54 protein-coding genes and 3 tRNA genes (2 of these 57 only partly in view) are annotated in these 55,439 nt (G+C 72.5%); 29 read left to right on the forward strand and 28 right to left on the reverse strand.

Going from position 1 to position 55,439, the window contains the following annotated elements:
- Positions 1-465, forward strand: partial view of a translational initiation factor gene (locus FF100_RS36930; protein ID WP_171070065.1) — the 3' portion only. It extends 201 nt beyond the left edge of the window; the window shows 465 of its 666 coding nt (coding positions 202-666); its start codon lies off the left edge, out of view; the stop codon is at positions 463-465.
- Positions 466-546: 81 nt separating this feature from the next.
- On the opposite strand, the gene FF100_RS06120 is transcribed toward FF100_RS36930, so the two are convergent.
- The gene (locus FF100_RS06120; protein WP_139034669.1) at positions 547-2,223 is read right to left on the reverse strand and encodes a formate--tetrahydrofolate ligase; all 1,677 of its coding nucleotides are present in this window, start codon (positions 2,221-2,223) and stop codon (positions 547-549) included.
- A gap of 294 nt (positions 2,224-2,517) precedes the next feature.
- On the opposite strand from FF100_RS06120, the gene FF100_RS06125 reads away from it, so the two are divergent.
- The 3 genes from FF100_RS06125 (at position 2,518) to FF100_RS06135 (ending at position 4,131) form a co-directional block, all read left to right on the forward strand.
- A complete protein-coding gene (locus FF100_RS06125; protein WP_139034670.1) occupies positions 2,518-2,922 on the forward strand; it encodes a hypothetical protein in 405 nt (134 codons plus the stop codon).
- A gap of 229 nt (positions 2,923-3,151) precedes the next feature.
- Positions 3,152-3,376, forward strand: coding sequence for a DUF6894 family protein (locus FF100_RS06130; protein WP_139034671.1), 225 nt, complete (start codon positions 3,152-3,154; stop codon positions 3,374-3,376).
- Between the two features lie 170 nt (positions 3,377-3,546).
- Complete coding sequence (locus tag FF100_RS06135; protein ID WP_139034672.1) at positions 3,547-4,131, forward strand: hypothetical protein; 585 nt, start codon at positions 3,547-3,549, stop codon at positions 4,129-4,131.
- Positions 4,132-4,134: 3 nt separating this feature from the next.
- Here the strand turns inward: FF100_RS06135 and FF100_RS06140 are convergent, their stop codons facing one another.
- The 4 genes from FF100_RS06140 to dgcN all read right to left on the reverse strand — a co-directional run bounded on the left by FF100_RS06140 (position 4,135) and on the right by dgcN (position 6,938).
- Positions 4,135-4,416, reverse strand: a complete 282-nt coding sequence (locus FF100_RS06140) for a hypothetical protein (RefSeq protein ID WP_139034673.1) — start codon at positions 4,414-4,416, stop codon at positions 4,135-4,137.
- 113 nt (positions 4,417-4,529) lie between these two features.
- On the reverse strand, positions 4,530-4,847 hold the full coding sequence (locus FF100_RS06145) for an EthD family reductase (RefSeq protein WP_139034674.1): 318 nt from the start codon (positions 4,845-4,847) through the stop codon (positions 4,530-4,532).
- Positions 4,848-4,950: 103 nt separating this feature from the next.
- A complete protein-coding gene (gene dgcA / locus FF100_RS06150; protein ID WP_139034675.1) occupies positions 4,951-5,931 on the reverse strand; it encodes an N-acetyl-D-Glu racemase DgcA in 981 nt (326 codons plus the stop codon).
- On the reverse strand, positions 5,928-6,938 hold the full coding sequence (gene dgcN / locus FF100_RS06155; RefSeq protein ID WP_139034676.1) for an N-acetyltransferase DgcN: 1,011 nt from the start codon (positions 6,936-6,938) through the stop codon (positions 5,928-5,930). The genes dgcA and dgcN overlap by 4 nt, the downstream gene beginning before the upstream one ends.
- A gap of 336 nt (positions 6,939-7,274) precedes the next feature.
- Between dgcN and FF100_RS06160 the strand changes: the two genes are divergently transcribed.
- From FF100_RS06160 to trpC, 10 genes are all read left to right on the forward strand, one after another.
- Positions 7,275-8,186, forward strand: a complete 912-nt coding sequence (locus FF100_RS06160) for an amino acid ABC transporter substrate-binding protein (RefSeq protein ID WP_139034677.1) — start codon at positions 7,275-7,277, stop codon at positions 8,184-8,186.
- Between the two features lie 154 nt (positions 8,187-8,340).
- Positions 8,341-9,060, forward strand: coding sequence for an amino acid ABC transporter permease (locus tag FF100_RS06165; RefSeq protein WP_139034678.1), 720 nt, complete (start codon positions 8,341-8,343; stop codon positions 9,058-9,060).
- Between the two features lie 42 nt (positions 9,061-9,102).
- Positions 9,103-9,795 carry an amino acid ABC transporter permease gene (locus FF100_RS06170; protein ID WP_139034679.1) on the forward strand — a complete coding sequence of 231 codons (693 nt, stop codon included), beginning with the start codon at positions 9,103-9,105 and terminating at the stop codon, positions 9,793-9,795.
- 142 nt (positions 9,796-9,937) lie between these two features.
- Positions 9,938-10,666: an amino acid ABC transporter ATP-binding protein gene (locus tag FF100_RS06175; RefSeq protein WP_139034908.1), complete on the forward strand. Its 729-nt coding sequence runs from the start codon at positions 9,938-9,940 to the stop codon at positions 10,664-10,666.
- A 280-nt stretch (positions 10,667-10,946) separates the two neighbouring features.
- Positions 10,947-11,522: a sigma-70 family RNA polymerase sigma factor gene (locus FF100_RS06180; RefSeq protein WP_425463288.1), complete on the forward strand. Its 576-nt coding sequence runs from the start codon at positions 10,947-10,949 to the stop codon at positions 11,520-11,522.
- 29 nt (positions 11,523-11,551) lie between these two features.
- A complete protein-coding gene (locus tag FF100_RS06185; RefSeq protein WP_139034681.1) occupies positions 11,552-12,355 on the forward strand; it encodes an anti-sigma factor family protein in 804 nt (267 codons plus the stop codon).
- Positions 12,356-12,487: 132 nt separating this feature from the next.
- Complete coding sequence (locus tag FF100_RS06190) at positions 12,488-13,198, forward strand: Bax inhibitor-1/YccA family protein (RefSeq protein WP_139034682.1); 711 nt, start codon at positions 12,488-12,490, stop codon at positions 13,196-13,198.
- A gap of 389 nt (positions 13,199-13,587) precedes the next feature.
- Complete coding sequence (locus FF100_RS06195; RefSeq protein ID WP_139034683.1) at positions 13,588-14,223, forward strand: anthranilate synthase component II; 636 nt, start codon at positions 13,588-13,590, stop codon at positions 14,221-14,223.
- A gap of 45 nt (positions 14,224-14,268) precedes the next feature.
- Positions 14,269-15,282: an anthranilate phosphoribosyltransferase gene (trpD, locus tag FF100_RS06200; protein WP_139034684.1), complete on the forward strand. Its 1,014-nt coding sequence runs from the start codon at positions 14,269-14,271 to the stop codon at positions 15,280-15,282.
- Positions 15,283-15,339: 57 nt separating this feature from the next.
- On the forward strand, positions 15,340-16,188 hold the full coding sequence (gene trpC, locus FF100_RS06205) for an indole-3-glycerol phosphate synthase TrpC (protein WP_139034685.1): 849 nt from the start codon (positions 15,340-15,342) through the stop codon (positions 16,186-16,188).
- On the opposite strand, the gene FF100_RS06210 is transcribed toward trpC, so the two are convergent.
- Positions 16,179-17,060 carry an alpha/beta fold hydrolase gene (locus FF100_RS06210; protein WP_425463283.1) on the reverse strand — a complete coding sequence of 294 codons (882 nt, stop codon included), beginning with the start codon at positions 17,058-17,060 and terminating at the stop codon, positions 16,179-16,181. The genes trpC and FF100_RS06210 overlap by 10 nt on opposite strands.
- Before the next feature lie 634 nt (positions 17,061-17,694).
- A complete protein-coding gene (locus tag FF100_RS06215; protein ID WP_246101938.1) occupies positions 17,695-18,663 on the reverse strand; it encodes a PfkB family carbohydrate kinase in 969 nt (322 codons plus the stop codon).
- 77 nt (positions 18,664-18,740) lie between these two features.
- On the opposite strand from FF100_RS06215, the gene FF100_RS06220 reads away from it, so the two are divergent.
- Positions 18,741-19,520: a GntR family transcriptional regulator gene (locus FF100_RS06220; RefSeq protein WP_139034686.1), complete on the forward strand. Its 780-nt coding sequence runs from the start codon at positions 18,741-18,743 to the stop codon at positions 19,518-19,520.
- Here FF100_RS06220 and FF100_RS06225 read toward each other — a convergent pair.
- From FF100_RS06225 to FF100_RS06255, 7 genes are all read right to left on the reverse strand, one after another.
- The gene (locus FF100_RS06225) at positions 19,496-20,152 is read right to left on the reverse strand and encodes a helix-turn-helix transcriptional regulator (RefSeq protein ID WP_139034687.1); all 657 of its coding nucleotides are present in this window, start codon (positions 20,150-20,152) and stop codon (positions 19,496-19,498) included. The genes FF100_RS06220 and FF100_RS06225 overlap by 25 nt on opposite strands.
- Before the next feature lie 560 nt (positions 20,153-20,712).
- Positions 20,713-21,834, reverse strand: a complete 1,122-nt coding sequence (locus tag FF100_RS06230; protein WP_139034688.1) for a hypothetical protein — start codon at positions 21,832-21,834, stop codon at positions 20,713-20,715.
- A 3-nt stretch (positions 21,835-21,837) separates the two neighbouring features.
- Positions 21,838-23,493, reverse strand: coding sequence for an acetolactate synthase large subunit (locus tag FF100_RS06235; protein ID WP_139034689.1), 1,656 nt, complete (start codon positions 23,491-23,493; stop codon positions 21,838-21,840).
- A 124-nt stretch (positions 23,494-23,617) separates the two neighbouring features.
- The gene (locus tag FF100_RS06240) at positions 23,618-24,193 is read right to left on the reverse strand and encodes a hypothetical protein (protein WP_139034690.1); all 576 of its coding nucleotides are present in this window, start codon (positions 24,191-24,193) and stop codon (positions 23,618-23,620) included.
- On the reverse strand, positions 24,183-25,097 hold the full coding sequence (locus tag FF100_RS06245) for a ParA family protein (RefSeq protein ID WP_139034691.1): 915 nt from the start codon (positions 25,095-25,097) through the stop codon (positions 24,183-24,185). The genes FF100_RS06240 and FF100_RS06245 overlap by 11 nt, the downstream gene beginning before the upstream one ends.
- 169 nt (positions 25,098-25,266) lie before the next feature.
- Positions 25,267-26,088: a hypothetical protein gene (locus FF100_RS06250; protein ID WP_139034692.1), complete on the reverse strand. Its 822-nt coding sequence runs from the start codon at positions 26,086-26,088 to the stop codon at positions 25,267-25,269.
- Between the two features lie 137 nt (positions 26,089-26,225).
- The gene (locus tag FF100_RS06255) at positions 26,226-26,873 is read right to left on the reverse strand and encodes a 2OG-Fe(II) oxygenase (RefSeq protein ID WP_246101939.1); all 648 of its coding nucleotides are present in this window, start codon (positions 26,871-26,873) and stop codon (positions 26,226-26,228) included.
- Between the two features lie 429 nt (positions 26,874-27,302).
- Between FF100_RS06255 and FF100_RS06260 the strand changes: the two genes are divergently transcribed.
- The 3 genes from FF100_RS06260 to FF100_RS06270 all read left to right on the forward strand — a co-directional run bounded on the left by FF100_RS06260 (position 27,303) and on the right by FF100_RS06270 (position 29,444).
- Complete coding sequence (locus FF100_RS06260) at positions 27,303-29,093, forward strand: ABC transporter ATP-binding protein/permease (protein WP_139034693.1); 1,791 nt, start codon at positions 27,303-27,305, stop codon at positions 29,091-29,093.
- Positions 29,094-29,170: 77 nt separating this feature from the next.
- Positions 29,171-29,245 (forward strand) — tRNA-Val (locus FF100_RS06265).
- 124 nt (positions 29,246-29,369) lie between these two features.
- A tRNA-Val gene (locus FF100_RS06270) sits at positions 29,370-29,444 on the forward strand.
- 251 nt (positions 29,445-29,695) lie between these two features.
- On the opposite strand, the gene gph is transcribed toward FF100_RS06270, so the two are convergent.
- Entirely contained in the window at positions 29,696-30,391 is a 696-nt protein-coding gene (gph, locus tag FF100_RS06275) for a phosphoglycolate phosphatase (protein ID WP_139034694.1), read from the reverse strand.
- Positions 30,392-30,607: 216 nt separating this feature from the next.
- Between gph and FF100_RS06280 the strand changes: the two genes are divergently transcribed.
- From FF100_RS06280 to gor, 5 genes are all read left to right on the forward strand, one after another.
- Positions 30,608-31,021 (forward strand): hypothetical protein, encoded by a 414-nt coding sequence (locus FF100_RS06280; protein WP_139034695.1) that lies wholly within the window; start codon positions 30,608-30,610, stop codon positions 31,019-31,021.
- A 261-nt stretch (positions 31,022-31,282) separates the two neighbouring features.
- The gene (rpiA, locus tag FF100_RS06285; RefSeq protein WP_139034696.1) at positions 31,283-31,993 is read left to right on the forward strand and encodes a ribose-5-phosphate isomerase RpiA; all 711 of its coding nucleotides are present in this window, start codon (positions 31,283-31,285) and stop codon (positions 31,991-31,993) included.
- A 60-nt stretch (positions 31,994-32,053) separates the two neighbouring features.
- Positions 32,054-32,596, forward strand: coding sequence for a DUF2059 domain-containing protein (locus FF100_RS06290; RefSeq protein ID WP_139034697.1), 543 nt, complete (start codon positions 32,054-32,056; stop codon positions 32,594-32,596).
- The gene (locus tag FF100_RS06295; protein WP_246101940.1) at positions 32,593-33,825 is read left to right on the forward strand and encodes an O-antigen ligase family protein; all 1,233 of its coding nucleotides are present in this window, start codon (positions 32,593-32,595) and stop codon (positions 33,823-33,825) included. Before FF100_RS06290 ends, FF100_RS06295 begins: the two co-directional genes overlap by 4 nt.
- A 19-nt stretch (positions 33,826-33,844) precedes the next feature.
- Entirely contained in the window at positions 33,845-35,257 is a 1,413-nt protein-coding gene (gene gor, locus FF100_RS06300) for a glutathione-disulfide reductase (protein WP_139034698.1), read from the forward strand.
- Here the strand turns inward: gor and FF100_RS06305 are convergent.
- The 3 genes from FF100_RS06305 to FF100_RS06315 are packed head-to-tail and all read right to left on the reverse strand — an operon-like array spanning position 35,232 to position 39,193.
- Positions 35,232-36,242: a G1 family glutamic endopeptidase gene (locus tag FF100_RS06305; protein ID WP_139034699.1), complete on the reverse strand. Its 1,011-nt coding sequence runs from the start codon at positions 36,240-36,242 to the stop codon at positions 35,232-35,234. The genes gor and FF100_RS06305 overlap by 26 nt on opposite strands.
- Positions 36,243-36,260: 18 nt before the next feature.
- On the reverse strand, positions 36,261-37,289 hold the full coding sequence (locus tag FF100_RS06310) for a phosphatase PAP2 family protein (protein WP_139034700.1): 1,029 nt from the start codon (positions 37,287-37,289) through the stop codon (positions 36,261-36,263).
- A gap of 32 nt (positions 37,290-37,321) precedes the next feature.
- Positions 37,322-39,193 carry an adenylate/guanylate cyclase domain-containing protein gene (locus tag FF100_RS06315; protein WP_139034701.1) on the reverse strand — a complete coding sequence of 624 codons (1,872 nt, stop codon included), beginning with the start codon at positions 39,191-39,193 and terminating at the stop codon, positions 37,322-37,324.
- Between the two features lie 287 nt (positions 39,194-39,480).
- Between FF100_RS06315 and FF100_RS06320 the strand changes: the two genes are divergently transcribed.
- On the forward strand, positions 39,481-40,863 hold the full coding sequence (locus FF100_RS06320) for a class II 3-deoxy-7-phosphoheptulonate synthase (RefSeq protein WP_139034702.1): 1,383 nt from the start codon (positions 39,481-39,483) through the stop codon (positions 40,861-40,863).
- Positions 40,864-41,280: 417 nt separating this feature from the next.
- On the opposite strand, the gene FF100_RS06325 is transcribed toward FF100_RS06320, so the two are convergent.
- Positions 41,281-41,592 (reverse strand): PilZ domain-containing protein, encoded by a 312-nt coding sequence (locus tag FF100_RS06325; RefSeq protein ID WP_139034703.1) that lies wholly within the window; start codon positions 41,590-41,592, stop codon positions 41,281-41,283.
- A gap of 199 nt (positions 41,593-41,791) precedes the next feature.
- Positions 41,792-42,103, reverse strand: coding sequence for a PilZ domain-containing protein (locus tag FF100_RS06330; RefSeq protein ID WP_139034704.1), 312 nt, complete (start codon positions 42,101-42,103; stop codon positions 41,792-41,794).
- A gap of 260 nt (positions 42,104-42,363) precedes the next feature.
- On the opposite strand from FF100_RS06330, the gene FF100_RS06335 reads away from it, so the two are divergent.
- The 3 genes from FF100_RS06335 (at position 42,364) to deoC (ending at position 45,604) form a co-directional block, all read left to right on the forward strand.
- Positions 42,364-42,439 (forward strand) — tRNA-Glu (locus FF100_RS06335).
- Between the two features lie 239 nt (positions 42,440-42,678).
- The gene (locus FF100_RS06340; RefSeq protein WP_281287266.1) at positions 42,679-44,841 is read left to right on the forward strand and encodes an Ig-like domain-containing protein; all 2,163 of its coding nucleotides are present in this window, start codon (positions 42,679-42,681) and stop codon (positions 44,839-44,841) included.
- Positions 44,842-44,932: 91 nt separating this feature from the next.
- Positions 44,933-45,604: a deoxyribose-phosphate aldolase gene (gene deoC, locus FF100_RS06345; RefSeq protein ID WP_139034706.1), complete on the forward strand. Its 672-nt coding sequence runs from the start codon at positions 44,933-44,935 to the stop codon at positions 45,602-45,604.
- Positions 45,605-45,739: 135 nt separating this feature from the next.
- Here the strand turns inward: deoC and FF100_RS06350 are convergent, their stop codons facing one another.
- The 3 genes from FF100_RS06350 to FF100_RS06360 form a co-directional block, all read right to left on the reverse strand.
- Positions 45,740-46,594: an SDR family NAD(P)-dependent oxidoreductase gene (locus tag FF100_RS06350; RefSeq protein WP_139034707.1), complete on the reverse strand. Its 855-nt coding sequence runs from the start codon at positions 46,592-46,594 to the stop codon at positions 45,740-45,742.
- Positions 46,591-47,349 (reverse strand): enoyl-CoA hydratase-related protein, encoded by a 759-nt coding sequence (locus tag FF100_RS06355; RefSeq protein ID WP_139034708.1) that lies wholly within the window; start codon positions 47,347-47,349, stop codon positions 46,591-46,593. Before FF100_RS06355 ends, FF100_RS06350 begins: the two co-directional genes overlap by 4 nt.
- Before the next feature lie 169 nt (positions 47,350-47,518).
- Positions 47,519-49,288 carry an acyl-CoA dehydrogenase family protein gene (locus tag FF100_RS06360; protein ID WP_139034709.1) on the reverse strand — a complete coding sequence of 590 codons (1,770 nt, stop codon included), beginning with the start codon at positions 49,286-49,288 and terminating at the stop codon, positions 47,519-47,521.
- Positions 49,289-49,444: 156 nt separating this feature from the next.
- On the opposite strand from FF100_RS06360, the gene FF100_RS06365 reads away from it, so the two are divergent.
- A complete protein-coding gene (locus FF100_RS06365) occupies positions 49,445-50,416 on the forward strand; it encodes an L-threonylcarbamoyladenylate synthase (protein WP_425463284.1) in 972 nt (323 codons plus the stop codon).
- Between the two features lie 225 nt (positions 50,417-50,641).
- On the opposite strand, the gene wrbA is transcribed toward FF100_RS06365, so the two are convergent.
- Positions 50,642-51,241, reverse strand: a complete 600-nt coding sequence (wrbA, locus tag FF100_RS06370) for an NAD(P)H:quinone oxidoreductase (RefSeq protein WP_139034711.1) — start codon at positions 51,239-51,241, stop codon at positions 50,642-50,644.
- A 112-nt stretch (positions 51,242-51,353) separates the two neighbouring features.
- On the opposite strand from wrbA, the gene FF100_RS06375 reads away from it, so the two are divergent.
- Positions 51,354-52,301: a LysR family transcriptional regulator gene (locus FF100_RS06375; protein ID WP_139034712.1), complete on the forward strand. Its 948-nt coding sequence runs from the start codon at positions 51,354-51,356 to the stop codon at positions 52,299-52,301.
- On the opposite strand, the gene greA is transcribed toward FF100_RS06375, so the two are convergent.
- The 4 genes from greA to FF100_RS06395 all read right to left on the reverse strand — a co-directional run.
- Positions 52,271-52,732, reverse strand: a complete 462-nt coding sequence (gene greA / locus FF100_RS06380) for a transcription elongation factor GreA (RefSeq protein WP_139034713.1) — start codon at positions 52,730-52,732, stop codon at positions 52,271-52,273. The genes FF100_RS06375 and greA overlap by 31 nt on opposite strands.
- Positions 52,733-52,824: 92 nt before the next feature.
- A complete protein-coding gene (gene acuI, locus FF100_RS06385) occupies positions 52,825-53,814 on the reverse strand; it encodes an acrylyl-CoA reductase (NADPH) (protein WP_139034714.1) in 990 nt (329 codons plus the stop codon).
- 230 nt (positions 53,815-54,044) lie between these two features.
- A complete protein-coding gene (locus FF100_RS06390) occupies positions 54,045-54,647 on the reverse strand; it encodes a hypothetical protein (RefSeq protein WP_139034715.1) in 603 nt (200 codons plus the stop codon).
- 733 nt (positions 54,648-55,380) lie between these two features.
- A protein-coding gene (locus FF100_RS06395) for a cell wall hydrolase (protein WP_139034716.1) crosses the window boundary here: on the reverse strand, positions 55,381-55,439 show its final stretch. Its footprint extends 1,132 nt past the window's final position; the window shows 59 of its 1,191 coding nt (coding positions 1,133-1,191); its start codon lies off the right edge, out of view; its stop codon occupies positions 55,381-55,383.

Genomic DNA, 55,439 nt, shown 5'->3' on the forward strand with positions numbered 1-55,439 from the left:
GGCCGGTCCGGGCCCAAGGGTCTGCGGTCCTACTGCGCCGGATTGCTCGATACCGATCGGTCGCGCCCGCGTACCGGCGGATTCCGGCCCTCCGACTGCGTCGGCCTGTTCGCCGCGATGGCACGGCCGAACCTGCCCGGCGACGAGGATGACGTGCCGGAACCCGGTTCCGCGCTGTCCCGCGCCTGCGCGACCCTGCTGAAGCCGGGCGCCAGGCCGCTGGCCGGTGAGCCCGAGGCGTGCAGCGACTACGTGGCGAGCCTTGATACGGATGCGCCGCGCCGCGAGGCAGGCGGTGCCGGATCAGGCGGGCGGGCACCGGATGGGCCGAGCATCGCCGGCGGCATCGGGGGCCGTGGCGGTCGCGCCGGGGCCGGGCCCGGAGGCGGCGCGGGCGGCGCGGGGGGCGCCGGAGTGGGCGGCGGCCTCGGCGGAGCCGGCGGGCCCGGCGGCGCGGCAAGGTGAGGCTGAGCCGCGCCGATCGCGTCCGGGGGACGACCTCTCGTGAACACCGCCCCCGGTCGGATCCGACCGGGGGCGGAAAGCTCAGAACAGCCCCTCGATCCGTCCCTCGGCGTCGAGGTGGATGCCCTCCGCCGCCGGCACCTTCGGCAGGCCCGGCATGGTCATGATCTCCCCGCAGATCGCCACCACGAAGCCGGCGCCGGCCGAGAGGCGCACGTCGCGCACCGCGACCACGTGGCCGCTCGGCGCCCCCATCAGGCTCGGATCGGTCGAGAACGAGTACTGGGTCTTGGCCATGCAGACCGGCAGGTGGCCGTGGCCGCCCTTCTCGAACGCCGCGAGCTTCGCCGCCGCCTTCGATTCCACCTGGATGTCGGCGGCGCCGTAGAGCGTCTGCGCGACGGTGCGGATCTTGTCCTCCAGCGGCATCCCGTCCGGGTACACGAAGCGCGGCGGCACGGCCGGGCCGGCATCGGCGTGGGTCGTGACCGCGTGGGCCAGCGCTTCCGCTCCGGCGCCGCCCTCGGCCCAGTGCCGGCAGGTGATCGCCTCGACGTCGAGCCGGTCGCGGCACAAGGCCTTCAGCGCCGCGTGCTCGGCATCCGTGTCGGCGTGGAAGTGGTTGACCGCCACCACGACCGGAGCGCCGAAGCGGCGCACGTTCTCCACGTGGCGGGCGAGGTTGGCGAAACCCCGCTCCAGGGCCGCGACGTTCTCGCTGCCGAGATCGCTCTTGGCGACGCCGCCATGCATCTTGAGGGCGCGCACGGTGGCGACGATCACCACCGCCGAGGGGCTCAAGCCCGCCTGCCGGCACTTGATGTCGAAGAACTTCTCGGCCCCGAGATCGGCGCCGAAGCCGGCCTCCGTCACCACGTAGTCGCCGAGCCGCAGGCCGGCCCGGGTCGCGATCACCGAGTTGCAGCCATGGGCGATGTTGGCGAAGGGGCCGCCATGGATCAGCGCCGGGCTGCCCTCCAGGGTCTGGACGAGGTTGGGCTGCAGCGCGTCCTTGAGCAGCACCGTCATGGCGCCGGTGGCCTTGAGGTCGGCGAGGGTCACCGGCTCGCGGTCGCGGCTCTCCGCCACCACGATCCGGCCGAGCCGCGCCTCGAGGTCGGCGAGGTCGCGGGCGAGGCAGAACACCGCCATCACCTCCGAGGCGACCGTGATGTCGAACCCGTCCTCGCGCGGATAGCCGTTGGCGACGCCGCCGAGGCTCTGGGTGATGGTGCGCAGGGCCCGGTCGTTCATGTCGAGGACGCGCCGGAACGCGACCCGGCGCAGGTCGATGCCGAGGCTGTTGCCCCAGTAGAGGTGGTTGTCGATCAGGGCGGCGGCCAGGCTGTGGGCCGAGGTGATGGCGTGGAAATCGCCGGTGAAGTGGAGGTTGATCGCCTCCATCGGCACCACCTGGGCCTTGCCGCCGCCGGCGGCCCCGCCCTTCATGCCGAAGCAGGGGCCGAGCGACGGCTCGCGCAGGCAGATCACCGTCTTGCGGCCGATGCGGTTGAGCGCGTCGCCGAGGCCCACCGTGGTGGTGGTCTTGCCCTCGCCGGCCGGGGTCGGGCTGATCGCCGTCACCAGGATCAGCTTGCCCTCCGGCTGCGCCTCGAGACCCTGGATATGGCCATGGTCGATCTTGGCGATGTGGCGCCCGTACGGGTGCAGGGCGTCGTCGGGAATGCCCAAGCGCTGCGCAATCGCGGTGATCGGCTGCAGGGTGGCCGCGCGGGCGATCTCGATATCGGTCGGCATGGGTTCCCGATCGTTGGTTCTAGGGCCGGAGGGGGCGGCCTGGCGTGGAAGGATTTTACGCCGAGGCCGGCTTTGTCGAACAGATCAAATCGCTTGAGCAGGAAGCTCAGAAAAATTGAAGGCCCCTTAGGCGGGTTGCGAACAGGATCGGCCGTGCGGCCCGGCCTCGCCACGCCATCCTGCCCCGCCCGTTAGGCATGTCGGCAGATCGTCCCCTTCCCGCACGGAAACGCTTCATCATTGCGGGCCAAAGGTCGAGCGCTGCTGGAACGACGAGCGAAGCGGGGGAACGGGATGGCCTTCTGGCTGCGGGCCGGGCTGGTGATCGGCGCGATCTACTATCTGTCGCCCCTGCGTCTCGGCGAGATCCCGGCCCGGGGGGCGCCCCCCCCGGCGGCGCATGGCTCGACGCCTCTCGCCGTGACGCATCCTGCCCCGACGAATCCTGCCCCTGCGACCCTCGCCGAGCTCGCCGGTCCGATGCTCGCGGCCCTGCCCGAATCCCTGCGCGCCCGGGTCGCCGAGACGGCCGCCGCGGAGGCAGGGCGCGCCCTCGGGACCGGCCTGCGGGCCGCCGCGGCGGAAGCGGCCCGGCCGCCCTCCCGCGACGCCCTCGCCTCCCTCACCTCCCGAGACACCCTCACCCCGCATGACCGCCAGCCCGCCTGGCGCGGCGTCCCGGAGCGGGAGGCGCCCTGATCGGTCGGCGTGACGGGGAGGACGAGGCAAGATGCCGGTGCCGCCTTAAGCCTGGCGGCCTAGGCCTGTCGAGGGAGGACGAAGCGGAACCTTGGCGTGCCGCTTCCGTTTCCGGATTGTAGACCTAACAGGTCGTCGTCGGGTTTGATGCGGGTCCTTGAGCCATTGACCAGCAAATCGATGCCATGTCTCATAGTCCGCTCATCGAAAGCTTCGAGGCCGAGCCGCCTTGCCCCGCTACTTCTTCGATATCATGGATGCCGTCCAGAGCGTGCCGGACGAGGCCGGGCTCGATTGTCGCGATCTTGGCGAGGCGCATCGCCAGGCGCGGACCTTGATCGCCGACGCGATGAACGGCCCGGAGGCGACGCGGATCAACTGGTCCGCCTGGCGCGTCGAGGTGCGCGACGAGGCGCACAGCCTGCTCTTCACCGTGCCGTTCCCGCCACGGTGAGCCCACGCCCCCTATCCCCAGGCCGATGGGGATGCCGGATCGAAAAGGACTAACATCCTGCGGTCCCGCCACTATACTCACCCCGAGTTGTATGGGGGAAGCGGCGCTCGGCGGCGGTGCCCCGGCGGCGGGCCGGATCCTCGCTCCGGCCCCGCGGGGAAGGCGCATCGATGTCCGTGACCGGAGAGGAGATTCCGGCCGACCGGGTGGTCGAGACCCTGGAGATCCTGCTGCGTGCGCCGCCCTTCCTGCGCTCGCCCAAGCTCGCGCGCTTCCTGCGCTTCGTGGTCGAGGAGGAGCTGGCCGGGCGCGGCGCGACCATCAAGGCCTACACCATCGCCACCCAGGCCCTCGGCCGGGGGCCCGATTTCGATCCGAGCATCGATCCGAGCGTGCGCGTCGAGGCCGGCCGCCTGCGCCGGGCGCTGGACGAAGTCTACACGCAGCATGCCGAAGGGCTGCAGATCCGTCTCGTAGTGCCGGTCGGCGGCTACCGGCCGCGCTTCACCGTCCTGGAGGGCGCGCCTCCGCCGCCGGAGGAGGTGCCGGTGCCGGAGCCCGGGATCCCGCTTCCGCCGGTCGTCGCGCATCCGCGGGCGACCGTGGTGGCCTTCACCCCGCGCGGCCAGGCGGCGATCATCGCGCTGCTCGCCGCCATCCTGCTGGTGCTCTGCATCGATCTCGGGCTGACCCTGAGCGCCCGCACCACGGGCGCCGCCCCGACCCCGCGCGATCTCGCCGTGCGGAGCCGTTGAGGGTCAGGTCCAGCGGGTGGCGAAGCGGGCGAGCTCCGCGGCGCTGGCGAAGGCGACGATGCCGAGGGCGCGGGTCTCCTCCGGCAGGCCCGGGAAGATCGCGTAGGTCACCGCGCGCCGGCTGAAGGTGGTGCTCGGCGCCTCCGTGGCGGCCCAGTCCCGCACCTCGGGCGCGAGCGCGTCGGGATCGTCCGGCGCGACCAGCCCGGAGCGCTCGCGCAGGGCCAGGACGTAGGGGCCGAGATCCGGGTGCTGCTCGCGCAGGACCTTGACGATATCGATCATCGCGAGAGCATCGTCCGACGTGGTGGCTGCCGGTCCGGCAGAAGACCAGGGCAGGAGGAAAGGATCCGAACCACCGTCCGGTCGCCGGGCGATCCGGCGGTGGTTCAGGCCGTTTAGAAGCTCTGCGGCTCGTTGATCTGCACCACCGGCTGGCCCTTGAAGAAGTTCGGGATGTCCCCGAAAATCTCTTTGCCGTGGGCGGCTCCCGCCTTCTGGAAGTCCTCCAGCGAGCGGAAGGTGAGGAGCGCCATCACCTGGAACGGCGCCGGGCTGCCGTCGGGCGTGCCGCTCGCCTTCACCACCTCGACCTTGTCCAGGCCCATGGAGGACCAGCGCTCGCGCACCAGCGGCATGTGGTGCTTGAGGTAATAGTCGAGGTCGAAGGGCTGGGCGTCGGCGCCGCCCGGATACATCACGCTGACCAGGATCATGGCGTTGGTTCTCTCCCGGATCCGGGACCCGTGCCGGTCCCTGCGGCTCACAGAGCATCCTTTGCCGACCCGGCGCAAGCGCGCCGGGCCCGACCAAAAGTCGTCACCCCCACAAAGCCGGCTCCGGCGGATGCACGAGGCTGCCGTCGAAGCGAAGCCCCGGGTCCCGGTCGCGGGCGAGCAGGAGCGGGCCGTCGAGATCGACGAAGTCGGCGTAGCCCGACAGCAGCATCGCCGGCGCCATGGCGAGCGAGGTGCCGAGCATGCAGCCGACCATGATCGACAGGCCCCGCGCCGTCGCGGCCTGCGCCAGCAGCAGCGCCTCGGTCAGGCCGCCGGCCTTGTCGAGCTTGATGTTGATCGCGTCGTAGCGATCCCGCAGCCCGTCGAGACCGGCGCGGTCGTGCAGGCTCTCGTCGGCGCAGATCGGGATCGGCCGGGCGATCCCGGCGAGGGCCGCGTCGTCGCCCGCCGGCAGCGGCTGCTCGATCAGCCGCACCCCGGCCGCCACGCAGGCCGCCAGGTTGGCCTCCAGCGTCTCGGGCGACCAGGCCTCGTTGGCGTCGACCACGATCGCCGCCTCCGGCGCGCCGTGGCGCACCGCGGCGATCCGCTCCGGATCGCCGCCGCCGCCGAGCTTCACCTTCAGGAGCGGTCGCGACGCGGCGGCGCGGGCCGCCGCCGCCATCGCCTCCGGGCTGCCGAGGCTCAGGGTGTAGCAGGTGGTGACCGGGGCCGGCGCCGGGATCCCGGCCAGCCGGTGGGCGGGCGTGCCGGTGCGCTTGGCCTCGAGGTCCCACAGGGCGCAGTCGAGGGCGTTGCGGGCCGCGCCCGCCGGCAGGAGCCCGGCGAGGTCCTGGCGGGTGAGCCCCGCGGCGAGGGCGTCGGCCTGCGCGGCGATCAGGTCGCGCACGCCCTCCACGGTCTCGCCGTAGCGGGCGTAGGGAACGCACTCGCCCCGGCCGGTGACGGTCCCGTCGGTGATCTCGGCGGTCACCACCACGGCTTCCGTCCGGCTGCCGCGCGAGATGGTGAAGGTGCCGGCGATCGGCCAGCGTTCGACGGTGGTCGCGAGCCGGATCACGCCGGGAACTCCGCCAGCAGGCGGTCGACCAGCCCCTCGACCCCGAACCGCACCGGATCGGTCGCCGGCAGGCCGTGCTCGGCGGCGAGGCGTTCGAGCAGCGCCCGCGCCTCCCCCTCCTCCAGGGCCTGGGTGTTGACCGCGATGCCGGTCGGCCGGATGTCCGGATTGGTCAGGCGGCCGAGCTGCACCGTGAGGTCGATCACCTCCCGGATGCTCGGCAGCGGGTGCTTGACCCCGCGCATCGTCGTGCGGGTCGGCTCGTGGCAGACCACGAAGGCGTCGGCCTGCGCCCCGTGCAGCAGGCCGAGGCTCACGCCGGCGAAGCTCGGATGGAACAGCGAGCCCTGGCCCTCGATCAGGTCCCAGTGGCTCGGCTCGGCGGCGGGGGCGATCCACTCGACGGCGCCGGAGATGAAGTCGGCCACCACCGCGTCGATGGCGACCCCGCGGCCGGAGATGAACACCCCGGTCTGGCCGGTGGCGCGGAACTCGGCGTCGAGGCCGCGCTCGCGCATGCCCTTCTCCAGGGCGAGCACGGTGTACTTCTTGCCCACCGAGCAGTCGGTCCCGACGGTGAGCAGCCGCTTGCCCGGCCGCCGCGTGCCCTTGCCGGTGTCGAAGCGCTGATCGGAATGACGCACGTCGTGGAGCTGGCGCCCGTGCCGGGCGGCGGCCTCGGCGATCTCCGGCACCGCGCCGAGGCGGGCATGCAGGCCGCTCGCCACGTCGAGCCCGGCCTCGATCGCCGCCACGATGGTGGCGATCCAGTGCTGCGGCAGCACGCCGCCGGCATTGACCACGCCGACGATCAGCGTGCGGGCGCCCTTCGCGACGCCCTCCGCGATCGTGAGATCGGGGATGCCGAGATCGGCGGCGCATCCGGGCAGGCGCAGCTGGCCGACGCACCATTCGGGCCGCCAATCGACGATGCCGTAGGCGGTCTTCGCGGCGAGCCTGTCCGGCACGTCGCCGAGGAACATCAGGTAGGGCGTGGCGATCTGCATCGGTCTCGTCGGTCCGTCGTCGCGGGGCGTCACGGGTGCCCGGCAGGAACCGCGCCGCGAAGGCGCGGAGCGTCAGGCAGGGTACCTTCGCGCGGGTGGGTCCGGGGTGCAACAGGCCGGGCACGAAGGGCTGCCCGGCCACGCTGCCGGCCCGGTTGGCCCGCCCCTTGCTGAGCTTGGCCCGCGCCCCGCTGGAGCGCGCTCGGGCATCACCCGCGGTCGATCGGCAAGGTCTTGCGCAGAGCGCCCCACCCGGGCGCGCCGCCATCCCCAGCCTTACCCTTGACGTGATCATCGCGGTGGCGGACTAGGTCGGTGCCCAATAGGAGAGCACGAATGCGTTTGAGAAGCCTGCTTCCCGTCCTGCTCGCCGGCCTGGCGGCCTCCGCCGGGACCGCCTCGGCCCAGGACCTCACCGGGACGCTGAAGAAGATCAAGGAGACCGGGCAGATCACGCTGGGCTACCGCGATTCGTCGGTGCCGTTCTCCTATCTCGACAACAACCAGAAGCCGGTCGGCTTCGCGATGGACATCTGCTACAAGATCGTCGACGCGGTGAAGGCCGACCTCAAGCTCGACAAGCTCGAGGTCAAGCTCAACCCGGTGACCTCGGCGACGCGCATCCCGCTGATCGCCAACGGGACGGTGGACCTCGAGTGCGGCTCGACCACCAACAACGCCGACCGGCAGAAGCAGGTCGCCTTCACCAACACCCACTTCCTCACCGCCAACCGCTTCGTCGCCAAGAAGTCGAGCGGCCTGACGAAGTTCGAGGACCTGAAGGGCAAGACCGTCGTGTCGACCTCGGGCACCACGAACATCAAGCAGATCAACGAGTACAACGCCGACAAGAAGCTCGGCATCACGATCCTGCCGGCCAAGGACCACGCCGAGGCGTTCCTGATGGTCGAGACCGGCCGCGCCGCCGCCTTCGTGATGGACGACGTGCTGCTCGCCTCGCTCGCCGCCTCCTCCAAGGAGCCGAGCGCCTACGCGATCTCGACCGACGCCCTGTCGAAGCCCGAGCCCTACGGCATCATGCTGCGCAAGGACGACGCGCCGTTCAAGAAGGTCGTCGATGCGGCCACCGCCGCCTTCTACAAGAGCCCCGAGTCGAAGACGACCTACGACAAGTGGTTCATGAAGCCGATCCCGCCGCGGGACATCAACCTGAACCTGCCGATGAGCGACGCGCTGAAGAATGCCTTCGCCAAGCCGAGCGACAGCCCGGATCCGGCCGCCTACTGAGCTGACGACCCGGCGCCGCCCCGCCTCGGGGCGGCGCCGGCCGAATTCCACCCGCCTTCGGCACTTTTCCCTGTGCCCTCGGCCGCAGCCCGCCTCGCCCGGGCCGAGAAAACCCGTATACCTTTCGACATCAGGCGCACCCGGAAGACAGGGCATGAACTACAACTGGAACTGGGGCATCTTCTTCGAGGCCTCGCCCGAGGGGAACGGCACCTACGCCGACATGCTGCTGTCGGGCCTGATGTGGACCATCGTCACCGCCCTCTGCGCCTGGGTCATCGCCTTCGCGGTCGGCTCGGTGGTCGGCGTGCTGCGCACGCTTCCGAGCCGGGGCGCGCAGGCGGTCGGCAACGCCTATGTCGAGCTGTTCCGCAACATCCCGCTCCTCGTCCAGATGTTCCTCTGGTACTTCGTGCTGCCCGAGGTGCTGCCGGAATCCTGGGGTAGCTGGCTGAAGCAATTGCCGAACGCGCCGTTCTACACCGCGGTGGTGTGCCTCGGCCTCTTCACGGCTTCGCGCGTCGCCGAGCAGGTGCGGGCCGGCATCCAGGCCCTGCCGCGGGGCCAGCGCATGGCCGGCACGGCGCTCGGGCTCACCACCGCCCAGACCTACCGCTACGTGCTGCTGCCCAACGCCTACCGCATCATCCTGCCGCCGCTGACCTCCGAGTTCCTCAACAACCTGAAGAACACGTCGGTCGCGCTGACCATCGGCCTCCTGGAGCTCACCGCCCGAGCCCGCGCGATGCAGGAATTCTCGTTCCAGGTCTTCGAGGCGTTCACGGCGGCGACCGTGATCTACATCATCATCAACCTGATCGTGGTGACCCTGGCCGGCGTGATCGAGCGCCGCGTCGCGGTGCCGGGCCGTTGATCCTCTGAAATTTCGGGCAAGATTATCGGATACGGGCCTGCGATGTTCTCGAACTTCGATTTCAGCGTCATCCTGAATTCCTGGCGCTACCTGTTCTTCGACGGGATGGCCTTCACCCTGACGCTGACGGCGTTGGCCGCGATCGGCGGCGTGGTGCTCGGCACGCTGATCGCCATGATGCGCCTGTCCGGCCTGCCGGTGCTGCCGCAGGTCGCCAAGGCCTACGTCAACTTCATGCGCTCGCTGCCGCTGGTGCTGGTGATCTTCTGGTTCTACTTCCTGGTGCCGTATATCGGGCAATGGATCATCGGGGCCGAGCGGCCGATCCAGGTCGGCGCCTTCTCGTCCTCGCTCATCACCTTCACGCTGTTCGAGGCGGCGTACTTCTCCGAGATCATGCGGGCGGGCATCCAGTCGATCCCGAAGGGGCAATCGGCGGCGGCCTCGGCGCTCGGCCTCACCTACTGGCAGTCGATGGGCAGCGTCATCCTGCCCCAGGCCTTCCGCAACATGCTGCCGGTGCTGCTGACCCAGACCATCGTGCTGTTCCAGGACACCTCGCTGGTCTACGTCCTGTCGATCACCGACTTCCTCGGCGCCGCCTCGAAGATCGCCCAGCGCGACGGCCGACTGGTCGAGATGTACGTGTTCGCCGCGATCGTCTACTTCGCCATCTGCTTCATCGCTTCGCTCCTGGTGCGCCGCCTGCAGCGCCGGGTCGCCATCATCCGATAGGATCCGCGCCATGACCTCCTCCGCGATGCCGCCCGTCAGCCCCGTTCCGGAGCCGCAGGCCGCGGTCGACGCGGCGCCGGGCACCGGCCCCGTCGGCACCCTGCTCACTGAGCGGCCGCCGGTGGCGGCGACCACCGGGCCGATGATCGCCATCGACGCCGTCTCGAAGTGGTACGGCGACTTCCAGGTGCTGACGAACTGCACCACCTCGGTCACCAAGGGCGAGGTCGTGGTGGTCTGCGGCCCCTCGGGCTCCGGCAAGTCGACGCTGATCAAGTGCGTCAACGCCCTCGAGCCGTTCCAGAAGGGCCAGATCACCGTCGACGGCACCAAGATCGCCGACAAGAAGACCAACCTGCCGAAGCTCCGCTCGCGGGTCGGGATGGTGTTCCAGCACTTCGAGCTGTTTCCCCACCTGTCGATCACCGACAACCTGAGCCTCGCCCAGCGCAAGGTGCTGGGCCGGGGCAAGGACGAGGCGCAGGCCAAGGGCCTGGCGCTGCTGGAGCGGGTCGGCCTCAAGGCCCATGCCCACAAGTATCCGGGCCAGCTCTCGGGCGGCCAGCAGCAGCGCGTGGCGATTGCCCGGGCGCTCGCCATGAACCCGATCGTGATGCTGTTCGACGAGCCGACCTCGGCCCTCGACCCCGAGATGGTCGGCGAGGTGCTCGACGTGATGGTCGAACTCGCCCGCGAGGGCATGACCATGATGGTCGTGACCCACGAGATGGGCTTCGCCCGCAAGGTCGCGAACCGCGTCATCTTCATGGACAAGGGCGAGATCGTCGAGGACGCGCAGAAGGAGGAGTTCTTCGGCTCCCCGCGCAGCGAGCGCGCCCAGACCTTCCTGTCGCGGATCCTGTCGCACTGACGGGGAATCCGATCTGAAACGAAGCGAGGGGCCCTGCGCGGGCCCCTCGTCGTTGGCGGAGCCGCGCCATCGTCCCCGACGGACATCGGGAGGATGCGGAGGCGAGGATGCGCGGGTGAACCCTCCCCTTCCTGCGGGGAAGGGTGAAGGCGGCGCGTCCGGATCCACCGGCGATGGATCGGTGCCGCGACCCGTCTGATCACGCGGATGTGAATTCCCGCAACGGCCTTGCGAACAGGTGCGGGATTAGACCGGGCCCGGCGGACGTTCACCCCTTATGATGCTTCGCAAGCGCCCCGACGTCCTCGACCTGATGGTGCCGCTCCGGCGCTACGCCCGGTCCCTCACCCGCGACGCCGCGCAGGCCGACGACCTCGTGCATGACACCCTGGTGCGCGCCCTCGAGCGCCAGGGGACCCTGCGGCCGGGGACCAACCTGCGCACCTGGCTGATGACGGTGCTGCACAACGCCTTCATCGACGACCAGCGCCGCCGCAAGGTCGAGGCGCGCTACGCCGACGCCCTCGGGCAGATGACCGAGGAGGCGACGCCCCCGGCCCAGGAGGGGCACGTGCGCCTCGCTCAGGTGCGCGAGGCGTTCGGGCGCCTGCCGGCGGAGCAGCGCGAGGCCCTGCATCTCGTCACCATCGAGGGGCTGGCCTACCAGGAGGCCGCCGACGTGCTCGGCATCCCGATCGGCACGCTGATGTCGCGGCTCGGGCGCGCCCGGGCGGCGCTCCGCAACATCGAGAGCGGCGGGACCGCCCGCCAGCCGGCCGCCGAGGAGCCGCCGGCTCGTCCGGGCCCGCGGCTGCGGGTGGTCGATGGCGGTGCCAACCCCGCGAGGGCGTCGTGATGAGCGGCGCGCAATCACCGGAGGCGACGATGGACCCGATCACCGAAACGGACCTGAACGCCTATATCGACGGTCAGCTCGACCTCGGCCGGCGGATCGAGGTCGAGGAGCACCTAGCGGCGCGGCCGGAAGTGGCCGCCCGGGTGATGGCCGACCTCCACACCCGCGACGCGCTCTGCGCCGCCTTCGGGTCGGTGCGGGACGGCGCCGTGCGCGTCGGGCCGACGCCGGAGCGCCTCGCCGCGGCGGCCCGCCGCCTCGACCGGTCGCTGACCTGGCGGCGCATCGGCGCGCGGCTCCAGCGCGCCGCGGTGATCGCCATGCTGGTCGGCACAGGCTGGCTGCTGCACAACGAGACCGGCGATTTCGGCGTGCAGAACACCATCGCGTCGACGCATTCCTCGACCGTTGCCCCGGACGTCGCCCCGGTCTTCGTCGAGGAGGCGCTCCAGGCCCGCCAGGCGGCCCTGGTGCGGGCCCGCGTCGCCTCGCAGCGTCCGACCCCGGCCTATGACCGGCGCGAGGTCGAGGCGGCCACCGGCATCGTCCTGCCCGCCCTGCCGGCGGATTGGCGCGTCGACGACCTGCAGATCTTCCCCGCGCGCAGCGGCGCGGGCGTCGAGGTCGCGATCGATGCCGGCAGCCTCGGCAAGGTCGCGCTCTTCGCCACCCGCAGCCCGGATTCGGCAGCGCACGCCCCGGCGGTCGTCCGCTCGCCGGAGGCCGTGACGGTGTACTGGACCGCCGGACGCGGCGCCTATGCGCTGAGCGGATCGGGCAGCGAGCCCGATCTCGGCCGCGCCGCCGCCACCCTGGCGGCGTTGCAGCACTAGCGCATCGTCCGACGCCGCGGATGCCGGGTCGCCGCAGACGATGCGGCGCCGACCACGCCCTGGAGCAGCGTCCGATCGCAGCGCGATCGGGCTCCGCCCTCACGCCCCCACCATCCCGGAGCGACCTCCCCGATGAACACCCCCTTCGCCTGGCAGACCCACGCGGCCCCCGCCGGCGCGGTCTTCGACGAGGGCCTGCGGCGGCACATGCTGCGGGTCTACAACACGATGGGCCTCGGCCTGGCCCTGACCGGCCTCGTGGCCTTCGGCGTCTCCTCGACCCCTGCGCTGTACAAGCCGCTGTTCGGCACGCCGCTGAAATACGTCGTGATGCTGGCGCCCCTCGCCTTCATCCTGGTGCTGTCGTTCCGCGCCGACCGGATCTCGGCCGCCACCGCCCACACCCTGTTCTGGACCTTCTGCGGGGTGATGGGGCTGTCCCTGGCCTCGGTCTTCCTGGTCTTCACCGGCACCAGCATCGCCCGCACCTTCTTCATCACCGCGGCGATGTTCGGGGCGACCAGCCTCTACGGCTACACCACCAAGCGCGACCTCTCGCGGATGGGCTCGTTCCTGGTGATGGGCCTGATCGGCCTCGTCATCGCCGGCCTGGTCAACATCGTCCTGGCCTCGAGCGCGCTGCAATTCGCGATCTCGCTCATCGGCGTGGTGATCTTCACCGGGCTCACGGCCTACGACACCCAGTCGATCAAGGAGCAGTATGCCGAGAACTGGGGCGAGGAAGCCAATTCCAAGCTCGCGGTGTTCGGGGCGCTGTCGCTCTACCTGAACTTCATCAACCTGTTCCAGATGCTGCTGAGCCTCACCGGCGAGCGGGAATAGGCCGAACTCCCCTCCACCGAGGACGGACCCTCGACTTCACCTGCCTGTCCCGCGAGGGATGGGCAGGTTTTTTGTTGGGCCGCGCGACGGATCCACCGTCCCCACGATGCACGGCACCGACGGCACAGGATGGCGGCAGGCTGCTGTTCCGTCGCAAGTCTCGGTCGCAAGTCACGGCCCTTTCCCCGACGACTGGAGCGTCGGCGCAAGGAGATCCGGGACCCAGCCGTCAGGCCCGCCCCGGAGCGGCTCCGGATCCTGCACCGTTGCGGGCACGCGGCCGTCGCGCGAACGAGCGCCCTGCCCGACCCGGACGCGCAGCTCCGCGCTGCGCCCCCTTGACCGTGTGCCGCCCCAAGCCCCACACCGCGCCCCCAGAGGCGCATCCCATGTCCGACATCCTGGTCATCGACAACTACGATTCCTTCACCTGGAATCTCGTCCACCTGATCGGCCCGCTCGCCGGTTCGATCGAGGTCGTGCGCAACGACGCGATCACCGTCGAGGAGATCCGCCGCCGCGCGCCCGACGCCCTGGTGCTGTCGCCGGGGCCGTGCACGCCGAGCGAGGCCGGCGTGTGCCTCGATGTGGTGCGGGAGTTGAGCGACGAGATTCCGATGCTCGGCGTCTGCCTCGGCCTGCAGGCGATCGGCCAGGCCTTCGGCGGCGACGTCGTGCGGGCCCCCGCCCCGATGCACGGCAAGGTGTCGAGCGTGCAGCACCGGGCGACCGGGTTGTTTCGTGGCATCAACGGGCCGTTCGCGGCGACGCGCTACCACTCGCTGATCGTCGAGCGGCAGAGCTGCCCGCAGGACCTCGTCGTGACGGCGGAGGCCGACGGGCTGATCATGGCGCTGGAGCATGCCGAGCGGCCGGTGCACGGGGTGCAGTTCCACCCCGAGAGCATCCTGTCGCAGCACGGCCAGACCATGGTGCGCAATTTCCTCGGCCTGGCGGCGGAGTGGAACGCCAAGGCGCGGAATGCCGTAGCCCGGGGTGACAAGCGCGGCCGAGATGTGCATTGACGGACCCGGCCCGACACCCCCGCTGAGATCAGGCTCGTACTCGTCATGGACTCGTTCAAGCCCTACCTGGCGAAGGTCGCCACGGGCGCCGCGCTGACGCGCGAGGAGGCGCGCCGCGCCTTCGATCACCTGCTCTCCGGCGAGGTGACGCACGCCCAGGCCGGCGCCTTCCTGATGGCCCTGCACGTCCGCGGCGAGGCTCTGGACGAGATCACCGGTGCCGCCGCAGCTCTGCGCGAGCGCATGACCCGCGTGGTGGCGCCCGAGGGCGCGATCGACATCGTCGGCACCGGCGGCGACCATTCGGGCAGCTACAACGTCTCGACGCTGGCGGCGATCGTCACGGCCGCCTGCGGCGTGCCGGTGGCCAAGCACGGCAACCGCGCCGCCTCGTCGCGCTCGGGGGCCGCCGACGTGCTGGCGGCGCTCGGCGTCGGCATCGGCCTGACGCCGGGCCACCTCGGCCGCTGCCTCGCCGAGGCGGGCCTGTGCTTCATGTTCGCCCAGGCGCACCATGCCTCGATGCGCCACGTCGCCCCGGTGCGGGTCGAGATCGGCACCCGGACGCTGTTCAACGTGCTCGGGCCGCTGTGCAACCCGGCCGGGGTCTCGGCCCAGCTGCTCGGTGTCTACGCGCCGTCGCTCGCCGAGCCGATGACAAGGGTGCTGGCGGAGCTCGGCAGCCGTCGGGTCTGGACCGTGCACGGCTCCGACGGGCTCGACGAGATCACCACCACCGGCCCGACCGCCGTGGTGGCCCTGGAGGACGGCGCGATCCGCCGCTTCACCATCGATCCGCGGGAACTCGGCCTGCGCCTTGCCCAGCCGGAAGAGCTGCGCGGCGGCGATCCGGCCCACAACGCGGCGGCTCTGCGCGAGGTGCTCGACGGCGCCCGCACGCCCTACCGCGATATCGCCGTCCTCAATGCCGCAGCGGCCCTGATGGTCGCCGGGCGCGTTGACAGCCTGCAGGACGGCGTCGCCCGCGCCGGCCAGGCGATCGAGACCGGTGCGGCCAGGGCGGTCCTGGAGCGCCTGGCAGTCGTTTCCAACGCGTAATCGACGGCGTCCCCGACCCCGCTACCCCCGACACGCTCCCGAGGGGAGGACACGGCCTTGTCCGACATTGAAACGACCGTCCCGGAGGACGAGGCCCGGCCGCGCCCGGCCGACGTGCTCGCCCATATCGAGGCCTACAAGCGGCGCGAGATCGCGGCGGCGAAGCTGCGCGTGCCGCTGGCCGAGCTCGAGAAGCGCGCGGCCAAGGCCGACCCGCCGCGCGGCTTCGCCGACGCGATCGCCGCGCATGTGGCGCAGGATCGCTTCGCCCTGATCGCCGAGATCAAGAAGGCCTCGCCGTCCCGCGGCCTGATCCGCGAGGATTTCGACCCGCCGGCCCTGGCCCGTGCCTACGAGGCCGGCGGCGCCACCTGCCTGTCGGTGCTCACCGACGAGCCGTCCTTCAAGGGCAAGCCCGAATACCTGATGGCGGCCCGCGCCGCCTGCACCCTGCCGGTTTTGCGCAAGGACTTCCTGTTCGAGCCCTACCAGGTGGTCGAGGCCCGGGCCTGGGGGGCCGATTGCATCCTGGTGATCATGGCGAGCCTCGACGACGAGGAGGCTGCGGCGCTGGTCGAGACCGCCCACGACCTCGGCATGGACGTGCTGGTCGAGGTGCATGACGAGGCCGAGCTGGCGCGCGCCCTGCCCCTCGGCACGCGGCTGATCGGCGTCAACAACCGCGACCTGCGCACCTTCAAGGTCTCGCTCGACAACGCCGTACGCCTGAGCCCGCTGATGCCGCCCGACCGGATCCTGGTCGGCGAGAGCGGCATCGGCAGCCACGCCGACGCGCAGGTGCTGGGCAAGGCCGGCATCCGCACCCTGCTGGTCGGCGAGAGCCTGATGCGGCAGGAGGACGTGACCGCGGCGACGAGGCACCTGCTCCACGGCGATCAGGTCTGAGGAGCAGGCGGCGACGCGGTCAGGAACCCGATCAGGGCCGCGTTGACGGCCTCCGGCTCCTCGTGCTGGAGCCAGTGGGTCGCCTGCGGGAAGTCGCGCACCGCACCTTGTTCGCAGAGGCGCAGGCTCTCGCCGGCCAGCCCCCGTTCGAGCGCCGTGTCGCGCTCGCCCCACAGCACCAGGACCGGCGGCCGGATCGGCCCCGGTGCCGGGTCGCGCGTCAGGCGCAGCGCCCGGTACCAGTTGAGCATCGCGGTGATCGCGCCGGGCCGGCGCCAGGCGGCGGCGTAGAGGTCGAGGTCGTGCGGGCTGAAGGCGCCGGGCCGGCTCGACGCGGTCAGGGCGCGGCGCAAGGCGGCGCAGTCGCCCGCCCGGAGCAGCGCCTCGGGCAGGCCGGGAATCTGGAAGAACCCGACGTAGAAGCTCCGCAGCGCCTGGCTCGGATGCCGGCGGGCATAGGCGCCGAAGACGTCCGGATGCGGCGCGTTGAGGATTGCCAGCCGCCCGATCCGGTCGGGGAAGCGGGCGGCCGCCCACCAGGCGACGAGGCCGCCCCAATCGTGACCGACGAGGCGGAAACGGTCCTGGCCGAGGGCATCGGCGAGGCCGATCACGTCTTCGGCGAGGCGGTCGAGGTGATAGGGAGCGATCCCCTCCGGCCGGCTCGACTGGCCGTAGCCGCGCTGGTCCGGCGCCACCACGCGCAGGCCCGCCCCGGCCAGCGGGCCGATCTGGTGCCGCCAGCTCCACCAGGTCTCGGGAAAGCCGTGGAGGAGCACGGTCAGCGGCCCGTCCGCCGGACCGGCCTCGGCGATGTTGAAGGTGAGGCCTCGGACGGGGATGCGCCGGGTGGCGGGCTCGGTCGGCATCATCGCGGCGGCCTCCTCTCGGTTCTCACCCGGCGAGAGCGGAACGCGGCAGGAGGACAGCGGCTCCCGTGCCTCGCGAGAGTTGCGCCGGTGCATCACCTGCGTCCCGGATGCCACGGAACGCCGAGCGGCCCTTGCCAGCGCGGCCGGCAGGGCTTAATCCTGATCTGGCAACGCGGCGATGGCGTCGCGGCGTTGCTGCCCTCTTTGGGCGTTTCCTCCCTAGACTTGGGCCACACCTCGCGTGTGGCCTTTTTCTTAGGTGCAGACGGATCTGTCAACGGCCAAGCCGGCCCGAAGCGGTGAGAATCGACCCCGTCCGGCGCATCCCGGGAGATGATCGTCCTCCGCTCGCCGGGTCACGCAGACGAATCGTCTCGCGCACCACTTGGTCTCGGTCGTTTCTCGGGCCTCGACGCAATCATCGTGCAATGGTCTGGTGGTCTAGATGCGCCGCGTCGCCGTGCGGGGGCGCACAGCGTCGCTCTCGGCAAGAGCTTACACGGTCGATCATCATGACAGACGGGGAGGCCCGGCCATGTTCAGGCAGCGATTCGACGATATCCGGTTCCTCCTCACCCTGACGGCGGTCGCGGTGGCAGGCGCTCTTCTCACGACCTTGCTCGGATAACCGGCCTCACGCGGCGCCCCTCAACATCGCCGCCAGGGCAGCCCGGTCCGGCAAGGCGTCGAACACCCCTCTCTCCCGCACCACGCAGGCGCCGCAGGCCGCGGCGATCCGCAACGCCTCCGGCAACGGGCGCGCTTCCGCCAGGGCGACCGCGAGGCCGGCCGTGAACGCGTCGCCAGCTCCCATCGTATCGACCGCCGCGACGGGCAAGGCCGGCTGGACCAGGGCCGGGCCGCCGGCCGGAACGGCCACCGCGCCGCCCGCCCCCAGCGTGACCACGACGAGGTCCGGCCCGCGCGCGTGCAACGCCCGGGCGACCGGTTCGAGCTGCGCCGCCGCCGCTTCCGGCACGGCGAGCCCGAGGGCGGCCGCGAAGGATGCCGCCTCGACCGCGTTCACCACCAGGATCCCGGAATTCCGCAGGATCGCCGGTGCCGGCATCCGGAACGGCGACGGGTTGAGCAGGGTGCGGGTGCCGGCCGCTCGCGCGATCCCGAAGGCCTCCGCCACCGCCGCGTCGCCGGTCTCGAACTGCGCCAGGACCAGGGCCGCCCCGGCGATGGCCGCGGCCGCCTCCCGCACCTGCGCGGGCCCGAGCCGGGTATTCGCGCCCGGATGCACCGCGAGACAGTTCTCGCCCGCCGCATCGGTGAAGCCGATGCCGGCCCCGGTCGGGCCGGGGAGCCGGCGCAGCATGGAGGGCGACAGGCCGGCCCGGACCAGGGCCGGCTCGGCCAGGGCCGACAGCGCGTCGTCCCCGATCGCGAACAGGCCGTCGATCGTGGCGCCGAGGCGCCGGGCGCCGACCGCGAGGTTCAGCCCCTTGCCGCCCGGCTCGATCAGGAAAGCCTGTGCCTGCAGGGATTCGCCGGCTCGCGGCAGACGTTCAACCGTGGCAGAACAGGCGGCCACGAAGCTTCCAAGGACGAAGAGAGCCGGATTGGCCGCCATGCCGTTGCCCGTGTCGATGTCCACGTCGATCTCCAAGCCGTTGCCGCCTCGTCGTCCCGTCACCGCGCCGGCGCGCGGCCGCCGCAAAGGCTGACCTGCGGATGCCCGAGCACCCGTCCGGGCCCGGCCCGGGACAGCCTGCCCTCGTGAGCCTGGTGCGGCTGCGCCACGATACCGCGAAGCCGCTCTACCAGCAGTTGGAGGAGCAGCTGCGGGCGCTGATCGAGGAGGGTATCGTGGCGGGCGGCACGACGCTCCCGGCCGAGCGGCCCTTCGCCGAGGCGCTCGGCGTCAGCCGCACCACGGTGCAGCGCTGCTACGATTCCCTGCGCCGCCAGCACTACCTCACGGCGCATGGCCGGCACGGCTTCATCGTCGCTGCCGGGCGCACCCGGCTCAGCCCCGGCATGGACCGGCTCAAGGGCTTCACCGAGGAGATGCGCGAGCTCGGCCGCGTGCCCTCGACGCGGATCGTCGAGCGTCGGGTGGCCCAGGACCGCTCGATCGCCTCGCTGTTCGGCCTTCCCTCGACCGCGCCGTTCCTCAAGCTGGTGCGCATCCGCTGCGGCGACGGCATGCCGCTGTCGCGCGAGGTGGCGTGGTACGACCTCACGGCGGTGCCGGCCCTGGCCGAGGCCGATCTCGGCGGCTCGGTCTACGCGTTCCTGGGGGCTCATGGCGCCGCCCTGGTGCGCTGCCGCCAGACCATCGAGGCGGCGACCCCGGACGAGGCCGAGTGCGCGGTGTTCGGCTTCACCCAACCCCTCCCCTGCCTGCTGATCAAGCGGCATTCCTATGCCCGCGACGACCGCATGATCGAGTACGTCGAGGGCCTGTTCCGCGGCGACGCCTACGCCTACCGGCTCGATCTCAGGGCGTGAGCCGGCGCCTCGGCGTAGGCGACCGGCAGCTGCACCGCCGCCACCAGGGCGACGAGCTGGCTCTGCTGCTTGGTGCCGGTCTTCAGGAAGATGCGGGCGACATGGGTGCGCGCCGTGGTGACGCTGATGCCGAGCTCGGCCGCGATCTCGGACAGGCAGCCGCCGCGGGCGAGCGCCCCGCCGACCTGCGCCTCGGCCCGGGTCAGACCGTACAGGGTGCGCAGCTGCACCTCGATCCGCCCTTGCGCCTCGACCAGCCCCTGGGACCGCAGCAGCCGCGCCACCACCAGCGCCCGGCCGGATGCCTCGGCCGCGGGCTCGGCCAGGGACGAGACGCAGACCGAGATGCCCGGCTCGTCCGTGGTCCCGCCCTCGAGATGCAGGAAGCCGCCGGTCTCGCCGGCCCTGCCGTCGCAGGCGGCCTGGATCAGGGCGTGGAGGCGCGAGCGCCCCTCCCCGGTCCGGGCGCCGAGGCTGCCGGCCAGATGGCCGACCAGCGCCCCGTCCGGACGGTCGAGGAGGTCGGCCGCCTCGCGGTTGGCATGGAGGATGCGTGCCTGCCGGTCGACCACCAGAACCGCCAGGGCGAGGGCATCGAGGGCTGCCGCCGCCGCGGGTTGCCAGGCGGTCACGGCGCGGTGGTCCCGGTCAGGCGGCTGCGCCGCCGCCGCTCGCCGGTCCCCGCGTTGCCGCCTCGGACCAGTCCGTCCCGGACGTCGCCATCCCGTGCGCTTGCATGCATCGTCGCCCCCCGGCAGAACTCCGCGGCCGGGCGGGTCGCGACCCGCCTTGGATCCATTTAAGTACCAAAATCTCTGCAGCACAAGACTGTTTCTCACGGCATCGCCGCGCGGTCTCAGTCAATCAAGATTGATAGTTCTGGGGACGGATGCTTGCGCGCTGTATCGAACGGGGGTTGCCGGCTGGGATTGGCGTCATCCTTTCGGAGGAGAGACGAAAGCCGCACAGGGCCGGGCGGCGAGGAGCGGCGCGGGCGCGATGGTCGTGGCAAGCCTAGGGCCATCCGCCCTGAGGTCACCCGCCGTCCCGTCCAGGATAGCCGGTGCGGCAAGACATCGGGTCCAGCCAGTCCCACGCGTGATGACCCTAGGGAAAACGACCCGCTTCGTCGTCGTGACGGTCTCGTCGAGCGGCGGGGCGCGCAAGACGAGGCGGGGCGGACCTGTCGCCGTCAGGCCGGCGCGCGCACCGGCCGCTTGCGCCGGCGCCAGATCAGGCGGCCGAGGGCGGTGCCGGCCCGGCGGCAGAACAGGGCGGCGGCCAGGAACCACGCGAGGCCGAGCCAAAGCCCCTGGAGGATCGCGAGCAATCCCGAGCCGAGCACCAGGGCGCCGCGGCCGAGCAGCGCCAGGACCGCCCGGGTGCGGCCGCCCATCCCCTCGGACAGCCGCGCGACCCGGCGCAGGTCGTCGGCGTTCTCGGCCACCGACAGGGCCTGCAGGGTGCCGCGGGCGCCGAGCCGGGCCTGGATCCGGGCCGATTGCTCGCCGACACCCCGGATCTCCCGGAGGGCTCCAGGCCGCAGCACCCCCGTCGCACCCTGGCGCAAGGCCGCGAGGTCGAGCCGGCCGGCGGCCGCGGTGGCGAGGCCCAAGGCCTCGCGGTCGATGGCGGCGCCGGCGCTGCGGGACAGTCGCGCGGCGAGCGGCCGCGACAGCTTGCCGGTGCGGGCGGCGAGCTTCAAGGTCGTGGTGCCGGCATGGACCGGCACGCTGGTGCCGAGCGAGACGATGGTGGCGCCGGTGAGGGCCAGCCCGGCGGTCGCGAGGCCGAGCATCAGCGGGTCGTAGGCCTCGCCGCGGGCGAGCCGCCCGCCCTCGCGCCACAGGTCGCGCAGGTCGCCGTAGCCGACGAGGTCGCCCGCCACCGCGCCGGCGAGGCCGGCGAGGCCCGCCCCCTCGCCGCTGACGAAGCCGGTCGCGGCCTCCCCGAGCGCCCGGCGCGGCGCGCTCGCTGCCAGCGCCTCGACCCGCGCCCGGCGCTCGGGCGAGACCGCCACGCCCTGCGCGGCGGCGAGGTCGAGGAAGCTCCGTGCCAGATCGTCGTCGCCGGCCTCGATCGCGGCGTCGAGGCCGGCGCCGATCCGCGCCGCGTCGGCGACCGCCGGCAGGCGCAAGGACGCGAGGGCGGCCGGATCGTCGGCGGCCGCGTGCAGGTGGAAGGCCTGCCCCGCCGCCGGCAGCAGCACGGGCGCCGTTCCGGCGATTCCGGCGCCGCCGAGCAGCAGCAGGGCGGCCGCCGCGGGCCGGCGCCAGGGTCGGGTTCGGCGCGGATCCGGCACGGGCGCGTCCATGGTCTAGCCGGGCTCGACCTGCGGGACGTGGCCGCCGAGCTCGTCGACCAGCACCCGGGTGTTCTCGGAGTAATCGACCGGCACCGCGACGAGGTGCACCCCGCCCGCCGCGAAGGCCGCCTCCAGGGTCGGCGCCAGCGCCTCCGCCGACGCCACGCGGTGGCCGGTGGCGCCGTAGGATTCGGCGTAAGCGACGAAATCCGGGTTGCCGAAGGTCATGCCGTAATCGGGGAAGCGGTCGACCGCCTGCTTCCAGCGGATCATGCCGTAGGCCCGGTCGTCGAGGACCAGCACCACCAGGTCGAGCTTCAGGCGCACCGCCGTCTCGAGCTCCTGGCTGTTCATCATGAAGCCGCCGTCGCCGCAGACCGCCAGCACCCGGCGTCCCGGATGGACGAGCTTCGCCATCATCGCCGAGGGCAGGCCCGCCCCCATCGTGGCGAGGGCATTGTCGAGGAGCAGCGTGTTGGCGACGTGGGTGCGGTAGTTGCGGGCGAACCAGATCTTGTACATGCCGTTGTCGAGGCAGACGATGCCGTCCTCCGGCATCACCGCCCGGACGTCGTGGACGAGGCGCTGCGGCGTCACCGGGAAGCGGTCCTCCTCGGCCCGGTCGTTGATCCGGGCGAGGATGTGCCGGCGCATCTCGAGCAATCCCGGCTCGGGGTCGAGCCGGCCGCCGAGGCGGTCGGCGAGCGCCGTGACGGTGGTGCCGATGTCGCCCACCACCTCGGCATCGGGATGGAACACCTGCTCGACGCTGGCCGAGACGTAGCCGACATGGATCACCCGCGGGCCCCCGGCGACCCGGCCCATCAGGAAGGGCGGCTTCTCGACGGTGTCGTGACCGATCGAGACGATCAGGTCGGCGCTGTCGATCGCCTCGTGGACGTAGTCGCGCTCGGAGAGCGCCGCGGTGCCGACATAGAGGTTCGAGCCGCCGGTGACAGCGCCCTTGCCCATCTGGGTGTTGAAGAACGGGATCCGGGTGCGGCGCACGAAATCCGACAGCGGCTCGACCAGCCGCGGACGGTTGCCGGCGGCGCCGATCATGATCAGCGGGCGGCGGGCCTGCAGGATCATCGCGGCGGCCCGCGCGATGGCCGCGGGGTTCGCCACCGGCTGGTCGATCGGGTGCGACGGCACCAGGGCGACGTCGGCCTCCTCGGCGGCGATGTCCTCGGGCAGTTCGAGGTGGACCGGGCCCGGCCGCTCCTCGGTGGCGACCCGGAAGGCGTCGCGCACGATGGTCGGGATCGACGCGGCCGACACGATCTGGCGCGTCATCTTGGTGAGCGGCCGCATCGCCGCGATCACGTCGACGATCTGGAACCGGGCCTGGCGGGCGCTCATGATCGGCTTCTGGCCGGTCAGCATCAGCATCGGCATCGCGCCGAGATGGGCGTAGGCCGCGCCCGTCGTGAAGTTGAGGGCGCCGGGCCCGAGCGTCGAGATGCAGACTCCCGGCCGGCCGGTGAGCCGCCCGTGCGTCGCCGCCATGAAGGCCGCCGCCTGCTCGTGCCGGGTCAGCACCAGCTCGATCCTGGAGCTGCGCAGGGATTCGACGACGTCGAGGTTCTCCTCGCCCGGGATGCCGAAGATCCGGTCCACGCCCTCGTTCTCGAGGGCGGCCACGAGGAGATCGGAACCTTTGGCCATCGGGCGCTCCTCCTGGATACTTGCCTCTTGAAGTAAGTTCGCGGAGGATCCTGCGCAACCGAGTGACGCAGCGGATTTCAGGTCCGTCGATCGCGGTCGGCCGCCTCTCGGCGGGGCCCTCCCCTCACTCCTGCTGGCGCGGCCGCCGCGGCGGCCGCGCCGCCATCGCGGCGGAGGCCAGCGCGTCCGCGGGGGCGGGCTTGCCGGCCGGCGGGCGCGCCTTCGCGGGGGCGGGCTCGGGCGAGGCTTTGGACGCCGGCTTCGCCGTCTCCGGTCCCTTCCCCGGCCCCTTCTCCGGTCCCTTGGCCGATCCCTTCCCGGGGGCCTTGATGGGTCCCCTGGCCGGCTTCGCCCTGGCGGCTGGCGGCGCCACCGGGTCGCGGTCGGCGGCGAGCGCCATCAGGTGACGGCGATGCGCGACCGCCGGACCGTCCTTGAGGTCTGGATGGTGCTTGTCGAGGCGGGTGGCGAGCGCCTTGACCTCGGCATCCTTCAGCCCGTCGACGATCAGCGCCAGGGGCTGGGGGCCGAGCGCGTTGCGTACCGCGCGCAACCCCGCCAGGTCGAGGGTCTTGGCCTTCAGCTGCTTGGTCACCAGGGCGTGGGCGGCCTTGGTGACGTCGCTGCGGATCGCCGGGAACGCCTCCGGCGCCTCCGCGATCGCGCACAGGACCGCGAGGCCGTCGATCTCAAGCGCCATCCAGGGCCTCCTTCAGTTCGGCCACCACCGGGGTGATCACCTCGCCGATCAGGTCGCGGGTGGCGTCGCGATACTTGTTGGCGAAGGTCTGATACTCAAGGGTGAGCGCGTTCGCCAGGGCCGCGGATTGCGGCACCCGGGTCTTGAACAGTCGGAACCGCGCGCCTTCCGCGGCGGCACTGGCCTGCAGGGTGGCGTAGGTGGTCGCGTGCTGCTTGGTGTTCTGCCAGCGGGTGATCAGCACGTGCGGCGGCCGCTTCGGCGCCAGCATGCTCTCCGAGGCGCTGCCGACGCCCCAGATCGTCTCGTAGAACGCCTTCAGGCCGTAGGTCGACAGGAAGTCCGCGATGCAGGCGACCACCACGAGGTCGCTCGCCCGGATCGCCACCTCGGTCATCGGCGAGATGCCGGGGGCGCAGTCGAACAGCACATAGTCGTACTGGTCGCGCAGGGGCGCGAAATCCTCCTGGAACAGCTTCCACAGATGCCCCTCGATGGCGTGCATCGAGTATTGGCGCTTGGTGAGCGCGTAGATGATCTCGCGCTCGACGACGCGCAGCGACGGGCCGGAGGCCAGCAGCGAGATCGGCAGCGGCTCGCCCAGATGCGTGGTGCTGGAGACGTAGTCGCGGATGAAGTCCGGCAGGGCGGCCTTGTCGCGGTCGACGATGCGCAGGCCGAGGTAATAGTCGAGGGTGCGGCCGGCGGTGATCATCTCGGCCAGCACGCCGTCGCCGGCGAAGCACACCGAGGCGCTGGCTTGCGGGTCGAGGTCGATCACCAGCACCGAGGCGCCGCTGGCGGCCAGCGCGTCGGCCAGCATCACCACGCTGGTGGTCTTGCCGACGCCGCCCTTCATGTTGGCGACCGCCACGAGCTGACCCTGCGCGCGCTTCCCGGTCATGCGGGCCTTCCCATCCGTGACGTGGTGGCGCGGGTCCGCAGCGGCGACGCGGCGGGCGGGCGGAACGGGGCCATCGGGGCTCTCTTCACGGCGGGTCTCCTTTCCACCAGCCGCCTTCGCGGCGAGTCAAGACCGGTGGCAGAATGGGACCGGCGGGTCCCGCCCCGCGTCAACCGCCGGAGCAGCGGGTATAGGTCGCCGCGCCGCGCTCGCTCGCCCAGGTCAGGCTGTTGCCCGCCACGGTCAGGCGCACCCGCGAGGTCCAGCGGCGGGCGGCGCTGTGGCAGGCGGCGGTCATGACCCAGGACCGGCCCTCGCGCCGCGTGTCCCGGAACTGGCACAGGGTCTTGCCGGCCCGAGCGCTGCCCGGGCGGATCACTGCCGGCAGGAAGCCGCGGCGGGCCGAGCGGCGGCTGGCGCAGGCCGCCGCGCTCGGTCCCCACACGCCGGCATAGGCCGGCGCGGCGTCGTCCGCGTCGCCCTCGGCCTCCCGCGGCCGCGGCTCGCGCTCCGCCCGCGGCTCCGGGCGGAAGGCCGGCCGGGCCTCCTGACGGGTCCCGCGCTGCTGCGTCTCCGGCTTGGGAGGTGGCGCGGCGGCCCGGGACGGGGCGGCCGACCGCTCCTCCGGCTCGTCGTCCGGGGCGAGATCGTGGGGGGCGACGTCGCGCGCCGGGGCCGCCTTCACCGGGCCGAACCCGGAATCCGGGGGCGTCTCCCGCGCGCCGGTCCCGTCCGGACCGGCACCGATCCGGCCCGGCGGCTCGCGCCACGTCCCGGCCGGCGGAACAGCCTCCGGCGGCACCGCGTCCGGCGGCGGCCGGCGCCGGTAGATCGGGATCGAGGAGCGGTAGGGTTTCGACAGGACCGGCGGATCGGCGGGCATCTCAAGGTCCGACTGCGCGACGGCGCGGCCGGGCCCGGCCAGGCAGGCCGCGCCGGCCAGCACGACCAGGCCGGCCACCCACAGGCCCGCGCGGTGAAACGCCCTCATGATGCCCCCAGCGTCCCCCGGCCGGTGCCGGTGGTCAAGTCTTAGGGCGCTCGTGCCCGGTTGTGGACCTGGGTTCGGGGCGCGAGCGCATGTCTCGTCGCCGGTGTCACCCGGCGGGCACTGTCCGGCCCCGCCGTCTACCGGCCGAAGATGCCTTTCAGGAACTGGGCCGTGCGGTTGCGCTTGCGCTTGCGCGCCAGTTCCGCGGCATCCCTCATCCAGGCGACCTGCACCACCCGGCGCTCGCCCTCGAACGGCTGGTGGCCGTGCCAGGACCTGTCGGAGCGCAGGAAGGCGAACATCGTCCCCATGGTCGGCGGCACCTCGACCGCGTAGGGCTCGAACCGCTCGCCGTCGTAGAGCACCCGCAGACGGCCGGCCTCGGGCGCACGCCAGGCGTCGTTCATGTAGATCAGCAGCGTCATCACCTTCGAGGGTCCGTCGGTGTGGATCGCGCCGTATTTCGGCTGCGAGCGGCGCATGATCGTGGTGAGCCGCGGGCAGGCGACGAGGTCGGCCCCGAACTTCTCGGACAACACCCGCGAGAAGGCGTCGCTCTCGAGCTCGTCGATCAGCTCCCGGAAGCGGCCGGCGAGCCGGACCTCGTCCACCGTGAGATAACCCGGCTTGTCGATCGGCGGGAAGTCCCGCGCCAGATCCGCGACGGCATCCGGCCGCAGCACCTGCCGGCCCAGGCAGTAGCAGTACGGATCGTGGACCACGGGCGCCGCGCGCACCGCGTCCACGTCGAGGATCGCGAGGGACGACACCGGGCGGGACGACATCGGGACAGACGACATCGGGACAGACGACATGGGATGATCGCACCCCTCGGGTCTCGAGGCCGGTCCCGGCCTTCGGAAAGCGAGACCTCGCGAGCATCGGCACGAATTGCGGCGGCGGCGGGGCACCGGTCACGTCTGCGAGAGCCGGCTCCCCGGAAGCCGCGGCGGTCCCCCTCGCGGCCGGGGTCGCGCCGTCCTGCCGCAGGTGAACACTGTTTAACTTGCAACCGCGATGGCGCCATGGTCCTGCCAAGGGACCAGTCCACCCTCGGACTGTTCACCACGAGGCCGGCTCCCGTCGGGGCCGGATCTCGGCGGGGTGGTCGCCGAGCCTCACGCGGCCCGCGCCCGGACCGTCCCCTTCATCACCGGCTCGCCGCGAGGGCGGGCCCGCTTGAGGCCCGCCCGCCGGGCGGCCCGGAGACCGCGATGCACGGCTTGAAGCAGGCCCTCCTGCAGATCTGGCGCCTGGCCTATCCCTACTACACCACCCGCGAGGTCACGACGGTGCGGCTGTGGCCGCTGCCGGCGGTCCAGATGCAGGAACGCTGGGTCGCGCTCACCATGGCGGCCGTGGTGATCGGCATCGAATTCGCCCAGGTCGCCATCAACGTGCGCCTGTCGTACTTCAACCGCGACTGGTTCAACGCGATCCAGGCCAAGGACGCCGCGGCGTTCTGGTCGCTGCTGTTCTCGGTGTTCTGCCTCTGGGCCGCGGTCTACGTGGCGAGCGCGATCATCCAGTACGTGATCCAGTCGTTCCTGCGGATCCGCTGGCGGGCCTGGATGACCCGGCACTACGTCGACCGCTGGCTCGGCAACGACACCCATTACCGCATGGGCTTCTCCGGCGCCCAGGCCGACAACCCCGACCAGCGCATCGCCGACGACATCGACCAGTTCACCCAGACCACCCAGTCGCTGACCATCAGCTTCCTGTCGGCGGTCTCGAACCTGATCTCGTTCTCCGTCATCCTGTGGAACATCTCCTCCGCCTTCACGGTGCCGGGGACGAGCTGGCACGTGCCGGGCTTCCTGGTCTGGGGCGCGCTGATCTACTCGGCGCTGGTCACCTGGATCACCCACCGCATCGGCCGGGCGCTGGTCGGGCTCAACTTCGAGCAGCAGCGCCGCGAGGCGGATTTCCGCTTCTCGCTGGCCCGCCTGCGCGAATACGGCGAGCAGGTGGCGCTCCTCGGCGGCGCCCGGGCCGAGCGGGCCTCGCTGCGCGAGCGCTTCGGTGCGCTGATCCAGAACTTCTACGCCATCGTCGACCGCCGCAAGAAGCTCGCCGCCTTCACGGTCAGCTACCAGCAGGTCAACGTGGTGATCCCCTACATCCTGGTCGCGCCCTACTACTTCGCCGGCCAGATCCCGCTCGGGGTGATGACGCAGACCGCCGGCGCGTTCTCGCGGGTCGAGAGCACGATGTCGTTCTTCATCACGTTCTACGTGACCCTGGCCGACTACAAGGCGCAGGTCGACCGGCTCACCACCTTCGACGCCGCCATGGGCCGGGCCGACGCGATGGCGGCGGCGAGCCCGCTGGCGGTGCTGCCGGGCAACGGCGCCGGCCTCCATCTCAAGGGCCTCGCCCTCGACCTGCCGGACGGGCGCCGCATCGCCGAAGCCCCCGCCCTCTCCTTCCGCCCCGGCGAGACGACGCTGCTCACCGGCCCCTCGGGCTCGGGCAAGTCGACGCTGTTCCGCGCCATCGCGGGCATCTGGCCGTTCGGCGAGGGCGCGGTCGCGACGCCGGAGGGCGCCCGCCTGCTGCTGCTGCCGCAGCGGCCCTACCTGCCGATGGGGCGCCTTCGCGCCGCCGTCACCTACCCGGAGCCCGCCGGCCACTACGACGACGCGGCGATCCGCAACGCCCTCGAGGCGGCGCGGCTGCCGCACCTCGCCGGCCGTCTCGACGAGGAGGCGCCCTGGGCGCAGGCCCTGTCCCTCGGCGAGCAGCAGCGCCTCGCCATCGCCCGGGCGCTGCTCGCCAAGCCCGACTGGCTGTTCCTCGACGAGGCCACCGCCGCCCTCGACGAGCCGACCGAGGCCGCGCTCTACCGCATGCTGCGCCAGGAGCTGCCGGACACCACGATCGTCTCGATCGGCCACCGCTCGACGCTCACCGCCTTCCACGACCGGCGGATCGACATGACCCGCCGCGAGGACGGCCGCTTCGTGCCGACCGAGCTCGCGGCGGCGGTGCCGGCGCAGTAGCCCGGCGCAGGAGCCCTCCCGCGGGGCGACGAAGCGCCTTGACGCGCCGCGTCGCCCCGCCTAGAAGCCGGCTCACAGGGCGCGTAGCTCAGCGGGAGAGCATTCGCTTCACACGCGAAGGGTCACAGGTTCAATCCCTGTCGCGCCCACCACCTTGTTCAGATCGATGGTTCTGCCGTTTGACGTCCCGTCGTCATCTGGTGACGCCGTCACACCGGTTCGGCCTGCGATGCGACGGCGCCTTGCCTCGCATCACCCCGCACGGGGCCGACCATCGGGCGCGTAGCTCAGCGGGAGAGCATTCGCTTCACACGCGAAGGGTCACAGGTTCAATCCCTGTCGCGCCCACCATTTCCTCCTCAAAGACTTTCCTCCTCGAAGACCTGGCCGACCGAGCCTTGGGCCGTCCGTCCGCGGCGGTCGTCCACGCGCCGCGTCATCCCGGGGCCGCGGCAGCGGAGCCCGGGCTCCGGACCGGCAGAGGGGGAGGATGAAGCGCGAGCCTCCCGCCTGATCCTCGACGACCTGGAGGCCTGGATCCCGGGCTCCGCTCTCGCGGCCCCGGGATGGCCCCGCGGGCTTCAGGACCGCCGAACGCCCTGTCAGGCCGCCCCGCGATCGAGCCGCCGCACCGCTTCGTACAGCCCGTCGAAGTGCGGGATCACCATGTCGGGCTCCAGCTCCTCGACCGGCACGTCGGTATAGCCGAACGGCACCGCCACCACCGGGATGCCGGCGGCCTTGGCGGTGGCGATGTCGGTGCGGGAATCGCCCACCATCACGGCCCGGGCCGGGTCGCCGCCGGCGCGGGCGATGGTCTCGGTGAGGTGGCGCGGATCGGGCTTGAAGTACGGAAAGGTGTCGCGGCCGCAGATCGCCGCGAAGCGCCCCTTGACCCCGAGCAGGTCGAGGAGACGGACCGAATGGTCCTCCGGCTTGTTGGTGCAGACCGCGAGCCGGTAGCCTGCCGCCTCCAGCCGGTCGAGGGCGTCGACGACGCCGGGGAACAGGTGCGAGACGTCGCAGAGGTGCTGGCCGTAATGGGCCAGGAAGACCAGGAAGAGTTCGTCGAGCCGGTCCGGGGTCAGCTCGCGCCCGCCGGCCGAGAAGCCGCGCTGGATCAGCGCCCGGGCGCCCGCCCCGATCAGCTCCCGCGCCTGCGACAGCGCGACCGGCGGCAGGCCCTCCCGCTCCAGGATCACGTTCAGGGTACCGATCAGGTCGCCCGCGGTCTCCGCGAGGGTGCCGTCGAGGTCGAACACCACGATCGGCGGCAGGCTGGGCGGGGTGGTCGGCATGGCGGCTCGCTGGCTGGCGGGGAGATGGATGCGCCTCCCATACAGGCCGCGGCCGGCATGGGCCAACTCCGCCGGCCAACTCCCCGGATTGAGCCGGCGGATCACGCCCGCGCCGTCAAGCCCGGGACAAGCTGTCCTGAGCTATAACACCGGGACGAGGACGATTCGGCGGGCGCGCCCGCCCGTCGTCGCGGCGGTTTCGAGGAGCGGCGCGCCATGCGCGGGAGAACGAGTGATCGGGCCAAGGTCGTCGCCCTGGCAGCCGGCCTGGCGGGTCTGCTGATGGCCGGCGCGGCGCAGGCCGCGTCCTACGAGTTCGTGCCGGCGCCCCAGGCGGACCTGAACCGGGTCTACCGGGTCGACAAGGCGACCGGCGAGGTCATCTCCTGCCAGTACGGCCTGCAGGAGAACACCATCGGCACCACCCTGTGCTTCGGCCCCGGCGAGGGCGCCGGGCCGCAGGCCCCGTCCGAGTACAGCCTGGTCGCCTCCCGTCACCTGCGCGAGGCCGGGGTCTTCCGGGTCAACCAGCGCACCGGCGCGATGAGCATCTGCTACGTCCTCGACGACGCCGTCGTCTGCACGCCGCAAGGCAATGCCGGGAGCGTGGCGCCGGCGGCCAAGCCCTGACGCCTGGCGGCGGCTCCCCCGGTCAGGGCGGGCGCACGCTGACATGACGCGCGACCGCCTCGGTCGAGACCGCATGGCCGCTTCCGCCGCCCCCGTTTCGCGTGCTAGGGGGCCTCTCATCAGCGGCGGCGCCTGCCGGGTGCCCCGCCTGTCCGGAATCCTGCCCTCGCACCGGCAGGGAGTCGGGACAGCCGAGAGCCACGAAACCCGCCGAGACGCCATGCTGCTGTCCCTCACCCGTTCGCCCCATGGAGGCCGGCGTTGAGCCCCGCCGAGCTGAAGCGCGCCGCCGCCGCCCGGGCGGTCGGTCTGGTCGAGGACGGCATGCGCCTCGGCCTCGGCACCGGCTCGACCGCCACCATCTTCGTGGAACTCCTCGGCGAGAAGGTCCGGGCCGGGCTCTCGGTGGTCGGCGTGCCGACCTCCGAGGCGACCCGCCGGGCCGCCGAGGCCGCGGGCATCCCGCTCACCACCCTGGACGAGACGCCCGACCTCGACCTCACGATCGACGGTGCCGACGAGATCGACCCGCAGCTCCGCCTGATCAAGGGCGGCGGCGGCGCGCTGCTGCGCGAGAAGATCGTGGCGGCGGCGAGCCGGCGCATGGTGGTGATCGTCGACGGCGCGAAGCGCGTCGACACCCTGGGGCGTTTCCCGCTGCCGATCGAGGTGGTGCCCTTCGGCCTCGTCGCCACCACGCTGGCGGTCGCGGCGGCGATCCGGTCGGCCGGCTGCGCCGGGCCGCTCGGCATCCGCAAGGGCGCCGACGGGACGCCGTTCCTGACCGATGGCGGCCACCTGATCCTCGATGCCGGCCTCGCGCGCATTCCCGACCCGGAGGCGCTGGCCCGCGCCCTCGTGGCGGTGCCGGGCGTGGTCGAGCATGGCCTGTTCCTTGGCCTCGCCACCGGCGCCATCGTGGCCGAGGCCGCCGACGGCCAGTCCCGCATCGTCACCCTCGGGGCGGCCTGAGGGCCCCCCTTTCCGCGTCACGGCCGCCCCTCGGGGCGCCGCTTTCCCCGGAGCAAACCGATGTCCCCGCGCCGTTCGCGTGTCCTTCTGGCCGGCCTCCTCGCCGCGACCCTGTCGAGCCCGGCCCTCGCCCAGCCGAAGCCGGCCGCGCCCGCCGCCCCGGCCGCGCCGCAGCAATCGGCGGTCACTCCGAGCCACCTCGCGCTCGCCAAGGAAGTGATGCTCTCGTCGGGCATCGCGCGCTCGTTCGATTCGATCCTCCCGGCCTTCGGCGAGCAGATCAAGCAGGCGGCCGTCACCCGACCCGAGCTGACCAAGGACCTCGCCGAGGTCATCGAGAAGATGCAGCCCGAGCTTGAGCTCCAGAAGCAGCGCATCATCGACACCGCCTCGCGCATCTACGCCAACAAGCTGACCGAGGCGGAGCTGCGCGACATCGCCACCTTCTTCCGCTCGCCGTCGGGCAAGCGCTACGTCGAGACCCAGCCCCAGGTGCTCGACGACATGGTGCAGGCGATGCAGACCTGGACCCAGGAGGTCTCGGAATACATGATGGTCCGGGTGCGGGCCGAGATGGGCAAGCGCGGCCACCAGCTGCAGTGATCGCTTCGACGGCCGACGGCACCGGGCAGGGACGCGCCGCGACGCTCGATCGCCTCGGCGCCGCCGTGATCGCGGCCCTGCCGGCCTGCATGGCGGTAGCCAACCGGTCGAGCCCGGTCGTGGTCGGCCTCGCCGGGTTGCTGCTCCTCGCCGGAGCGGCGGCCTCGGGGCGCCCGTTGCGGGCGCTCATCGTCGCGCCGCTGGCGACGCCGCTCGGCCTCGCCGCCCTGGCCTTCCTGGCCTGGTGCGCGGTGAGCCTCGCCTGGAGCCCTCTGCCGGGCCTGTCGCTGCGCACCCTCTCCGAGTTCCTGCCGGCCCTCCTCGGCGCCTATCTGGTGGCACGGCTCGCGCCGCCGCACCTCGCCAGGGTGGCTAAGCCCGCGGCCTGGATTCTCGCTGTCACCGGCGCCTACGTGGTGGCGGACCTCGCCTCCGGCCTGGTGATCCGCGAGGCGCTCGGCCAGCGCGTCGCCGCCTTCGCGTTCAACCGGCCGCTCCTCGTCATGATGCTGACGGTGTTCCCGCTGGTGGCGGTGCTTGCCGCGAGCGGGCGGCGCGGGCTCGCCGCCCTCGCGGCGCTCGTCATGGCGGTCGCGGCCTGGCGCTCGGTCAGCGGCGCGACGGTGCTCGGGCTCGCCACCGGCGCCCTCACCTTCGGCGTCGTGCGCGCGGTGCCGGCCCGGGCCGGGATCGGATTCGTCGGCGCCGCGCTGCTCGGCGCCCTCGTCCTCGCACCGGTGGAGGGCGATCTCCTCGCCCGCGCCATGCCGGACGCGCTGCACCAGCGGCTCGCCGCCAGCAGCACCCGGGCCCGGGTCGCCATCGCCCGCAGCTTCGGCGCCGCCGTGGCGGCGGATCCCTGGCGCGGCGCCGGCTACGGCACCAGCGCGCGCTTCCAGGACGTGCCGGTGGCCGCGCGGATCGAGCCCGACCTGAGGGTCATGCTGGCGGTCGGTCACCCGCACAACACCTTCCTGCAGGTCTGGGCCGAGCTGGGCGTCGTCGGGGCGGGGCTCGCGGCGCTCGTCCTGGTCCTGACCCTGCGGGCGCTCGGCGCCTGGCCGGGGCTCGCCCGCAGCACCGCCCTGGCCCTGCTCGCGGCGGCGGGCGTCGTCGCCTTCGTCGAGCACGGGGCGTGGCAGGCCTGGTGGACCGCCGGCGTCGGCGCCGCCATCGCCTGGCTGCGCACCCTTGCGCGGGTGACGTCGCCTGCCCCAGAGAAGCTCTAACGAACCGACGGTGAGCGCCATGACCGAGACCCAGCACGAGCCCCATGATGGTCAGGCCTACGACGTCGACCTGTTCGTGATCGGCGGCGGCTCCGGCGGGGTGCGGGCGGCCCGCATTGCCGCCGGCTACGGCGCCACGGTGCAGCTCGCCGAGGAGTACCGGGTCGGCGGCACCTGCGTGATCCGCGGCTGCGTGCCGAAGAAGCTGATGGTCTATGCCGGCCGCTTCGCCGACGAGTTCGAGGACGCCGCCGGCTTCGGCTGGGAGGTCGGCACCCCGCGCTTCGACTGGGCGACCCTGAAGGCGCGGCGCGACGCCGAGGTGACGCGGCTCGAGGGCATCTACGCCACCAACCTGATGCGGGCCGGCGTCGAGGTCGTGGCCGACCGGGCGGTGATCGAGGGGCCGAACACCGTCCGCCTCGTGCGCTCCGGCACGCGCGTGCGCGCCCGCTACATCCTGGTCGCGGTCGGCGCCCACCCGGTCAAGGAGCCGCTGATCCCCGGCGCCGAGCTCGCCATCACGTCGAACGAGGTGTTCGAGCTGGAGACCCAGCCGGAGCGGATCCTCGTCGTGGGCGGCGGCTACATCGCGGTCGAGTTCGCCGGGGTGTTCGCCGGCTTGGGCACCCGCACCACCCTGCTCCATCGCGGCGACCGGCTCCTGCGCGGCTTCGACGGCGAGATCCGGCAGGCGCTCGGCGAGGCCTATGCCAAGCGCATGGACCTGCGCCTGAACACCACGATCCACCGCCTCGACCGGCGCGACGGCGGGATCTGCGCGACCCTCAACGACGGCAGCGAGATCCTGGTCGACCAGGTGCTGGTGGCGACCGGGCGGCGCCCCAACGTCGCCGGCCTCGGGCTGGAGAATGCCGGCATCAGCCTCGATGCCGTCGGGGCGATTCCCGTCGACCGCTTCTCGCAGACCGCCGCGCCCTCGATCTATGCCGTCGGCGACGTCACCAACCGCGCGGCGCTCACGCCAATCGCGATCCGCGAGGGCCACGCCTTCGCCGACACGGTGTTCGGCGCCAAGCCCTGGGCGGTCGACCACGACCTGATCCCGACCGCGGTGTTCTCGACGCCCGAGATCGGCGTCGTCGGCCACGGCGAGGAGGTGGCGCGGCGCCTCTGCGGCGAGATCGACGTCTACGAGGCCCGCTTCCGTCCGATGAAGGCGACCCTGTCGGGCCGCGACGAGCGGATCCTGATGAAGGTGATCGTCGAGCGGGCGAGCGACCGGGTGGTCGGCGTCCACGTGCTCGGCCACGATGCCGGCGAGATCATCCAGGCCGTCGGCATCGCGGTGACGATGGGCGCCAAGAAGGCCGATTTCGACCGCACCATCGCGGTCCACCCGACCGCCGGCGAGGAGCTGGTGACGATGCGGACGCCGTCGGTGGTCAAGCAGCCGGTGGCGGTGGGGTGAGCGGCGCCCCGTAGGTCAGCCGCAGCGCCCGCGGATCCCCCGGCACCCGCGCCGGGGACGAGATCGTGCGGAGGCACGAGCCCTCGATCGCGGTCATGCGGATCAGGCCCGCCCGGGCGAGGTCGTGCTCGGTCGGCGCCGTCTCGCCCGGCCCGCGGGACTGCGCCAGGCAGGCGTCGAACCGGAACGCCCCGTAGGCAGCGAGCGGGTACGGGTGCCAGCCGTCGCTGCCCGGTGGGCTCGGGCGCTCCAGGATCCATGCGGCGGTGGCGCCCGAGACGTGCCGGCCGCCCGGAGCCGCGACGTCGAAGGCCTGGAGCACCGTGCCGGTGGTCTCGTTCTTCAGGTTGAACCGCACGGTCGCGGGGTCGAGGACCGTCAGGATCGCGCTCACCGCGTCGCCCGGCGCCACGGCGAGCCCGAGGGTGAGGGGCGCCGTCGGTGCCTCCCGCGTCCACCACTGCACCCAGGTCTCGTACCTCTCGCCCGCGCCGTCACAGGCCTGCAGCGTGCCGATCTGCGGCAGGCTGGCATTGCGGTAGACGCCCTGCCCGTCGAGGCCGATCCAGGTCGAGGCGCGGGCCGGTCCGTCCGTTCCGCCGGGCGGGCGCGTCACCGTCGGCACCCGCCAGCGCGCCATCACCCCGACCAGGCTGCGCCCCCCGAGCGCGGTGAGCGAGCCCCCCGACCAGTTCGCGCTGCCGCGGCCCGGCACGGTGCCGCGCGGCGGTGCCGTCGTCGCCGCCAAGGTCCGCGCCCGCGGCGCGGCCTCGGCTTCGGCGAAGCGCAGCGCCCGGCCCGGCGGCGGCGCCAGGAAGGCGCGGCGGAAGGCGGCCGCCGCCGGGCCGTCCTCGGGGCGCGGGCCGGGCAGGCCGTACCGGGCGAGGAGGTCGGGGCGGGCATTGGTCGGGTCGAACCCGTCCTCGGGCCGCGGCAGCGGCATGAGCGGGAGGCGAGCCGTGCCGGCATCGGGTTCGCGGGTCATCGTGGCAGCCTTCCCGGCTCACCGGCCCTCCGCCGGTACGGCCAGATCCGGGTTGAGTTCCCGGGCGGCCGCGAGGGCGGCCTCGCCGAAGGTCGGCAGGGCGTAGTCGGTCCGCCTCAGGCCATGGCTCTCATGCCGCGACAGGACCGCGAACGCCGCGTCGGCGACGCGGCGGCCGGCGACGGAATCGGAGCGGTAATGCAGCCCGGCGATCTCGCGGTTGCGGGCGACGCGCCGGGCGAGCGCCTTCACGGTCTCGTCGACCGGCCGGCGCTCGGCCTGGGGCAGGCCCGAGAGGCGCACCGTGAAGGCGATGCAGCGCGCCATCAGCCATGCCTGTGTGGCGTGGCCGCTCGGGAACGACGAGTGCCCGGGCACCGGCAGCGGCGGCAGCAGGGCCGGGCAGAGGAAGGACGGACGCGGCCGGTCGTAAGCCTCCTTGAAGCGCAGGGCCGCGAAGGAGCCGACGAGGCTCGCGACGTGCAGTACCCGGTAGGTGCGCGGATGCGAGCCTGGATTCACCGACAGGGCCTCCATGAAGGCGGTGACGAACTCGACGTCCTGCGCCAGGATCTCGCCCATCGCCGGGGCGCGCTCGTCGCGCGCCATCGCCAGGAGCGCGTCGATCTCGATCTCCTGGGCGGTCCTCCCGCGGGCCGAATCCCCGGTCGCGTCGTTCAGCGCCAGCAGCATCGCCGCGAGCGCGTCGTCGAGGCCCTCGTCCCAGGGCGCGGCGGCGAACTCGCGCAGCACCCGGTAGGCGTACCAGCGGCCGGCCCAGCTCCGGTCCTCGAAGGCGAGGGACCGGCCGGTCGGCGCGTCGGCGCTGCGGAACGCGATCCGCCTCCCGGCATCCCCCGGCCCGGTTTCGTCGCGGACGAACACCGCCCGCCGGAAGGTCCCGATCTCGGTGCCGTCCCGCGTCACCTCGAGAGGGAACGGGAAGTCGGCCCGGCCCGGCACGAACCAGCCGCCGCCGGCATCGCCGTCGAGCCCGGCATTGCCGGCATGTCCGGTGTTGCCCGTGTTACCCGTATTGCCGGTCATCGCTCTCCTCCCCGGCCCGCATGTGCGCCTGTTCAGTCCGGCAGTCCCGCCTCCCGCAGGTGCCCGAGCCAGCGCGCCAGGACCGGGGCGGCGAAGGGGCAGCGCGGTGCGTAGGCGCCGAGCCGGAAGTCCGGCTGCAGGCGCAGGAGCTCGGCCGCCGCCGTCCTCGCCGCCGGCCGGCGCCCAGCCGCCGCGAGGCTGGCGGCGAGGATGCGCAGGGTGAAGCGGATGGCGCGATTGCGCGCCACCGCGCTCGAGGCCCAGGCCAGGGCGGCGTCGTAGTCGCCGGCGACGTAATGGGCCTGGGCGAGCAGGCCCTCGTGCCAGAAGGTGTAGGGATCGCGGGGCGCCAGGCGCTGGCCGATCTCGCCATGCGCCACCGCGTGCCGTCCGTCGCCGGTGAAGCCGTGGGCGGCGCTGCTCATCGTCCAGGCGATGGCGACGCTCGGGCCCGCCTCGATCGCCCGGTCGAGGAAGTGCCGGGCGGTCGCGAAGTCGCGCAGCAGGAAGGCCTGGACATGGCCGTAGATCGCCAGCGCCAGGGGATCGTCGCCGTCCCGGGCGATCGCCGCGCGGGCCCGCTCCGCCGCCGCCCGGGCATCGCCCTCCGGATCGGGCGAGCCCATCTCGCCGACCCGCAGCACGTGCCACCAGGCCGCGTAGGCGAAGGGCGGCGCGTAGGAGGGATCCAGGGCGATCGCCTGCTGCAGCAGGCCTCCGGCCCGGCCGAAGCTGTCGGCCTCCATCGTGTGGAGCTGGTCGAGGGCCTGGAGCAGCAGGTCGTAGCTCGTCAGGCTCGCCGGGTGCTTGCGCAGGGCCCGCTGCAATTCGCGCTGGCGCACGTGCGGCGCGAGGTTGCGGATCAGCCGCAGCGCGATCGTGTCCTGAAGGGCGAAGACCTCGTCGACGCGGCCCTCGTGATGGTCGGCGCTGACGACCGCGCCGGTGCCGCACTCGATCAGGGCGGTGCACACCCGCAGGGTGTCGCCGTGATGCTGGATCGCCCCGTCCATGACGTAGCGCACGCCGAGGCGGCGGCCGAAGGCCGCCGGGTCGCTGCGGCGGCGGCGATAGGCCAGGGTCGAGCCGCGGGAGATCACGAACAGGTCGCGCAGGGACGACAAGGCCCGGACGATCCAGTCGGTGAAGCCGTCCGCCAGGGCGAGGCGATCCGGCGCGCCGGTCCGGAACGGCAGCACCGCGATCGTCGCCCGCGCCTCGGCGCCGGGGGCGCATTCGCCGGCGCGGGGGCGCGCCGCCTCCCCGCACCGCAGGGCGAAGACCCGGACCGGCCGGGCGTGGTTGCGCAGGGGCAGCGCCCCGAGATCGGTCGCCCGGGCCCGTGCGGCCGCGCTCGCCCGGGCGAACACCGCCTCGGACACGATCACGTCGCCGGCCTCGGCATAGGCCTGCAGCCGGGCCGCCACGTTGACGCCGTCGCCGAACACGTCGCCGTCCTCGACGATGACCTCGGCGAGGTTGACGCCCATCCGGAAGGTGAGGCGCGAGGCCTCCGGCTCGCCCTCCGTCGCCAGGGCGAGGCGGCCCTGCAGGGCGAGCGCGCAATCCGCCGCCGCTTCGGCCTGCGGGAAGCTGGCGATGAAGCCGTCGCCGGTGTTCTTGACGATCCGCCCGCCGCTCTCCCCGACCAGCGGCTCGATGATGCCGCGGTGCAGGGCGCGCAGGCCGCGATGGGTCTCCTCCTCGGCCATCTCGCTGAGCCGGGTGTAGCCGACCACGTCGGCGACCAGGATGGCGGCGAGGCATCGCTCCATCGCCGCGGCGCCCAAGGTCGCGGCGCTCAAGGTCGTGGCGTTCAGGGGGCCGGTCTCGATTCGCTCCGCGAGGCCGACCGGCTCACCCAGGCTGCCGGCCGGCTTCGGCACGTGCCCGCCGCCGTTCATCGCGGCACGTCCTCGGCGATCGAAGAACAAACAATCCGCGACAATGCCGCGGATGCTCTGCTTGATGGAGCATCAATCATGGCAGCACCGATCCGGCCTGAATACTGTCAGATACTGATAGAACGGTCCAGGGCTAAGTGCGAACAGGCCGAGGCCCGTTCCATGCCCGGACACGGCGCCGGATCCTGGCCGAAAGCCCCCCTCGCGCCGCGGCCCAAACCCCCCTATAAGCCCGGCTTCCGCGACCGACCTGACCGGTTATCGAAGAGGTGCGCGAGGAGAGGACGATGAGCGAGCGTTGGACCCCCACGAGCTGGCGGCGGTTGCCGATCCAGCAGGTTCCGGACTATCCGGATGCCGCGGCCCTGGTGGCGGTGGAGCGGCAGCTCGCGAGCTTTCCCCCGCTGGTGTTTGCCGGTGAGGCGCGCAAGCTCAAGCAGAACCTCGCCAAGGTCGCGGCCGGCGAGGCCTTCCTGCTCCAGGGCGGCGACTGCGCCGAGAGCTTCGACGAGCACTCCGCCGACAACATCCGCGACTTCTTCCGCGTCTTCCTGCAGATGGCGCTGGTGCTGACCTTCGCGGGCGGCTCGCCGGTGGTGAAGGTCGGGCGCATCGCCGGCCAGTTCGCCAAGCCGCGCTCGTCGCCGGTCGAGACCGTCGACGGCGTGTCGCTGCCGAGCTACCGCGGCGACATCGTCAACGGCATCGGCTTCACGGAAGCCGAGCGGGTGCCGAACCCCAACCGCCAGACCGAGGCCTACCGCCAGTCGGCCGCGACGCTGAACCTGCTGCGCGCCTTCGCGACCGGCGGCTATGCCAATCTCGAGAACGCGCATCGCTGGATGCTCGGCTTCGTCAAGGACTCGCCCCAGTCCTCGGCCTATGCCGACCTGGCGCAGCGCATGACCGAGACCCTCGACTTCATGCGGGCGATCGGCATCAACCCGGAGACGCACCAGGAGGTGCGCCAGACCGATTTCTTCACCAGCCACGAGGCGCTGCTGCTCGGCTACGAGGAGGCCCTGACCCGGGTCGATTCGACCAGCGGCGACTGGTACGCGACGTCGGGCCACATGCTGTGGATCGGCGACCGCACCCGCCAGGCCGACCATGCCCATATCGAGTTCGCCCGGGGCATCAAGAACCCGATCGGCCTCAAATGCGGCCCGTCGCTCAAGGCCGACGACCTGATCCGGCTCGTCGACCTGCTGAACCCGGCCAATGAAGCCGGCCGCCTGACCCTGATCTGCCGCTTCGGCGCCGACAAGGTCGGCGATCACCTGCCCGGCCTCGTCCGGGCGGTCGAGCGCGAGGGCCGCAAGGTGGTGTGGTCCTGCGACCCGATGCACGGCAACACCGTGACGGCGAGCGGCTACAAGACCCGGCCGTTCGAGCGGGTGATGAAGGAGATCCAGGGCTTCTTCGACATCCACCAGGCGGAAGGGACCCATGCGGGCGGCATCCACCTCGAGATGACCGGCAAGAACGTCACCGAGTGCACCGGTGGCGCCCGCGCCCTGACGGCCGACGACCTGCGCGACCGCTACCACACCTATTGCGACCCGCGCCTCAACGCCGAGCAGGCGCTGGAGGTGGCCTTCCTGACCGCCGACCTCGTCAAGCGCGAGCGCAAGCAGCACGAGCACCCGCGGATCGAGGCCGCCGAGTAGGCGCACGGCCGACCGTGACGAGGCAGAGGCCCGGGACGGCGCCGCGCTCGCGGTGCCCGTCCCGGGCCTCTTTCATGGCGGCGGGCCGGCGCCGCGACGCGGCCCGTGCCGCGTCGGCCCGTCGACCTTTCGTGAATCTTACCCGTGCCCGAACCAGGGCGGGTCGGCGCGAGACGATCCGGGATCCCGGCGAGCGGCTCTGCAGGATGCGCCGGTGCCGGCAGAGAGAGACGCTTCGGGGTCTCGTGCGGATGCCGGAGCTCTCTTCGCTGACGCGGTGGTCGCCCGGGACGGTGCTGATCCGAGGGAGGCCGCTCGCGTCCGGGTCCGGGCGGCTGCCCGTATCCGGCGCCGAGGCGCCGCGATCCGGCCGGACGACGCCGTTGCGACCTCACCGCATCCGGAACCCCCTCGGACTCAACCGAGCGGCTTGTCGAACGCGATGCCGGCGAACTCGCCGTTGCGCCAGACCAGCGAGGCCTGCCGGGTGATGTTCATGTGGGGGATGATGATCCAGAGGCGGTCCGACAGCACGTAGCGCCGGGAGAGGCCGATCTTCGCGCCGCTGCCGGAGAGATCGCGCACCACGCACGGTACGCGGCCGTGGTTGAACAGAACGACCGTCGCCGGCATCGACGTGCCGTAGCGGCGGCTGCCGCGCTTGTCTTCGCCGCCACAGACCGGGGCGGCCGATTGGCTCAGGGCCTCAAGGGTCGATCCACCGCTCATCTCAGCCCAGATCCCGGTATTCCGTAGTGTCACGGTTATACCACGGATCGCCCGGTCTCATCCGGTCGCGAGCGGAGCGACCGATCTGTTCTGTATTGTATCGGGCGGCAGGGTTAAGCCACTCCTGCCCGCTTTCGCGACAGTCGCGACCAGCGAAGGGCCCCCCGCCCCCGCCTGCCGCGTCGGACCTGCGGTCGCGTCACTCCAGCGGCCGATCGAACGCGATCCCGGCGAACTCGCCCCGCCGCCACACCAGGGAGGCGCGCCGTGCCACGTCGGCGTGCCGGATGACGATCCAGAACCGTTCCGCCAGGATGTAGCGCCGGGAGAGGCCGATCTTCGCGCCGCTGTCGGAGAGATCGCGCACCACGCAGGGCACGCGGTCGTAATGGGACATCAGGATCGTCGCCGGCATCGAGGTGCCGTAACGCTGCCCGCTCCGCTTGTCCGCCTCGCGGCGTTCCAGCGTGTCCAGCCCCTCTCCCGTCGCGATCGTCGATACGGCGCTCATCTCCGTCCGGACCCCCGCTTCCTCCGCAGAGAGGTTGTATCACGGGCGATTCAATTGCGCTGCGCTCAGATCGGGTCGGATCCGGCGCCGCCCCGCAATCTTGCACGGCAGGGTTAAACAACTATTGCGTGCATCAAGCGAGTTGTGAAACGGCAGATGGCCGCCATGCCGAGAAAATTCCGGCGCCCGGCCGGGATGCCGGCGATCGGGCTTGCGCCCGATCCGGACCGTCGCTATACAGCCGCCATCCCGCCGGGCCAGCTCCCATCGTCTAGCGGTCTAGGACGTCGCCCTCTCACGGCGAAAACAGGGGTTCGAGTCCCCTTGGGAGCGCCACCGGCCGGAATACCCCCAAACATCGCGAGCGTGATGATGGCCCTGCTTCGAGCGGGGTCCGCGATGTCGCGTCCGTCCCCTCCACCCGAGTCCCTTCCACCAAAGCGGTAGCGGCGTCCCAATCCCTCCACCAAGGGATACCCTGTTCGCCGCCGTCTCTTGCTGTCGTCGTGTGTAGCGGCCTGCTAAGCATCGGTCATACCAACAACCGATGTAAGACGAGAGACGCGATGCGGCGGATGATCGTGCGCCTGCTGGTGGCGGGAGTCGTGTGTTCGTTGATTGCGGCATCGGCCGGTCTTTTGTTCGACCAAGTGTCGCCACGTGTCGCTGCCATGATGCCGCGCGACGGTGCGACGGAAGTCTATCCGGGACTGCCGATCGCGGTCGCCTTCTCGCGCGCGATGGCGCCGGAGACCATCAACCCGGCCGCCCTGGCGCTGCGGGAGGAGGGTGGCACCGCCCTGCCTGTCGCGGTCGCCTACGATGCGGCCAGCCTCTCGGCCCGGCTGACGCCGCTGGCGCCGCTGCGGCCCGGCGCGTCCTACCGGATCGCGGTCGGTCCCACGCCGGCCAGCACCCTGGGGCTCGGCCTCCGGGAGACCGCCGAGGGACGCTTCACCCTGGCGGCGGCGCCGGTGCGGCCGGACGCGCCCGCGGCGCCGGTCCTGGTCGCGGTCGGCGGCAAGAATCCCCTCGGCGCCTATTACGCCGAGATCCTGCGGGCCGAGGGCCTGAACCTGTTCGCGGTGGTGGCGCCGGAGGCGCTGACGCAGGAGCGCCTGGCCGCGGCCTCCCTGGTGCTGATGACCGAGGCGCCGGACGAACCCCTCGCCGCGCGGCTCGCCGCCTGGGTCGAAGAGGGCGGCAACCTGATCGCGATCCGGCCGCACGGTGCGTGGCTGCCGCTGTTCGGCCTCGCAGCGGCCGGCGAGGCCCAGAGCGGTGACCCCCTCGCCGAGCGTTACCTGCAGGCCGATGCCGAGGCGCCGGCCGCTCGCGGCATCGTCGGCGTGGCGATGCAGTTCCACGGGCCCGCCACCCGCTACGCCCTCGGGGACGCCACCGCGCTCGCCCGCTTCTCGACCGGGACCGACACCCTGCCCTGGCCGGCGGTGTCGCTCCGTCGGGTGGGCCAGGGCCAGACGGCCGCCTTCGCCTTCGACCTCGCCACCTCGGTGGTCCGCCTGCGCCAGGGCAACCCCGCCTTCGTCGGCCAGGAGCGCGACGGCCTGCCGCCCCGGCGGCCGAACGATCTGTTCTTCCCGGATTACCTCGACCTCTCCCGGGTCGCGATCCCGCAGGCCGACGAGCAGCAGCGGCTCCTCGCCAACCTGATCGTGACGATGAGCGCCGGGCGCCTGCCGCTGCCGCGGGTCTGGTACCTGCCGGACGAGCGCCGCGCCGCCCTGATCATGGCGGGGGACGATCACGCCACCCGCTACGGGACCCTGAACGCCTACAAGCGCCTCGTCGCCGAGAGCCCGCTCGACTGCAAGCCGGATTCCTGGGACTGCGCGCGAGCCACCTCCTACATCACGCCGGAGACCCGCCTGCCGGCGGAGCAGGCCCAGGCCTATGCGGCGCTCGGCTTCGAGACGGCGGCCCATGTCGATACCGGCTGCCGCGACGTCGACGCCGCCGTCCTCGGCCTGGCGCTGAGCCGGCAGGCCGGTGCGGTGGCGACGCGCCTCGGCCTCCCGCCGCAGACGACCCATCGCCTGCACTGCATCGCCTGGAACGGCTGGGCCGACACCGCCAAGATCGAGCGCGCCGCCGGCATCCGGCTCGATCTCGGCTACTATTACTGGCCCGGCTCGTGGATCCGGCGCCGGCCGGGCTTCATGACCGGCTCGGGCTTCCCGCAGCGCTTCGCCGATCTCGACGGCCGCGTCCTCGACATCTACCAGGCGGCCAGCCACCTGGTGAACGAGAACGGCATCGCGCAGCGCCGCGGCATCGAGGTCATGCTCGACCGGGCGCTCGGTCCCGAGCAGTTCTTCGGCGCCTTCGGCACCCATTACGACTACACCGACGGCTATTTCGACCATCTGGTGAGCGCGGCCCGCGAGCGCGGCGTCGCCCTGATCTCGGCGGCGCAGATGCTGCGCTGGCTCGACCGCCGCGAGGCGACCCGGTTCGAGGCCCTGGCCTGGAACGGCCACGACCTGACCTTCCGGGTCAGCCTCACGGACGGGCCGGAGCGGGTGACCGGGATGCTGCCGGTTTCGGCCCTGTCGCACCGCCTCGCGGCGATCACCCGCGGCGGCCAGCGGGTGCCGTTCCGGGTCGAGAGCATCAAGGGGCTCGACTACGCGATGTTCGACCTCGAGGCCGGGTCCTACGCCGTGCTCTACGACGAGAAGACCTCGGCGATGCCGCTCCCGGCGCGGCTCCGGTGAGGGCCGGACCGCTTGACGGCCGTCGCGCCGCGATGGGAAGCCTCGCGGCGCGGCATCGGACATCCCGGCGCCGCTCCGGAGGAATCCCGCCTTGAACGCGCCTGCCCTCGCCGGCCTGATCGATCACACGCTCCTGCGGGCCGACGCCACGAGCGGCGACGTGCGGCGCCTGTGCGAGGAGGCGCTGGTTCACCGCTTCAAGGCGGTCTGCGTCAACCCGGTCCATGTCGGGCTGGTGGCCCGGATCCTGGCCGGCAGCGCGGTCGCCACCTGCTCGGTCGTCGGCTTTCCCCTCGGGGCGGTCATGCCGGAGGACAAGGCCGCGGAGGCCGCCGGCGCGGTGCGCAGCGGCGCTGCCGAGATCGACATGGTGATCGCGCTCGGTGCCCTGAAGGAGGGCCGCACCGACGCGGTGCGGGCCGACATCGCGGCGGTGCGCGCCGCCTGCCGGGGGCAGGTGCTGAAGGTCATCATCGAGACCTGCCTGCTCGACGACGCGCAGAAGCGGCTCGCCTGCACCCTGGCGGTCGAGGCCGGGGCCGATTTCGTGAAGACCTCGACCGGCTTCTCGACCGGCGGCGCCACGGTGCCGGATGTCGCGCTGATGCGCGCCACCGTCGGCGAGGCCGTCGGCGTCAAGGCGTCCGGCGGCGTGCGCAGCCTGGAGGTGGCCCGCGCCCTGGTGGAGGCCGGCGCGACGCGGCTCGGGACGAGTTCCGGCGTGGCCCTGGTGACGGCGGGGGTGGCGGGCGAGGGATATTGACGCCACGGCGCTCGCGACGCCGGACACGTCGCCGGTCGTCCCGACGCTCAAGGCCGTCCTCCCGGGGTCTACGGAGCGGCCCCAGGGATCACGGAGCGGGCGGCTGGACAGGCGCGACGCCGGGACGCCCGCGCCTCAGCCCTCCCCGGGACGGTACCGCTCCGGCCGCGTCCCATCCTCGTCGGTGAAGCCGTAATCCCGCGCCAGATCGGCGACGTGCAGCACCCGGCCCGCCCGTGCCCCGACCTCCGGGTCACCTGCGAGCGCGGCGAGCGCCCGCCCCGCATAGAGCGGGCTCTCGCCCGCCTCCCCGGCCATGCCGGCCTCGATCACCCGCTCGGTCCGCACCAGGCCGGGCGCCAGCGCCAGCGCCGTGATCCCGTAGGGCGCGAGCTCCGCCGCCATGCCGAAGGCCAGGCGGTTGGTGGCGGATTTCGCCAGGTCGTAGAACAGGTCGCCGAGGTAATCCTCGGTGCCGAACGAGACCAGCGCCAGGAGGCCGCCCTTCGCCGAGACCATGGCGGGGGCGACGGCCCGGGCAAGCAGCAGGCCGGCGAGCGGCCCGGTCTCGAGGCCGTGGCGCAAGGGAGCGAGTCCGCGGCGCCAGAAGGCCGTGCCCCAGGCGGCGCCGTCGGGATAGCGCACGCCGTCATAGCCCTCGTTGCCGCCCCAGACGCTCGACACCGCGACGTCGATCCGGCCGAAGCGGCGCAGCAGCCAATGCACCATCGCGTCGACCTCGACCTCGCGGGTATGGTCGCAGAGGTAGTGGTGGCCGCGCCCGCCCGCGAGGTCGACCTCCCGGGCGGTGTCCTCCAGGGCTTCCGCGCGCTGGTCGGTGCGCGCGCCGGTCTCGCTGGAGCGGGCGGTGACCACCACGGTGGCCCCGGCCTCAGCCAAACCCCGGGCGATGCCGCGCCCGACCCCGCGCGAGGCGCCGGCGACGAGGCAGACCTTGCCCGAGAGGTCCGGGATGCCGGGCGGCCTCACCGCGCGCCGCGGGACAGGAAGCGCTGGAACGCGGCTTGCGCCTCGGGCGAGCGGAGCGCCGCGTCGAAGGCCGCGGCCTCGGCGTCCATGGCGGCGCTCACCGCCGCGTGGTCGCCACGGATCAGCCGGCGGGCGGCGGCGAGGGCCTGGCGGGGCTTGGCCGCGAGCTTCGCGCCCTGGGCCAGCGCATGCTCCAGGAGGCCGTCGGCCGGCACCACGGCGTTGGCGAGGCCGAGGCGGACCGCCTCGTCGGCCCCGAACGCCTCGCCGAGCAGCAGCAGCTCCGTTGCCTTCGGCAGCCCGACCCGGCGCGGCAGCAGGTAGCTCGATGCCGCCTCCGGCACGAGGCCGAGATCGACGAAGGGCATCCGGAAGGTCGCGGCGGGGGCGACGTAGACGAGGTCGCAATGCAGGGTCAGGGTGGTGCCGACCCCGACCGCGAGCCCGTCCACCGCCGCCACCATCGGGGTGCGGGTCACGGCGAGCTGGCGGATGAAGCGCAGGGACGGCGCGTCGCCGAAGGAGCGCTCGGCCCGGGAGACGAAATCCGCGATGTCGTTCCCGGCGGTGAACACGCCCTCGGTCCCGGCGAAGACGACGGCGCCGACGCCCGACGCGTCCCGATCGGCGCCCTCCAGCGCCTCGCGCATGGCGTCGTACATCGCGCCCGTGAGGGCGTTCTTCTTCTCGGGGCGGGCGAGCCGCACGAGGCGGACGCCGCCGGGCTCGTCGGTGATGCGGACGTGATCGGTCATGGGGCTCACTCAGTATCGGTTCGAGCGGCAGCGTTCTGCCAGATCAACGACATGCCACCCGCGGCGGCGTCCCGGGCTCCGCTGCGCGGCCCCGGGACGACGCGGAGGATGTGAGGGGCGGATCAGTCGAAGTTCGGACGGGAGTGAAACGCTCCCCTGCCCGATCCCCTCACCCCGCCAGCGCCAGCGCCCCGTCCTGCAGGAAGCCGCCGCCGCCGGTCACGGTCTCCTCCAGCCCGCGAGAGGCGGTCGCCAGGTTCTCGGCGAAGAACCGGGCGAGGGCGATCCGGGCTGGGTGGGCCGGGTCGGTCGCGCCCGCCGCCACCGCGGCGTGGGCGGCGAGGGCGGCCTGTGCCAGGCAGGCGCCGCCCTGGGCGAGGCCGAACAGGCGCAGATACGGGGTGGCGCCGGCCAAGGCCTCCTCGGGCCGGTTCGAGCCGAGAGCCTTCAGGAGATGGCTCGTCGCCCGGTCGAGCGCCTCGATCGTCTCCCGCAGGCGCGGGGCGGTGTGGCCGAAGGCGGGGCCGCCCTCCTTCAGCACCCGCTCGGCGACGAGGCGTAGCGCGCCGATCTGGCCGCGCACCACCGCCCCGTTCTCCAGCGGCAGCTTGCGGGTGACGAGGTCGATCGCCTGGATGCCGTTGGTGCCCTCGTAGATCGCCGCGATGCGGGCGTCGCGCAGGTGCTGGGCGGCGCCGGTCTCCTCGACGAAGCCCATGCCGCCATGGACCTGGATGCCGAGCGACGCGACCTCGATTCCGATATCGGTCGAGAACGCCTTCGCCACCGGGGTCAGCAGCGAGGCGCGGGCTTGCGCGGCCTTGCGCGCCGCCTCGTCCGGGGCCCGGTGGGCGCGGTCGATCGCCTCCGCGGTCAGGTAGCAGATGCCGCGGGAGGCGCCCGTCAGCGCCTTCATGGTCAGCAGCATCCGCTGCACGTCGGGATGCTCGATGATCGCGCTCGCGCCATCCGCGGCGGCCCCCGCCCGGCCCTGGCGGCGGTCGCGGGCGTAGGACAGCGCCTGCTGATAGGCCCGCTCGGCGATCGCGACACCCTGGAGGCCGACGCCGAGCCGGGCGTTGTTCATCATCGTGAACATGCAGGCGAGGCCCCGGTTGGCCTCGCCGACGAGCCAGCCGGTGGCGCCGTCATACACCATGGTGCAGGTCGGCGAGCCGTGGATGCCGAGCTTGTGCTCGATGCCGGCGCAGGTCAGCGCGTTGCGGGTGCCGTCCGGCAGCACCTTCGGCACCAGGAACAGCGAGATGCCGCGGGTGCCGGCCGGCGCGTCGGGGAGCCGCGCGAGCACCAGATGCACGATGTTGTCGGTCAGGTCGTGCTCGCCCCAGGTGATGTAGATCTTCTCGCCCGAGATCCGGTAGGAGCCGTCGCCGGCGGGCTCGGCCCGGGTGCGCATCACCGAGAGGTCCGAGCCGGCCTGCGGCTCGGTGAGGTTCATGGTGGCGGTCCACTCGCCCGAGACCAGCTTCTCGAGGTAGCGGGCGCGCAGCTCCTCGCTGCCGTGGCGGCTCAGCGCCTCGACGCCGCCGGCGGTGAGCAGCGGCCCGAGGCCGAAGGCCATCGCGGCGGAGTTCCACATCTCGATGCAGGCGGCGTTGAGCAGGATCGGCAGGCCCTGGCCGCCATACTCGACCGGGCCCGGCAGGGCGTTCCAGCCGCCCTCGGTCCAGGCGCGGTAGGCCTCGCGGTAGCCCGGCGGCATCGTCACCACCCCGTCCTTGAGCGGGGTGCCGTGCCGGTCGCCCACCTTGTTCAGGGGCGCCACCACGTCGTTGGCGAAGCGCCCGGCCTCGTCCAGGATGGTGTCGACGAGGTCGTCCGAGAGGTCGCCGTGCAGGCCCTCCGCGATGGCGCGGTCGAGCCCGGCGACGTGGCGGAGGGTGAAGGCCATCTCGGCCACGGGCGCGCGATAGGTCATCGAGTTCTCCTCCCGGGAGAGCGGGGCGGTTTCGCCGGCGGGCCCGCTGCTCGGGTCCTGGGAGCCACCCTTTGGATTTGACGTGCGGCCGCCGCCGACGCTACGGCCGGCGGCATGGTGACGGATAGTTTAGACGTGAACGATGATCGCGGGTCAATGCCGACCCGGCGCCTCGCCGCCGATGCCGCGGGCGTCGCGGAGGCCGGCGCCCTGCTGCGCGCGGGACAGCTGGTCGCGATCCCGACCGAGACCGTCTACGGGCTCGGCGCCGACGCCGGCAGCGCCACGGCGGTGGCGGGCATCTACGCCGCCAAGGAGCGGCCGCGCTTCAACCCGCTGATCGCCCACCTGCCCGATCTCGCCGCGGCGCGGCGGGAGGGGGTGTTCGGTGCGGATGCCGCGAGGCTGGCGGAGGCGTTCTGGCCCGGCCCCCTCACCCTGGTGGTGCCGGTCGCCGCTGGCGGGCGGGTCTGCGACCTCGCCCGGGCCGGGCTGCCGAGCGTCGCGCTCCGGGTTCCGGGGAGCCGGCTCGCCCGCGATGTGCTCGCGGCGGCGGGCTGCCCGGTGGCGGCGCCCTCGGCCAACCGCTCGGGCCGGGTGAGCCCGACCGATGCCGACCACGTCCTCGGCGACCTCGACGGGCGGATCGCGGCCCTGCTCGACGGCGGGCCGTGCCCGGTCGGGGTCGAGTCGACCATCGTCGCCTGCCTCGACGGTCCGCCGCTGCTGCTGCGGCCGGGCGGCGTCTCGCGGGAGGCGATCGAGGCGGTCTTGGGCCGGAGGCTGGCGCTGCCGGTCGCGCCGGTCGGGGCGGCGCCGATCGCCCCCGGGCTGCTCGCCTCGCACTACGCGCCCCGCGCCGCGGTGCGGCTCGACGCCACCGCGGTACGGCCCGGCGAGGCGGTCCTGCTGTTCGGCCCGATCCGGCCGGACGGGCTCGACGCGGCGTCCGCGTCCCTGAACCTCAGTCCGGCCGGCGATCTCGCCGAGGCGGCGGCGCATCTCTTCGCCTATCTGCGCCGGCTCGACGCGAGCGGCGCCGCGACGATCGCGGTGGCGCCGATTCCGGAGACCGGCCTCGGCGAGGCGATCCGCGACCGGCTCGCGCGGGCGGCGGCGCCGCGGTGACGGCTCGCTCGGGCGCTCCTCGCCGATCGTGACGCCGGCGGGATCACCGCCTCCGGATCGATCGGAGCCGGCCCCGATTTTTTTGCGGAACCCGCGGAACCGATCCCGCACCGCCCGCGTTGGTAGGGTCTAGAAGGTCACCTAAGCCCCCATCGACCTTCCGCCTCAGAGGCCCGGATTCGTCCGGGCTTTTTCTTTGGCGGAGGCCGGGGAGGCAGGGGGGCGTCAGCCCGCCAGCTTCGCCGCGATGCCGGCGACGTGGCGGCCCTGGAAGCGGGCGCCCTCGAGCTCGACCGCGCTTGGCTGGCGGCTGCCGTCGCCGCCCGCGATGGTCGAGGCGCCGTAGGGCGAGTTGCCCATCACCTCGGTGGTGCCGAGCTGGCCCTGGAAGCTGTAGGGGAGGCCGACCACCACCATGCCCTGATGCAAGAGCACGGTGTGGAAGCTCAGGATCGTCGATTCCTGGCCGCCATGCTGCGAGGCGGTCGAGGTGAAGACCGAGCCGACCTTGCCGATCAGGGCGCCCTTGGCCCACAGGCCGCCGGTCTGGTCGATGAAGTTCTTCATCTGCGACGCCATGTTGCCGTAGCGGGTCGGCGTGCCGAAGATGATCGCGTCGTAGGTCGGCAGCTCGTCGACCGTCGCCACCGGGGCGGCCTGGTCGAGCTTGTAGTGCGAGTTGCGGGCGACCTCCTCCGGCACCAGCTCGGGCACCCGCTTGACCACCACCTCGGCCCCCGTCTCGCGGACACCCTCGGCCACCGCGTAGGCCATCGTCTCGATGTGGCCGTAGGTGGAGTAGTAGAGGACCAGAACCTTCGCCATCGCATGAACTCCCATCGGTCTCGGGGGGACCATCGTCGATCGCGGGCCCGCCGGAAATGGCCTATGCTGCAAGCCCGCGCTTGCAGTCGCGCAAGGATCGGAGTCCGGCATCGTGACCACCGCCCTCGCCTGGGACGATTTCCGGCTGGTGAAGGCCATTTCAGACCAGCGTGGCCTGACGCTGGCCGCCGAGCGGCTCGGCATCAACCACTCCACCGCCTTCCGCCGCCTCGGCCAGATCGAGGCGGCCCTGCGCACGCCGCTCTTCGAGCGCCACCGCACCGGCTACGTGCCGACGCCGGCGGCCGAGGAGATGGCGCGGATCGCCGCCCGGATGGAGGAGGACGTGCTGGCCTTCACCCGGCGGATCGAGAGCGAGGGCCTGAGCCCGGCGGGCGAGTTGCGCGTCACCACCGCGGCCTCGCTGCTCACCGGCCTCCTCACCCCGATCCTCGCTGCGTTCTGCGCCCGCTGCCCGGAGGTGCGCCTCGACGTGGTGGTGTCCGAGCAGGCGCTCAACCTCGCCAAGGGCGATGCCGACGTGGCCTTGCGGGCCACCAACGACCCGCCCGACACGCTGGTGGGGCGGCGCCTCGCGACGATCGCCTGGGCGGTCTATGGCCGGGGCGATCGCGACCCCGACCGGTCCCCGCGCTGGGTCTCGCCGGCCCCCCGCCTCGGGGCGGCCGCAGCGGCGCGTTACGTGCAGGAGCGCAGCCGCCCGGAGCAGGTGGTCCTGCGCCTCGACACGGTGCAGGGCTTGGCGGACGCGGTCGAAGCGGGAATCGGCATCGGCCCCCTGCCCTGCGTCATCGGCGACCGCCGCCCCGGCCTGGTGCGGCTCTCGGGACCGGAGCCGGAACTGGATGCCGGACTCTGGCTCCTGACCCATCCCGACCTGCGCCGGGCCGCCCGGGTGCGGGCCTTCCTCGACTTCGTCGGCGCCGCCATCGCCCGCGAGCGCGACCTCATCGAGGGGCGGGCGCAAGTACAGAGGCAAGTGCAGAGGGTCGCGGATCCCGTCCGGCTTCAGCGGACCGAGACGATCTCGACCTCGTGATCGGCCACCGTGACGGTGTCGCCGGCCTGCTTGCCGGTCAGCGCCCGGGCCAGCGGCGCGACGTAGCCGATCGTGCCCTTGGCCGGGTCGGCCTCGTCCTCGCCGACGATGCGGAAGGTCTGCTCGGTGCCGCCCTCGCGGGCGATGGTCACGGTCGAGCCGAAATGCACGGTGTCGCCGGGGGGCTGCTCGACGACCTGCGCTGAGTTGCGCCGGGCGGTCCAGTAGCGCAGGTCGCGGTTCACCCGCGCCATGTTCGCCTTGTCGTCGGGCGACAGGCCGGCATGCTCGGTGTGCAGCCGGTCGAGTTCCGCGTCGATGAGGGCGAGGCCCTCCGGCGTGACGAAGTTCGGGTGCGGGGAGACGGGACGGTCGGGAAGATCCTCGAAGGCCTCCCCGCCCTCCTTCTCGCGAACGAAGGCGATGCTCATGAAACGGGCAATGCGCGGAGCGTCGCCAAGGTTCCGCGCCGCGCCCGTGCTCAGGCGATCGCCACGCCCGCTCAGGCGATCGTCACGACCGTTCAGGCGATCGTCACGACAGTTCGCCCGCGGGTTCGCCCGGCCAGGATCTCCGGACCGCGCGCGATCACCTCGGCGAGGGGCACGGTGGTGGTCATCGCCGAGAGGGCGGCGGGATCGAGGTCGCGGGCGAGCCGTGCCCAGGCCTCGCGGCGCAAGGCGAGCGGCGCCATCACGCTCTCGATGCCGTAGAGCGCGACCCCGCGCAGGATGAACGGCGCCACCGAGGTCGGCAGGTCCATGCCGCCGGCAAGCCCGCAGGCCGCGACCGCTCCGCCGTACCGGGTCATCGCCAGCGCGTTGGCGAGCGTCGTCGAGCCGACCGCGTCGATCGTGGCGGCCCAGCGCTCCTTGCCCAGCGGCTTGCCCGGGGTGCCGAGCTCTGCCCGGTCGATCACCTCGGCAGCCCCTAAGCCGCGCAGGTACTCCGCTTCGTCCTCGGCCCGTCCGGTCGAGGCGATGACGTGCCAGCCGGCCTTCGCCAGCAGCGAGACCGCCACCGAGCCGACGCCGCCGGCCGCGCCGGTCACCAGGGCGGGGCCGGATTCCGGGGTGAGGCCGTGGCGCTCCAGAGCCAGCAGGGCCAGCATGGCGGTGTAGCCGGCGGTGCCGATCGCCATCGCCTGGTCGGGGGTGAAATTGGCCGGCAACGCCACCAGCCAGTCGCCCTTGACCCGGGATTTCTCCGCGTAGGCGCCGAGATGGGTCTCGCCGGTGCCCCAGCCGTTCAGCACCACGGCGTCGCCGGGCTTCCAGCTCGGGTGGGAGGAGGCCTCGACAACGCCGGCGAAGTCGATGCCCGGGATCATCGGCCAGCGCCGCACCACCGGAGACTTGCCGGTCAGCGCCAGCCCATCCTTGTAGTTGAGGGTGGAGTGGGTGACCCGGACGGTCACGTCTCCGTCCATCAGCTCGGATTCGTCGACATCCTTGAGCGCGACGCGCTGTCCGCCGTCGCCCTTCTCGATCACCACTGCCTTGAAGGTGCCCACGCGCCATCTCCCTGACCGCGCGGCTCGTGCCGCGTTCGCTTCGTGCAGGGTTGTGGAGCGGCCGTCGCACCGCGGCAAGGCCGCGGGACACGTCCATTCGGCGAGGCGGCCCGGACGGGCCCCGGGCCGCTTTCCGGCCTCATCGGACTGGCGCGACGCCACTCCGATGAGGGTGTTGGTCGTGCAAGCGGATCCGCCGCCGACCCGGCGGCCGTTTCGGCGACGGAATCTCAGTAGCCGTCGTAGATGCTGCCGCCGCCGAAGACGAGGCCGGTCCCGGCGCCGACCGCCGCGCCGGCGAGCCCGATGCCCGCTCCCGCGAGGCCGAGGCCCGCGCCGACGATCCCGCCCGGGGCCGGGCCGGCACCGTAGCCGCCGCCATAGCCGCCGCCCGCCGGCACCCAGCCCGAGCGACCGGGCTCGACCAGGACACGGCGCTGATAGGAGGCGTAGGCCGGCGGAATCACCTGCGGCACGACCTGGGCCGGGCGCACCAGCACGCGGCGGGTCTGGGTGGCGTAGCGGGCCGGGATCGTCACCCAGCAGCCGACGGTCTGGCCGTAGGCGTCGACGGAGGTCTGCCACACCCGGCGGGCCGGGGCGACCAGCACCTGCTCGGAGACGGTGTCGTAGACCGGCGGCACGACGTGGCTGACCGTGCGCGGCGGGCGCACCATCACCTGCTCGGACACCGTGCCGTAGACCGGCGGCGTCGAGACGTGGCGGTAGCAATCGGTGGTGCAGCCGTAGCCGCCGGCGAAGGCCGGGGCGGTGGAGACGAGGCCCGCGGCGAGGGCGGCGGCGGCGATGGCACGGGTGACCGGGGCGGTCATGATCGGTGGTCCTCGGGGATGGCGGGGAAGATGTCCGCGCGACGCTCGCCAGCGCCACGCTTGCCCGAGAGAGAAGCCGTTCCGAGGCCCATCAGGCAAGCCGAAAGCCCGAAGAGGGTAAAATTGCCCTCGGGATTTACTACGTATTTCGGTGAATTGCGGAGGGCTTCGCGCAAGCCTGAGAGTCGATCGCTAGGCAGGACTCGGGAACCATCGGATTGTTCGGAGTCGATAGACTACATATGAACCATTGGACGCGATAAGAGCTGTTGATAGCTGGGGGCCGGGCGGAACCGATGCCCGTCCCGGCCCGGTCGCTGACGCGGCAACGCTGAGGGCATCGGTGTGTCCCGAGGGCTGATGATCCTCGCGGGCCGCTTCCCTGTCCCGGACGACGGGAACGATGGGGAAGGCAACCCGGGATCCGGCACAAGCAGCGCCGCGGAGCGGCCCGGCAGGCTTGCCCGTGTCAGGCCGCGGTCGCTTCGCGACGTTTTACAGCGGGATCCGGGATTCCCGTCCGCCGACGCGGCGCTCTTCCGTCGAGAAGGGCGTAACCGACTGCCGATCGACCGCCCCGATACCGTATCGGGATCTGTCGATGATGGTGGCCGTCGTTACGCCGCGGAGCATTGCCCGACCAAGCGGCCGCCGGCCGGGCGACGAACATGCGGCCGTATCGGAGACATGGAGCATCGCCCGAAGCACCCCGATCGGGCGGTGCGTCAGCCGGTCACGTCTGCCCCGGCCGCAGCTGGTAGAAGATGTGACGGCCGATCACGTCCATCTTGC

Origin of the sequence: Methylobacterium terricola (assembly GCF_006151805.1) — a bacterium.
GTDB lineage: Bacteria > Pseudomonadota > Alphaproteobacteria > Rhizobiales > Beijerinckiaceae > Methylobacterium > Methylobacterium terricola.

Coding starts and splice junctions, on each gene's coding strand:
- FF100_RS06120 (WP_139034669.1), bottom strand. CDS start 2,223: ATGCCGACCGATATCGAGATCGCCCGCGCGGCCACCCTGCAGCCGATC.
- FF100_RS06125 (WP_139034670.1), top strand. CDS start 2,518: ATGGCCTTCTGGCTGCGGGCCGGGCTGGTGATCGGCGCGATCTACTAT.
- FF100_RS06135 (WP_139034672.1), top strand. CDS start 3,547: ATGTCCGTGACCGGAGAGGAGATTCCGGCCGACCGGGTGGTCGAGACC.
- FF100_RS06140 (WP_139034673.1), bottom strand. CDS start 4,416: ATGATCGATATCGTCAAGGTCCTGCGCGAGCAGCACCCGGATCTCGGC.
- FF100_RS06145 (WP_139034674.1), bottom strand. CDS start 4,847: ATGATCCTGGTCAGCGTGATGTATCCGGGCGGCGCCGACGCCCAGCCC.
- dgcN (WP_139034676.1), bottom strand. CDS start 6,938: ATGCAGATCGCCACGCCCTACCTGATGTTCCTCGGCGACGTGCCGGAC.
- FF100_RS06160 (WP_139034677.1), top strand. CDS start 7,275: ATGCGTTTGAGAAGCCTGCTTCCCGTCCTGCTCGCCGGCCTGGCGGCC.
- FF100_RS06165 (WP_139034678.1), top strand. CDS start 8,341: ATGAACTACAACTGGAACTGGGGCATCTTCTTCGAGGCCTCGCCCGAG.
- FF100_RS06170 (WP_139034679.1), top strand. CDS start 9,103: ATGTTCTCGAACTTCGATTTCAGCGTCATCCTGAATTCCTGGCGCTAC.
- FF100_RS06175 (WP_139034908.1), top strand. CDS start 9,938: ATGATCGCCATCGACGCCGTCTCGAAGTGGTACGGCGACTTCCAGGTG.
- FF100_RS06180 (WP_425463288.1), top strand. CDS start 10,947: ATGCTTCGCAAGCGCCCCGACGTCCTCGACCTGATGGTGCCGCTCCGG.
- FF100_RS06185 (WP_139034681.1), top strand. CDS start 11,552: ATGGACCCGATCACCGAAACGGACCTGAACGCCTATATCGACGGTCAG.
- FF100_RS06190 (WP_139034682.1), top strand. CDS start 12,488: ATGAACACCCCCTTCGCCTGGCAGACCCACGCGGCCCCCGCCGGCGCG.
- FF100_RS06195 (WP_139034683.1), top strand. CDS start 13,588: ATGTCCGACATCCTGGTCATCGACAACTACGATTCCTTCACCTGGAAT.
- trpD (WP_139034684.1), top strand. CDS start 14,269: ATGGACTCGTTCAAGCCCTACCTGGCGAAGGTCGCCACGGGCGCCGCG.
- FF100_RS06210 (WP_425463283.1), bottom strand. CDS start 17,060: ATGATGCCGACCGAGCCCGCCACCCGGCGCATCCCCGTCCGAGGCCTC.
- FF100_RS06220 (WP_139034686.1), top strand. CDS start 18,741: ATGCCCGAGCACCCGTCCGGGCCCGGCCCGGGACAGCCTGCCCTCGTG.
- FF100_RS06230 (WP_139034688.1), bottom strand. CDS start 21,834: ATGGACGCGCCCGTGCCGGATCCGCGCCGAACCCGACCCTGGCGCCGG.
- FF100_RS06235 (WP_139034689.1), bottom strand. CDS start 23,493: ATGGCCAAAGGTTCCGATCTCCTCGTGGCCGCCCTCGAGAACGAGGGC.
- FF100_RS06240 (WP_139034690.1), bottom strand. CDS start 24,193: ATGGCGCTTGAGATCGACGGCCTCGCGGTCCTGTGCGCGATCGCGGAG.
- FF100_RS06245 (WP_139034691.1), bottom strand. CDS start 25,097: ATGACCGGGAAGCGCGCGCAGGGTCAGCTCGTGGCGGTCGCCAACATG.
- FF100_RS06250 (WP_139034692.1), bottom strand. CDS start 26,088: ATGAGGGCGTTTCACCGCGCGGGCCTGTGGGTGGCCGGCCTGGTCGTG.
- FF100_RS06255 (WP_246101939.1), bottom strand. CDS start 26,873: ATGTCGTCCCGCCCGGTGTCGTCCCTCGCGATCCTCGACGTGGACGCG.
- FF100_RS06260 (WP_139034693.1), top strand. CDS start 27,303: ATGCACGGCTTGAAGCAGGCCCTCCTGCAGATCTGGCGCCTGGCCTAT.
- gph (WP_139034694.1), bottom strand. CDS start 30,391: ATGCCGACCACCCCGCCCAGCCTGCCGCCGATCGTGGTGTTCGACCTC.
- FF100_RS06280 (WP_139034695.1), top strand. CDS start 30,608: ATGCGCGGGAGAACGAGTGATCGGGCCAAGGTCGTCGCCCTGGCAGCC.
- FF100_RS06290 (WP_139034697.1), top strand. CDS start 32,054: ATGTCCCCGCGCCGTTCGCGTGTCCTTCTGGCCGGCCTCCTCGCCGCG.
- gor (WP_139034698.1), top strand. CDS start 33,845: ATGACCGAGACCCAGCACGAGCCCCATGATGGTCAGGCCTACGACGTC.
- FF100_RS06305 (WP_139034699.1), bottom strand. CDS start 36,242: ATGACCCGCGAACCCGATGCCGGCACGGCTCGCCTCCCGCTCATGCCG.
- FF100_RS06310 (WP_139034700.1), bottom strand. CDS start 37,289: ATGACCGGCAATACGGGTAACACGGGCAACACCGGACATGCCGGCAAT.
- FF100_RS06315 (WP_139034701.1), bottom strand. CDS start 39,193: ATGAACGGCGGCGGGCACGTGCCGAAGCCGGCCGGCAGCCTGGGTGAG.
- FF100_RS06320 (WP_139034702.1), top strand. CDS start 39,481: ATGAGCGAGCGTTGGACCCCCACGAGCTGGCGGCGGTTGCCGATCCAG.
- FF100_RS06325 (WP_139034703.1), bottom strand. CDS start 41,592: ATGAGCGGTGGATCGACCCTTGAGGCCCTGAGCCAATCGGCCGCCCCG.
- FF100_RS06330 (WP_139034704.1), bottom strand. CDS start 42,103: ATGAGCGCCGTATCGACGATCGCGACGGGAGAGGGGCTGGACACGCTG.
- FF100_RS06340 (WP_281287266.1), top strand. CDS start 42,679: ATGATCGTGCGCCTGCTGGTGGCGGGAGTCGTGTGTTCGTTGATTGCG.
- FF100_RS06355 (WP_139034708.1), bottom strand. CDS start 47,349: ATGACCGATCACGTCCGCATCACCGACGAGCCCGGCGGCGTCCGCCTC.
- FF100_RS06360 (WP_139034709.1), bottom strand. CDS start 49,288: ATGACCTATCGCGCGCCCGTGGCCGAGATGGCCTTCACCCTCCGCCAC.
- FF100_RS06365 (WP_425463284.1), top strand. CDS start 49,445: ATGCCGACCCGGCGCCTCGCCGCCGATGCCGCGGGCGTCGCGGAGGCC.
- wrbA (WP_139034711.1), bottom strand. CDS start 51,241: ATGGCGAAGGTTCTGGTCCTCTACTACTCCACCTACGGCCACATCGAG.
- greA (WP_139034713.1), bottom strand. CDS start 52,732: ATGAGCATCGCCTTCGTTCGCGAGAAGGAGGGCGGGGAGGCCTTCGAG.
- FF100_RS06390 (WP_139034715.1), bottom strand. CDS start 54,647: ATGACCGCCCCGGTCACCCGTGCCATCGCCGCCGCCGCCCTCGCCGCG.